The following is a 56,954-nucleotide window of genomic DNA, read 5'->3' on the forward strand; positions in this document are numbered from 1 at the left end:
TGCACCCGAAGTCGATGACCGCGCCGAGCCGCCCGCCCCACACCAGGAGGTTGCCGGGCTGCAGGTCGCCGTGGAGCCACACGGCGCGGTCCGCGCCGGGGAGGCGTACGGCCTCGTCCCAGACGGCGAGGGCCGCCGCGGCGTCGAGCGTCCCGTCGAGGCCGCGGATCACCTCGCGGGTCTCGGCGGCCCGTTCGGCGAGCGGGCGGCCACGGAAGGACTCCGGCGCCCCGGCGGTGTCGACGGCGCGCATCGCCGTGATGAACGCCGCCAGGTCCCCGGCCAGCTCACCGGGCCGTTCGAGCCGCCCGGCCACCGGGTTCTCGCCGGACAGCCAGCGGTGCACCGCCCACGGCCAGGGGAAGCCGTGCCCCGGCTCCCCCTCGGCCACCGGCTCCGACACGGCCACCGGGAGCCGCTCCGCGAGATACGGCATCCACCGCCGCGCGTCCGCCAGCTCGGGCACGACGCCGGACACGCGCGGCAGCCGCACCACCCACTCCTCGCCCAGCCGGTACAGCACGTTCTGCGTGCCGTGCGAGTCGACGTACTTCAGGGGCAGCTCCGCCCACCGGGGAAACTGCTCGTCGACCAGCGCGCGGACGAGGTCCTCGTCGATGTCCGGCTCGTCCTGGTGCAGCTTGCGTACGCCCATGGTCACCCTTCGCGAACCGGCCCGTGGCGGCACGGTCGGCCGCGTCGCGCGAGCGTAGCCGCACCCGGCCACGCCCGGCGATCGCTTTTCCCCGCGGCCCCGAAGGTCACCCGGACACCGACGGCCGCCCGTTCTCGATGTGGCCCATCAGGCGGCGGGCGAAGTCGGGCTCGTCGGGGCAGGCGACGAGCAGGTCGTACCAGCCGTGGGCCCGCGCGGCGGGGTACGTCACGGTGGTCCGGTCGCCGGGCGCCACCCGGACCTGCCGGGTGAGGGCGGCGGCGTCGGCCGCGCGGACGTAGGCCTGCGGGCGGACGGTGAACACCTTCGCCTCGGTGCCGTGGTTGGCGAGCGTGAGGCGGAGCTCGCGGGTCTTGGCGCGCACGGTCGAGGTGACCTCGGCGGTGGACGTGGCGAGGCCCGCGAACTCGCGGCGGAAGCCGTTCGGCCCCGTGACGGTGAACCGGTAGCGGTCCTTCGCCGGGGTCACGGTCAGCCGGCCGGTGCCGGTGACATCGCGGTGCTGCGGCACGTCGAACTCGCCCTCGTACGGGTAGAGCGCGAAGTGGGCGCTGGCCGCACCCGAGTTGGCGAGCGTGACCTCGATCTTCCCCTCGGTGAGCTTCGCGTACGCGTCCGGCTGGTACGGCAGCGGGCGCGCGGGGCGGGTTCCGGACTCCTGGACGGGCATCTTCTGGTCGGCCGGCGGCAGCGGCTTCCAGCGGGCGGCGGCGGGCGGCACCGTGCCCGGATGGTGGACGGCGGGCTGCTTCTGCGCGGTGTCGAAGTCGAACGCGGAGGTCAGGTCGCCGCACACGCGGCGGCGCCATGCCGTGATGTTCGGGTCGTCGATGCCGGTCCACTTCTCCAGGAAGCGGTTGACGGAGGTGTGGTCGAACAGCTCGGAGCACACGTAACCGCCCACCGACCAGGGCGAGATCACCAGCATCGGCACGCGCATGCCGAGTCCGGTGGGCTGCCCCTGCCACCACTCGTCGGGCTCGCCCTGCTCGGGCACGGGCGGCGGGACGTGGTCGAAGAAGCCGTCGTTCTCGTCGTAGTTGATGAGTACGACGGTCTTGCGCCACACGTCGGGGTGCGAGGCCAGCGCGTCGAGCACCTTGTACGGGACGCTGGCGCTCGCGGCGGGCACGGAGACGCTGGGGTGCTCGGAGTCGACCGCGGAGGGCACCAGGTAGGAGACGGCGGGGAGCTTGCCCGCGGCGACGTCGGCGGCGAAGCGCTCGGCCAGGGTGCCGGTGGGCACGCGGCGCAGGCCGCGCTCGAACAGGCTGCGCTCGGCCTTCGTGAGCGCCTCGACGCCCTCCTCCAGGAGTCCGAGCAGCCGCTCGCGCCCGGCGTCGTCGGCGTCGCGCACGAGCGCGTAGAACGACTCCATGTAGGTGTGTCCGCCGGTCTTGGCCAGGGCCTTGCGGGCGACCGCCTTGAAGGTGGCGTAGAACTCGATCTGGTTGTCGGTGAAGTTCTCCCACTCGGTGTACGTCTGCCAGCTGCGGCCCTCCTTCTCCAGGAGTTCGGCGAAGGTGGGCCAGGCGTAGCCCTGGTGCGTGCCCTCGTCGTAGGCGTCGTTGCCGACGGCCCGCTTGCCGTTCGGTTCGTCGCCGGAGTTGCCGGACCACAGGTAGTTGCGGTTCGGGCTGGTCGAGCTGTGCATGGACGAGTGGTAGGAGTCGCAGACGGTGAAGGTGTCGGCGAGCTCGTACTGCAGCGGGATGTCGGAGCGGTCGTAGTACGCCATGGTCGCCGCGGTCTTGGCGGAGACCCACTGGTTCATCCAGCCGTTGTTCCAGGCCTTGTGGCCGCCGTTCCAGTCGTGGTTGAGCGCGTCGATGTACTGCAGGTCGTGCTTCTGCGCCTCGGCCGCCGCCCGCACGGGGAACGGCAGGACTCTCTTGAGGCCGTTCGGTTGCTCGAACACCGGGGAGCCGTCCGGCAGCCGCACCGCATTGCGGTCGCCGAAGCCGCGTACGCCGCGCAGCATGCCGAAGTAGTGGTCGAACGAACGGTTCTCCTGCATCAGGATCACCACGTGCTCGATCGCGTCGAGGCCACCGGCGGGCGGCTCGGCGGCCAGCGCCTGCTGGAGGGAGGGCGGCAGCAGGGAGCCCGCGGCGGCGGCACCGACGGCGCCCGCGCCGAGCGCGAGGGCCCGGCGCCGGGACACGGGATCGGAGAAGGGGCTGGTCATGGCGGCGGCTCCTGGAGGTCGGTGGGGGCACGGGGCACAGGGACGCTACGAGTGGAGGCGGTACGGACGGTGAGCACGGGGTGAACTCGGCCCCCCGCAACACAATCAAGCGCTGAACAAATACGTGCATGGAATTGCTCGATTTTGACGAGTAGTGTGCGGCGCATGCTGGTGATCGCCGAGAAGGAAGCGCACGTATGAAACTGACCCTTCTCGGCGGCGGCGGATTCCGGGTGCCGCTCGTGTACGGGGCCCTGCTCGCCGACCACGCGGAGGGCCGTGTCACCGAGGTGGCGCTCTACGACCTCGACGCGGCCCGCCTCGACGCGATCTCCCGCGTCCTCGCCGAACAGGCCGAGGGGGTGCCGGACGCGCCGAAGGTCACCGTCACCACCGACCTCGACGAGGCGGTGCGCGGCACGGACTTCGTGTTCTCGGCGATCCGGGTGGGCGGCCTCGAGGGGCGGGCGGCGGACGAGCGGATCGCGCTCGCCGAGGACGTGCTCGGCCAGGAGACCGTCGGCGCGGGTGGCCTCGCCTACGGGCTGCGGACGCTGCCGGTCGCCGAGCAGATCGCCCGGCGGGTCGCCGAGCTCGCCCCGGACGCCTGGTTCATCAACTTCACCAACCCGGCGGGCCTGGTCACCGAGGCCCTCGCCGAGCACCTCGGGGACCGGGTCATCGGCATCTGCGACTCCCCCGTGGGCCTCGGCAAGCGCGTCGCCCGGGCACTCGGCGCCGATCCGCGGGACGCGTGGGTCGACTACGTGGGCCTCAACCACCTGGGCTGGCTGCGCGGTCTGCGCGTGGGCGGCCGCGACGTGCTGCCGCGCCTCCTCGCCGACGACGCTCTCCTCGGCTCGTTCGAGGAGGGCAAGCTGTTCGGCACGGAGTGGCTGCGCGAGCTGGGCTCGATCCCCAACGAGTACCTGCACTACTACTACTTCAACCGCGAGGCGGTCCGCGCCTACCAGGAGGCGGAGGCCACGCGCGGCGCGTTCCTGCACGAGCAGCAGTCCCGCTTCTACGAGCGGATGCGCGACCCGGCCGCCCCGCCGCTGAAGACGTGGGACGCGACGCGGGCCGAGCGCGAGGCCACGTACATGGCGGAGAACCGGGAGGCGGCGGGCGCGGGCGAGCGCGACGAGGCCTCCCTCACCGAGTCCGGCGGCTACGAGAAGGTGGCCCTCGACCTGATGCGGGCCATCGCACGCGACGAGCGCACCACGCTGATCCTCAACGTCCGCAACCGCACGACGCTTTCGGCTCTCGACGCGGACGCCGTGATCGAGGTCCCGTGCCTGGTCGACGCCAACGGGGCGCACCCCGTCGCCGTCGACCCGCTGCCCGGCCACGCCACCGGCCTCGTCACCTCGGTGAAGGCGGTCGAGCGCGAGATCCTTGCCGCCGCCCGCTCCGGTTCGCGGGCGACGGCGGTGAAGGCGTTCGCGCTGCATCCGCTGGTGGACTCCGTGAATGTGGCGCGCCGGCTCGTGGACGAGTACCGACAGGCCCATCCGGGTCTCGCCTACCTCCGCTGACGCTCCTTGTGCTCGACGGAGTTCCGGTACCCGTACGCCGCGTAGACACCCACCCCGATCAGCATCCACACCGCGAACCTGACCCAGGTCACCGGGTCCAGGTTGCTGATCAGCCACACGGAGAACGCGACACCGATCGCCGGAACCAGGGGCACCAGCGGCGTGCGGAAGGAACGGGGCAGGTCGGGCCGGGTCTTCCTGAGCACGACGACGGCGATCGCGACCACGATGAACGCCATCAGGATGCCGATGTTGGTGAGGTCGGCGGCCTCCCGGATGGGCAGGAACCCGGCGATCAGCGCGGACCCGATGCCGACCGGCCAGATCACCCGCGTGGGCACGTGCCTGCGCGGGTGGTTGCGGGCGAAGTACCGGGGCAGCAGCCCGTCGCGGCTCATCGAGTACCAGACCCGTGACACCGCCAGCATGTTGGCGAACGCCGAGGTGGTGATGCCGATGACGGCGCCCACGGCGACGACCAGACCGAGCCCGCCGAGCCCGACCGCGGTCAGGGCGCTGGAGAACGGGCTGGCCACGTCGATGTCCTTGTAGTTCTGCATCCCGAGCAGCACGACACACACCGCGAGGTAGACGAACGCGGCGATGGCGAGCGAGACGACGATGGCCTTCGGCAGCACCTTCTTCGCGTCGGCGCTCTCCTCGGCCGCCGCGCTCATGGCGTCGTACCCGTAGACGGCGAAGAACGCGGTGGCGGCCCCGGTGAACGCGCCGCCGACCCCGTAGGGCAGGAACGGCGTGTAGTTCCCCGTCTTGATGTGGAACGCGCCGGCGACGACCACGAGGGCGACGATGCCGAGCTTGACGACCACGAGGACGGTCTCGAAGCGCGCCGACTCCTTGGTGCCCCGCGAGAGCACGAAGGCGAGCAGCAGGCACAGCAGCAGGGCGAACAGGTCGACGCGGTGACCGGATCCGGTGCCGGGCGCGCCCAGCATCCACGTCGGCACGTCGATGCCGACGTGCTCCAGGATGTACGAGAAGTATCCGGACACCGCGATGGCGACCACGGCGACGATCGCGGTGTATTCGAGCAGCAGGTCCCAGCCGATCGCCCAGCCGACGAACTCGCCGAGCGCGGCGTACGAGTAGGTGTAGGCGGAGCCCGCCTTCGGGACGGCCCCGGCGAACTCGGCGTAGCAGAGGGCGGCCGCGGCGCTGGCCACGATGGCGATGAGGAACGAGATCATCACGCCGGGTCCGGCGTCCTGGTTGGCCACGACGCCGGCCAGCGAGAAGACGCCCGCGCCGACCAGGCCGCCGAGGCTGAGGGCGACCAGTTGCCACAGCCCCATGGTGCGGCGCAGTCCGCCGCCGGTCTCCTCCTCCGAGTCGTCGACGGGCTTGAGGCGGAAGATGCCGGCGCGGGAGAGGAGTCCGCCGTCGGGCCCGGCGGGGTCGCGGGGTGGGTTGGTTGTCGTACGGGACACGGTGGCTCCTGAGAGGTGTGCGCGGCCCTGCTGGGTCAGAGGACGAAGCCGTGCGGGAACGGATCGCGCGGGTCGAGGAGGTAGTTGGCCGTGGCGGTGATCCAGGCGCGGCCGGAGAACTCCGGTACGACGGCGTCGAGTTCGCCGACCTTGGTGTCACCGACGAGTCTCCCGGTGAACCGCGTGCCGATGAACGACTCGTTCACGAACTCGGTGTGCAGCGGGAGTTCGCCGCGCGCGTGCAGCTGCGCCATGCGGGCCGAGGTGCCGGTGCCGCAGGGCGAGCGGTCGAACCAGCCGGGCTGGATCGCCATGGCGTTGCGCGAGTGCCGGGCGGTGGAGTCGGGGGCGAGGAACTGGACGTGCTTGCAGCCACCGATGACCGGGTCCAGCGGATGCCGCGGCCGGTTGTGCTCGTTGATGGCGTCGGAGACGGCGAGCCCGGCCTTGAGGATGTCGTCCTTACGGGCCCGGTCGAAGGGGAGGCCGAGCTGGGCGAGATCGGTGATGGCGTAGAAGTTGCCGCCGTACGCCATGTCGTAGCGCACCTCGCCGTAGCCGGGCACCTTCACGGTGGCGTCCAGCTCAAGCGCGAAGGCGTCCACATTGCGCAGGGTGACCTGTTCGGCGACCCCGTCGCGGACGGCGACCCGCGCCTCGACGAGACCGGCTGGAGTGTCGAGCCGTACGACAGTCTCCGGTTCGCTCACCTCCACCATCCCGGTCTCCACGAGCACGGTGGCGACGCCGATGGTGCCGTGCCCGCACATCGGCAGGAAGCCGCTGACCTCGATGTAGAGGACACCCCAGTCCGCGTCGGGGCGGGTCGGCGGCTGCAGGACGGCGCCGCTCATGGCGGAGTGGCCGCGCGGCTCGTCGACGAGGAAGCGTCGCAGCTCGTCGAGGTGTTCCAGGGCGTACGTGCGGCGCTCGGCCATGGTGTCACCGGGGATGGGACCCACCCCGCCGGTGACGACGCGGGTGGGCATGCCCTCGGTGTGGGAGTCGACGGCGCTCAGCGTGCGGACGGAGCGCATCAGACGGCCTCCCCCTTCTCCAGCGAGGCGATCGCGCGGGCCATGTCGGCCTCGACCTGCGCCCGCAGCTCGGGCAGCAGCGCCCCGCGCGGCGGCCGGCAGGGCCCGCCGAACCGGCCGACCTGCTCCATCCCCAACTTGATGGCCTGCACGAACTCGGTGCGCGAGTCCCAGCGGAAGGCGGCCACCAGCGGCTCGTACAGGGCCCGCGCCTCCTCGACCTTGCCCGCGAGGGCGAGCTCGTACAGCCGGGCCGACTCGGCGGGGAACACGTTCGGGAACCCGGCGAACCAGCCGGTGGCCCCCATCAGCAGGCTCTCGAGGACCACATCGTCGGCCCCGCTGATGATCTCGAGCCCCGGCGCCTTCTCCTTGATCTCCAGCACGCGCCGCACGTCACCGGAGAACTCCTTGACGGCGACGATGTTGTCGATCTGCGCGATCTCGGCGAGCAGATCGGGGGTGAGGTCGACCTTCGTGTCGAAGGGGTTGTTGTAGACCATGACGGGAAGGCCGACGGAGGCCACGGCCTCGAAGTGGTCGATGACATCACGGGAGTTGGCCCGGTACAGGGTGGGCGGCAGGCACAGCACTCCGTCGGCGCCGTCCTCGGCGGCGACCTCGGCCCAGTGCCTGGCCTGGTGGGAGCCGACGCCGTGCACACCGACCACGACGACACCGTCGTCCCCGACGGCCTCGACGGCGGTACGGGCCACCTTGCGGCGCTCCTCGTCCGTGAGGGACGAGTACTCGCCGAGGGACCCGTTCGGGCCGACGCCGCGACAGCCGTTGTCGACGACCCAGCGGCAGTGCTCGGCGTAGCGGTCGTAGTCGACGGCGAGCCCGGCGGGGGCGGACGCGTCCTCGTAGTAGGGCAGCGCGGTGGCGACGACGACGCCACCGAGGCCGATGGAACCCTTCTGCTGCTGCGTGCTGTCACTCATGAACTGCGCTCCTCTGCTCGGGGGTTGCCAGGGGACGTGGACGTGGTTTCGGGGGTGGCGGCCAGGTCGCCCAGCCGAATGGGCCGGGCGATGGGCCGCCGGTGTTCGCTGGCCGGGGGCAGGCCCGCGATGTCGTCGTCGGCGTCGCCGGGTCCGCGCAGGCGTGCGCTGATCTCGGCGACGGTGGGTCCGCACATCCGGGCCTGGCAGGGGCCGAGCCCGGCGCGGGTGGCGAGTTTCGCGGCGCGCGGGGCCGCGGTGGACTCGTCGGATGCGGCGCGGCACACGGTGGCGTAGTCCGTCTCCTCGCACCGGCACACCACGGTCTCGTGCCGCAGCCACCCGGTCCAGCCCGCACCCACCGGGTGTGCGCGGGCCAGGCGCGCCGCGAAGGCGCGGCCCTGGTCACGGCTCGTCCGCAGGCGGCGCACGGTCGTGGTGTTCCGGTCGCCGCCTGCGGCGAGCCATCCGGCCAGCGCGCCCTCGACGCGGGCGGCGGGCGCGCCCGCGATGCCGGTGATCTCCCCGGCCGCGTACACATGGGGGCAGGTGGTGCGCTGGTCGCCGTCGACCTCGACGAACTCCCCCGCCGGGGTGGTGCGCAGTGCGCACCCCGCGGCGAGCGGCAGTTCCAGTTGCGGGCTGAAGCCGTGCGACACGCACACGGCGTCGACGGCGACGGTCCGCTCGCTGCCGGGCACGACCGACCAGTCGGCCCGCAGCCGCGCGGTGACGACCTCCTCCACGCCGCCGTCGCCGCGCGCCTCGACGACGGTGCGCCCGGTGCGGTACGGGACCCGGTGCCGCGCCAGCAGCGCGCTGTACTCGGCGAGTTCGGCGGTCTTCCCGGCCTGCGCGGCCAGCTCCCAGGGCCGTCCTGCCCAGCCACGGGTCAGGGTGGCGGACGTATTGGCCTCGAGCACCTCGCGTACCCGCGACCCGGCCTCGATCAGCGACGCGGCGACCGGCAGCAGGAACGGTCCGCTGCCCGCCACGACCACCCGGTCCCCGACCACCACCCGCTCCCCCTTGGCGAGCGCCTGCGCCGCACCGGCGGTGAACACGCCGGGCAACTCCCAGCCGGGGAAGGGCAGTACGCGGTCGTGGGCGCCGACCGCGAGGACGAGCGCGTCGGGGTCGAGCGTGTGCCGGGTCCGGCCGCCGCCGTCGGACGGTCCGCGCAGCACGTGCACGCGCGGTGGCCCGGGCTCGGCCGGGTCCGGGCGCTCCAGGGCCCACACGGCGGTCTCGGACCACCAGGTGCAGCGCGGGTGGGCGAGGACACGGCGGCGGCGTGCGTCGAAGGCGCGCCAGCCGTGGTGCAGGTGCTGTGGCCTGGCCGCGGCGTAGGCCTCGGGGAGCATCCGGTGGTACTGGCCGCCGGGCTGCTCGGCCTCGTCGATCAGGGTGACCCGCGCGCCCGCGCCGAGCGCTGCGTCGGCGGCGGCGAGCCCGGCGGGTCCCGCACCCACGATCACTACGTGGCGGGGCGTCATGAGCCCTCCGTGGCAGTCGGGTTGGGTGGTTCGTCGTCCGTGCGGGGGCTGTGGCGGGCGGCTTCGGCGGGGTCGTGGTCAGGCGTCACAGCCCCCTCGTCCCGCGCCTGCGTCCGCACCTCGTCCCCGTCGCGGGCGCGCCTGCGGCAGGCCCGTACGTCCCGTTCGGAACCGAGCGTCACCAGGCAGTCGAAGCACGCGCCGATGCCGCAGAACACGCCGCGGGGCGCGCCGGTGCGGCCGTGGCGCCAGGCGCGGCGGCCGGAGGCGAGCAGGACACCCGCGACGGTCTGCCCCTCGATTCCTTCGACGGGCTCGCCGTCGACGGTGATCGTGAGCGGTATCTCGCGCCGCTGGACGGCGTCCGTGGCCGCCGGTACGCGTCGTGGACTCAACCGAGGTTCACCTCCTCGTTCGTGGCGCCCACGGGGGCGCCCAGGACGGCGGGCCGGTCCACGCGGAACGGCGTCGCGTCGATCTCGGTCGGCCGCTCCAGGAGCAGGTCACGCACGAGCCGTGCGGTGCCCACGGACAGGCCGATGCCCGCGCCTTCGTGGCCGCCCGCGTGCCACAGTCCGGCGAGGCGCGGGTCGGGCCCGATGACGGGCAAGTGGTCGGGTACGTAGGGGCGGAAACCGCCGTAGGCGCGCATCACCGGTACGTCCGCGAGGGACGGGAAGAGGCGCAGCGCCTTGGCGGCGATCGCGGAGAGGGCGTCGGGGCGGAGCCGGTCGTCGAAGCCGACGCGGCGGCGGGACGAGCCGATGAGGACGCTGCCCGCGCGCGTGGACTCGACGACGGCGGAGGTCTGCAGGTCCTCGGCGCTGCTGCCGACGGCGCCCACGTAGTCGGCGTCGTACACCTTGTGGAAGACGGTGGGCGGCAATGGCGTGGTGACCAGGACGTCGCCGCGGCGGGGGCGTACGTCCACGGGGGCGCCGAGGCGGGCGGAGAGTTCGCCTGCCCAGGGGCCCGCGGCGTTGACGAAGACGTCCGCCTCGATGAGGTCGCCGTCCGTCGTGCGTACGGCGGTGAGGCGGCCGGAGCGGGTGACCGCGCCGTGCACCTCGCAGTGGGTGCGCAGGGTGGCGCCCGCCCGCAGCGCGTCCGCGAGGAGTGCGGCGGCCGCGCCCGCGGGCTGCACCTGGGCGTCCTCCGGGTAGTGGACGGCCGCGGTGTGCTCGCGGGTGACGTAGGGCTCGGCGGCGGCGAGGGACGCGGCGTCGAGGGGGTCGGCCCGGACACCTGCGGCGCGTTGGGCTTCGGCGAACCGGGTGAGTTCGCGGGCGCCGTCGTCGGTGGTGGCGACGACGATGCCGCCCTTGGGGTCCCACTCCGTCAGGTCACGGACATCCGCGGCCCGTTCGGACATCTCGTCGACGATCTCGGTCCACAGGCGCCGGGACAGCTGCGCCAACTCCAGTTCGGGACCGGGGCCCTTGTCGGACACGAGGATGTTGCCCTCGCCGTGCGCGGTGGTCGCGGCGGCCGGGCGGCCGCGGTCGACGACCGTGGTGGTGCAGCCCGCGCGGGCCAACTCCCGCGCGCAGGCGGCTCCGACGATTCCGGCTCCGAGAATGACCGCCCGTGTTCCGTGCATCGAACCGCCTCCGTTCGTTTCATCGAACGCCTCGGAGGCTAGGACGGCCTTTCAGGGAGTGTCAACGGATGGGCGGAGGGTGATCAAAAATTGCCTGTAGCCCTCACTCGTTTCCGGGCTTCGGGTGCGGGATCCCCAAGTGGGCGTGCTCGTGCGGCCGGTACTGGAGCAGGAGTACCGAGTGCACGTCGCCGTCGAGCGCCGTGTAGGAGTGCGGGAGGGTGGCGTCGAAGCCGACGTAGTCGCCGGGGCCGAGCTCCACCTCGTCGCCGTCCACGCGCACCTGGAGCCGGCCGGTCTGCACGATGGTGTGTTCCGTGCCGACGTGGCCGAGGGAGTCCTGCCGGCTGTCGGCCCGCACCACCTGGTCGTAGACCTCGAAGACCAGGTCGCCGAACTCCATCCGGCGCAGCGGCCGCAGATCGACACCCTCGCCGCTGAGCACCTCGACCTCCTTGGCGCGCACGACGGTCAGACCGCCGGGAGCGCGCGTCTCCAGGAGATCGGAGACCGGCACCTCCAGGGCGCGCGAGAGGCTGAACACCGTCTCGATGGTGGGGTTTCCGGTGCCGGACTCCAGCTGGGAGAGCGTCGCCTTGCCGATCTTGGAACGGCGCGAGAGCTCCGAGATCGACAGGCCGCGCCGGGTCCGCGCGTGGCGGAGGTTGGTGGCCACCATGTCGCGGACCGACTCCTGGGGAACGTCCATTGCCTCTCCCTGACTCCCTTGACAGCGTTCGCTTTAACGAACACTATGCCGCACGACGCGTCTAGTATTCCGAACGGTTTCCCGAAACGGGGAGCACTGATCGTGCGGCACCCATGCGGGGCTGGATGCGGCTTGCCTGAGATCCTCCACCCGAGAACCTCACGAAAGGGAGTCGTATGACCGAGACCACCCCCGGCACCTCCGTACCCCGGTCCAGCACCCCGGACCCGCGGATGCCGCGTCTGGCCGAACTGCCGGACTTCACCGCGTTCATGGGGCAGGGCTGGGACGAGGGCGACCGTACGCCGCCGACCGTGCCGGGCGTGGCCGAGGCCGCCGCCGCGCACCGGGCGCGGCTGAGTGCCGAGTTCGCCGGGCGGGCGCTCGTGGTGGCCGCCGGTCGGGCCCCGGTCCGCAGCAATGACACCGCGTACGACTTCCGCCCGGACAGCGACTTCTACTGGCTGACCGGATGCACGGTCGAGGGCGCTGTCCTGGTGCTGCGGCCCGTGGCCGGTGGGCACGACGCGGTGCTGTACCTGCCGCCCCCGGCCCGGCCCGGCGAGGCCGGGTTCTTCGCGGACGCGGCGCACGGCGAGCTGTGGGTGGGACCTGCGGCGGGACTGGACGACTGGCGCGCGGCGCTGGAGCTCGAGACGGCGCCGCTCGGCGGCCTGGACGAGGCTCTCGCCGCGTGCGCGGCGCAGGGGCCGCTGCTGACCGGGCCGCTCGACGCCGACACGGCCCGCCGCCACGGGATCGCGGCCTCCGCCGACCTCGGGCGCACGCTGTCCGAACTGCGCATGGTCAAGGACGCGTGGGAGATCGGGCAGTTGCGCGAGGCCGTGGACCGTACGGTCGAGGGGTTCGCGGCGGTGGTCCGTGAGTTCCCGGCGGCCGTGCGCGGCGGGGGCGAGCGCTGGTTGCAGGGGACCTTCGACCGGTACGCCCGCACGTACGGCAACGGCCCCGGCTACGCCACCATCGTGGGCAGCGGCCGCAACGCCGCCACCCTGCACTGGGTGCGCTGCGACGGGCCGGTGGACGAGGACGCGGCGGTGCTCCTCGACATGGGCGTCGAGACGCGCAGCTACTACACGGCGGACGTCACCCGCACCTTCCCTGCGTCCGGCCGCTTCACCTCCGCCCAGCGTTCCGTCCACGACCTGGTGGAGCGGGCGCACCGGGCCGGGCTCGCCGCGGTGGGCCCGGGTCGGGACTGGACCGACTTCCACACGGCGGCGATGGAGATCGTGGCGCGCGGTCTGGACGACTGGGGGATGCTGCCGGTCTCCGTGGACGAGGCGCTCTCGCCCAAGGGCCAGCACCACCGCCGCTATCTGGTGTGCGGCATCGGCCACCACCTCGGCCTCGACGTGCACGACTGCTCCCGCGCCGACTACTCCGCGTACCAGGGCGCCCGCATGGCGCCCGGCATGGTGCTGACGGTCGAGCCGGGCCTGTACTTCCACGCGCACGACCTGACGGTGCCGCCGGAGCTGCGCGGCATCGGGGCGCGGATCGAGGACGACATCCTGGTGACCGACACCGGCTCCGAGGTGCTGTCGGCCGAGCTTCCGCTCGACGCGGCGGGTCTTGAGCGGTGGATGGCGGCGTAGCCGGCGGCTTTCGGCGGGGCCCCCGCCGCAAGCCGCCGACCTGCACGCATCTCGAATATCGGACACCCTTTACCGATAAATGAGACGCGTGAAATGGTGCGACCCTCGTACCGTCCGACCGGTACGAGGGTCACCGGCGCCCCGCGCCGGTGGGCGTTCACCGCAAGACCCTTGGGATTGACCCGACGATGTCCGCTTCTGCCACCGGCCCGGCGCCTGCCAGTTCCGCCGCGCCGTCCCCCGCGTCCGACCCGTCACCGGCCGCGTCGGTCAACCCGCGTTCGCGGGTCCTGATCGCCAGCCTCATCGGGACGACCATCGAGTTCTACGACTTCTACGTCTACGCGACCGCCGCCGTACTCGTCTTCCCCGCGCTGTTCTTCCCGAGCAGCGACCCGACCACGGCGCTGCTCTCGTCGTTCGCCGTGTTCGGCGCGGCGATGGTGGCCCGGCCCGTCGGCGCGGCGTTCTTCGGGCACCTCGGTGACCGGCTCGGCCGCAAGAAGACGCTGGTCGTCTCGCTGCTCACGATGGGCATCGCGACCTTCCTCATCGGCGTACTGCCCACGTACGGGTCGATCGGCTGGGTCGCCACCGCGCTCCTCGTCCTGATGCGGCTCGCGCAGGGCTTCGCGCTCGGTGGTGAGTGGAGCGGCGCGGCGCTGGTCGCGACCGAGAACGCGCCGCCCGGCAAGCGGGCGCTGTGGGGCACGTTCCCGCAGCTGGGCGCGCCGCTCGGATTCATCATCGGCAACGGCCTGTTCCTGATCATCGCGGCCCTGCTGCCGTCCGCCGCGGGCGCCGACCCCTCGCAGCCCTCCGAGGCGTTCCTGTCGTGGGGCTGGCGGATCCCGTTCCTGTTCTCGGCCGTGATGGTCGCGATCGGCCTGTGGGTGCGGATGCGCCTGGTCGAGGCGGAGGTCTTCACCAAGACGCAGGAGACCAAGCAGGTCCGCAAGCTGCCGCTGGCCACCGTCTTCCGGCACCACTGGAAGCAGCTGATCCTCGGCACGTTCGCCATGCTGGCGACGTACGTCCTCTTCTACCTGATGACGACGTTCTCGCTGAGCTACGGGCGCGCCGCGAAGGACGCCGCCGTGCCGGGGCTCGGCTTCGGCTACACCACGTTCGTCCTGATGCTGATCTTCGGCGTGCTCTTCTTCGCCGCGTTCACGCTCATCTCCGGTCCGCTGGCCGACAAGTTCGGCCGCCGCAAGACCCTCGCATGGATCACGGCGGGCATCTTCGTGTTCGGCCTGGTGTGGGTGCCGATCATCGGGCTCGGCACGCTCGGCGTGGTGCTGTGGCTCGTCCTCGGCTTCACGCTGATGGGTCTGACCTTCGGCCCGATGGGCGCGCTGCTCCCGGAGATGTTCCCGACGTCGGTGCGATACACCGGCTCCGGCATCTCGTACAACGTCAGCTCCGTGCTCGGCGCGGCCGTCGCCCCGTTCATCGCGGTGGCGCTGTGGGAGGCGGGCGACGGCTCTCCGTGGCTGGTCGGCGTGTACCTGTCGGCGATGGCGCTGCTGACCTTCGTCGCGCTGCTGTGCGGCAAGGAGACGAAGGACGTGGAGCTGGAGGCGGGCGAGAGCCCGGCGTAACCGGCAGGACGCCGTGCGGCGGTGGTGGGTCAGCCGATCCGCCACCGCCGCACCGCGTCCTCGTCCAGCTCGACGCCGAGGCCGGGCGCGTCCGGCACCGTCACGCACCCGTCCGCGTCCACCCGGACCGGCTCGGCGAGCATGAAGTCACGGCGCTCGGGGGTCCAGCCCGGCGGGTCGAAGGGGAACTCGAAGTAGGGGCCGCCGCCGACGCCCGCCGCGACGTGCAGGTTGGCCAGGACGCCGATGCCGTTGGTCCAGCTGTGCGGCGTGAAGTGGCGGTGCTTGAGCTGGGCCACCTCGGCCAGAGTGCGGGCGCGGTGCATGCCGACCGCCAGCACGACGTCCATCTGGTAGACGTCCAGCGCGTCCTCTTCGAGGCAGCGCAGCAGCTCGGTGGTCGAGTGGTGCATCTCGCCCGCCGCGATCCGCACGCCCGGATTCTCCGCGCGCAGCCTCTTGAAGCCGTCGAGATCCGCGTACGGCAGCGGTTCCTCGACCCAGTACACGTCCAGCTCGGCGAGCTGCGCGACGGTCTTGCGGGTGCGGGCGAGGTCGGTCGCCTGCGCCGTGTCGCCGGCCATCCGCCAGGACTGGTTCAGGTCGACCATGATGTCGAAGTCGTCGCCGAGCTCCGCACGCACCGCCCGTACGGCGGCGATCCCCTCGCCCACCCGGTCCCGGTCAATCCGGATCTTCATCGCCCTGAAGCCGGCATCCCGCACCTTCAGCGCCGTCTCCACGCGCTCCTCCGGGGACTTCAGCTCACCCGACGAGGCGTAGGCGGGCAGGCGCCTGGTGGCGTTGCCGAACAGCTCGGACACGGGACACCCGTGCACCTGGCCGGCGATGTCCCACAGGGCGGCCTCGAGGGGCCAGTAGTGGCCGCCGTGGAAGTTGGCCGTCTCGATCGCCTTCACGTGCCGGGTGATGTGCAGCGGGTCCTGGCCGATGAACAGATGGCGGTAGGCGTCGAAGCCGTCCATGGTGTCGCCCGAGCCGATCCCGGTGATGCCCTCGTCGGTGCGCACGCGCACGACGGTGGCGTCGAAGTGCCGCCGCGGGACCGGGTCCCAGGCCGCGCGGAACGGCGGGTCGAGTTCCAGCCGCAGGTGGTCGAGCGTGATGTCCGTGATCTTCATGGGCTCCCCCTCGGGACGCGACACCACCCGAGGCGCACGTACATTGGCACGGAACTCTCGAGGTGGAAAAGTGCTGGTGAATCGGGCTCCGCGAGCTGCTGTGCGGGCTGTGCGGGCTGTGCGGACTGTGCGGACCAACGTAGGCAGCTCCCTGACCAGGGGCAATGAATCCCGGCGGATCGCAATGTCGCTTGCGTTCCGAGCAACCGGCGCGCACGTGCCGGGCGGCCGTCGTGGCTGACACCTCCGCGCGGGGCTCCTCACGCCACGGCCTCCACCGCGATCTGCGCCTGCTCGACGTGCTGGCCCTGCACGAGGCCGAGCACGGGCGTGGGCTCGGCGTGGTCGGGCTCGCCGCGCGGTCGGGCCGTGAGAAGAGCCAGGTCTCGCGGGCGCTCAAGGCGCTCGCCGAGGAGGGCGTGGTCGAGCGCGACGCCGACACCATGGAGTACCGGCTCGGCTGGCGGCTGCTCTCCCTCGTGGCCCGCACCGCCGAGAACCGGCTCGTCCGCGTCGCCTCCCCTGTCATGCGCCGGCTCGCGGCCGAGATCGAGGAGACCTGCCATCTGTGCGTGCTCAGGGACAGCGAGGTGCTGACCCTCCTGTCGGTGTCCGCGCACGACTTCCGCGCCCACGGCTGGGAGGGCAAGGGCGTTCCGGCGGCGCGCACCTCCGCGGGGCGGGTGCTGCTGCTCGACGCGACGCCCGACGAACTGTATGTGCGGCTCGGCATGGGCGATCTGTCCGACGGATTCGACGGCTCCCTCGTGCACAGCGTGCAGGAGCTGTGGCAGCGCATCCAGGAGGCCCGGCGGCGCGGGTACGCCGCGGTGCGCGAGGAGTTCGAGTCCGACCTGGTGGGGGTCTCCGCGCCGGTCCGCGACGTCCGGGGCAGGGTCGTGGCCGCGTTGAACGTCGGCGCTCCGGCGGACCGGCTCGCCGACCGGCTGGAGCGGACCGGGCGGACCACCGTCGAAGCGGCCGAGCGTGTCTCGGAGGCGCTCGGGTGGGAGCGGCGGCGATAGCCCGGACAGCGCCTGCCTACGTGTCCGGGGCCGCCGCGATCCGCGGCGGCCACACGCCCGCCACCAGCACACCCTCCGCATACGCGCGGGCGACCAGCTCCGTACGGTTCGACGCGCCCCACCGGCGCGACAGTTGACGCAGGTGGTAGGTCACACCGTCCGTCGTCAGCCCCGTCTCGCGGGCCGCGCGGGCCGTCGTCGCGCCCGCCGCCAGCAGCGCCAGGATCCGTGCCTCCTGCGGGTGGGGGTGCGCGGACGAGGACGGCGGCGGGGCCGGTACGGCCGCCGCGTCGAAGACCCGTACCGTGACCAGCAGATCGGGCACGCGGCTCGCGGTGTCGCTCACCGTGTCGACGATCAACTCGCCCCTGCGGCGCACCCCGTCGCCGCCGCGCCAGGCCACCGCCACGGTGTAGCGCGAGCGGCGCCGCGCCTTCTGCGCCTGCGCGATCCGGTCGACCTGCGCCGCGTCGACCGGCACGAACAGGTCGAGGATCGCCCGCCCCTTGAGCCGCCCCGGCGTCGTCCCCCACTCCAGGGCGAACGCGGCGTTCACCAGGCGTACGTCGCCGTAGGGATCGCAGACCGCGACCGGCAGCGGAATCCGGTCGAAGAGCACCATCGCGCGATTGCGCCACACCACCGCGTCCCCGGTGTCCACCGACGCCTCGCCTCCCACACTCCACAGGTACCGCCTGGCACGGACGGCGCCCCGGCACAAGTCCGATACACCGTCAGCCACTACACAATCATGTAGTCGACCGAGCATGACCGGCAGGGGCGGCGGACCAAGCTGGAAGCCGCGGTCCCCACGCCGCGACAGCAGGTTCCCTTCCGCGAAAGGCCCCCACCATGCCGGACTCCCCCGCACCCGACGACAGCGCCTACGCCGAGGCCGGTGTCCCCGTCGTCGACGTCTCCGCGACCGGTCTCGGCCCCGGACCGCTGCAGCAGGTCATGGGCCTGATGCGGGAGCACGGTCCGCAGTTGGTGCGGCGGATGCACGGACGGGACGCCCTGTTCGTCTCCGACCTCGACCTCGTGACCGAGCTCGCCGACGAGACCCGCTTCGCCAAGAGCATCGGGCCCGCGCTGCGCAACGTCCGCGAGTTCGCCGCCGACGGACTGTTCACCGCCTACAACGACGAGCCGAACTGGGCGCGCGCCCACGACATCCTGATGCCGGCCTTCGCGCTCGGCTCGATGCGTACGTACCACCCGGTGATGTACAAGGTGGCGCGCCGCCTCGTCGACTCCTGGGACGTCGCGGCCCGCGACGGCAGCCCCGTCGATGTGCCGGGCGACATGACCCGCATGACGCTCGACACCATCGGACTCGCCGGATTCGGCTACGACTTCGCGTCCTTCGACAGCAGCGAGCCGCATCCGTTCGTCGAGGCGATGGTGCGCTGTCTGGAGTGGAGCATGACCCGCCTGGCGCGCGTGCCCGGCGGCGACTACGAGGCCGCCGACTCGGCGTTCCGCGCCGACGCCGACTATCTCGCGCAGGTCGTCGACGACGTGATCACCGCGCGCGTCGAGAGCGGCGAGCGGCACACCGACGACCTGCTCGGCCTGATGCTGACGGCGCGGCACCCGCAGGACGGCTCCACGCTGGACACCGCCAACATCCGCAATCAGGTGATCACGTTCCTGATCGCCGGGCACGAGACGACGTCGGGCGCCATGTCCTTCGCCCTGTACTACCTCGCCAAGAACCCGGCCGTCCTCGATCTCGTACGCCGCGAGGTGGACGCCCTGTGGGGCGACACCGAGAACCCGGAGCCCGACTTCGACGAGGTCGGGCGACTCACGTACACCCGGCAGGTGCTCAACGAGGCGCTGCGCCTGTGGCCCACGGCCGCGGCGTTCAGCCGGGAGGCCCGTGAGGACACGCTGCTCGGCGGGCGGATTCCGCTGCGCGCGGGGCAGGGTGTCACCGTGCTCGCGCCGATGCTGCACCGGCAGCCGGTGTGGGGCGACAACCCGGAGTGCTTCGACCCGAACCGGTTCACGCCGGAGGCGGAGGCGGAGCGCTCCCCGCACGCGTTCAAACCGTTCGGCACCGGTGAACGGGCCTGCATCGGACGGCAGTTCGCGCTGCACGAGGCGACGATGCTGCTCGCGATGCTCGTGCACCGCTACCGCCTGGTCGACCACGCCGACTACCGGCTGACGGTGAAGGAGACCCTCACCCTGAAGCCGGACGGTTTCACCCTCGCCCTCACCCCGCGCACCCCGGCCGACCGGCGGCACACTCCGCTGCCCGGCGCCACCACCCGGGCCGAGCAGGACCAGGCGGTCGACACCCTGCCGGCGCGGGTGCTGCCCGGTACCAGCGCCCTGTTCCTGCACGGCAGCAACTACGGCACCTGCACGGGGCTTGCCGCCCAGCTCGCCGACGAGGCCGCCGCGCTCGGCTGCGAGACCGAGGTCGCACCGCTGGACGCGTACGCGGAGGGGCTTCCGACGGACCGGCCCGTGCTGATCGTCGCCGCGTCCTACAACGGCCGACCCACCGACGACGCCGGGCAGTTCGCCGCCCGACTGCTGGACTCCGACACGTCGACGGAAGGTGTGTCGTACGCCGTGCTCGGCGTCGGTGACCGCAACTGGGCCGCCACCTACCAGCACTTCCCCACCCGCATCGACGAGCGCCTGGCCGCGCTCGGCGCCGAGCGGCTGTGCGAGCGGGCCGCCGCCGACGCCTCCGGCGACCTGGGCGGCACCGTCCGCGACTTCACCGCCGGCGTGCGCACCGCGCTCCTGGTGCGGTACGGGGACCCGGAGGCCACCGCCGCGTCCGCTGCCGCCGAGTCCACCGCTCCGTACGAGATCCGGGAGATCGCCGGTGGGCCGCTGGATGCCGCGGCCGGGCGGCACGGGCTCTCCGCGCTGACCGTCACCGAGGCGCACGACATGACGGCGCCCGGCCATCCGCGCGTCAAGCGGTTCGTGCGGCTCGCGCTGCCGGAGGGCATGACGTACCGGACCGGCGACCACCTCGCTGTCCTGCCCGCGCACGAGGACGACCTCGTCGAGCGCGCGGTGAAGGTGCTCGGCCTCGACCCCGACGCGCTGCTCGACATCCGTGACGCACGCCCGCGGCGCGACGCGCTCTCCCTCGACCGGCCGGTGACCGCACGTGAACTGCTCACGCACCACGTCGAGTTGCAGCACCGGCCCGGCCCGGACGAGGTGGCCGCGCTCGCCGCCGCCAACCCCTGCCCGCCGGAGGCCGCCGCGCTGCGGGAGCTGCCCGTCGACGACCCGCGCACGTTCCTGGAGCTGGTCGAGGACCACCCGGCGCTGCGCGACGTCCTCGGCTGGGACCTGCTGCTCGGGCTGCTGCCGCCGCTGCGCCCGCGCCACTACTCGATCTCGTCCAGCCCGGCCGAACTCCCCGGCCACGTGGACCTGATGGTGTCGGTGCTCGACGCGCCCGCCGCCTCCGGCAACGGCCGCTACCGGGGCACGGGCTCCCACCACCTGGCTTCCCTGCGCCCCGGCGGGACCGTCATGGGCCGGGTCCAGCCGTGCCGCGACGCCTTCCGCATCGGGCCGGACGTCCCCGAGCCCGTCATCATGATCGCCGCGGGGACGGGCCTCGCCCCGTTCCGCGGAGTGGTCGCCGAACGGGCCGCGCACGGCGGCGAACTGCCGCCCGCGCTGCTCTACTTCGGCTGCGACCACCCCGAGCGGGACTTCCTGCACGCCGAGGAGCTGCGCGCCGCCGACGCGGCGGGGGCGGTCTCGCTGCGTCCCGTCTTCAGTGAGGCACCGGTCGACGGCCACGCCTTCGTCCAGCACCGCATCGCCGCCGAGAGCGCCGAGATCGGCCGCCTCCTCGACGCGGGGGCGCGGGTGTACGTGTGCGGGGACGGCGCCCGGATGGCGCCGGGCGTGCGCGCGGCGTTCCGTGCGCTGCACCGCGAGCGCACACCGGGCGCCGACGAGGCCGCGGCCGAGCAGTGGCTCACCACGCTGATGGCCGAGGGCCGTTACGTGGAGGACGTGTACGGCGGCTGACCGTTCTCGGCCCACGACGGGGCGTCCCTTGCGCCACGGCGACGCCGGACGCCCCGAGCACCGTTGGGCATGCGCGCCCGGAGCCGAACGGGCCCGGGTAAAGTGACCATGTGTTCTCAGACATAGGTCCCTTCCAGGCGCTGGTCGCGGCGCTCGTCGCGCTGCTCGTCCTCAGCGTGCCGTCGGTCATCGCCCACCGCAGGAGGGTCGCGCGCCTGCGGTGGGTGATCGCGGTCAATGTGATCGGCGCCTTCACCGGACTGTTCTGGTTCGTCGCCCTGTTCATGGCCCTGTTGATGGCCCCCCGCGAGTCCACCCCCACGCCGCCACCGGGCAGCCAACCGGCCCACTGACGACCGACCACGGCGCGGTCCGACCAGTCCCTCTCACGAGCCTGCGTGGTCAGGAGACGGTCGGGACCAGCGCAGCCGCCGCCGAGCGTGCCGCCGCCAGCGCCTGCGGGCGTTCGGCGCCGGGCTGACCCAGGACGACGCGCGTGCTCAAGCCGTCGAGCAGTGCCAGGAGTTGGGCCGCCCGGCCGGGCACGTCGTCGACGGCGAAGGCGCCCCGGTCCACGCCCTTCGCGAGGATCGCCTCCAGGTCGCGCTGCCACCCCTGGTCCAACTCCTGCTGCGCGGCGCGCAGTTCTTCGTCGGCGCCCGAGCGGGCCCACAGTTCGATCCAGAGCATCCAGCGCGGGTCGCGGGGTCCGGCCGGCAGGTACAGGTCCAGGTAGAGATCGAGCCGGCGGGCCGGTGTCACCCGGCGGGCCAGCAGAGCCGCCCGCTCCTCGGTGAGCGCGGCCTCGCTGTAGCGCAGGGCCTCGACGAGCAGCAGGTCCTTGGAGCGGAAGTAGTAGAGCAGGTGGCCGCCGCTGGTGCCGAGCCGCTTGGCGAGCGAGGCCATGGTCAGGGACGCGAGGCCCTGTTCGGCGACGACGGCCGTCGCCTCCTGGAGCGTACGGGTCCGCAGGTCGCCGCCCGACCGCCCCGGTCGTGCCGCCGTCGACCCGGCCATGCGTACCGCCCCTCACCGCTGTCCGTACTGATCGCAGCCTACCTCTTGACGTGGGGCTGCACCGCGCCGCATCTTGAATGCCATTCAAGTTTCTTGAACGGCATTCAAGCCGTTCCCTTGCGACAAGAGACGAGAGGCGACGGCATGACGGCAGACCAGGCCGCACAAGAAGCGCAGAAAGCGCGTGAAGCGCCTCCGCAGCCACCGAGGGACGAGGTGTTCCAGGTCGAGGAGCACGGCATCGACCCGATCCCGGAGGCCGAGCGGCACGGCGGGGCGCGGGACCTGTTCTGGCTCTGGTTCGGCTCGAACCTGACGTTCACGTACGTCATCAACGGCGCGCTCGCCGTCTCCTTCGGCCTGTCCTTCTGGGAGGCGGTGCTCGCGGTCGTCCTCGGCGGCCTGACGTTCTTCGGCATCAGCGCGGCGGGCATGAGCGGCGTACGGACGGGCACGGCGACACTGGTGATCTCCCGTGCCGCGTTCGGCGTACGCGGCAACTGGCCCGCCGGCCTGCTGAACTGGATCGTCTCCATCGGCTACACCATCGTGAACACCGTCGTCGGCGCCCTCGCCCTCCAGGCGATCTGCGCCGCACTCGGCTGGCACGGCACGGCCGCCCGCGCCGCGAGCCTCGCCGCCACCCTGGCCCTCACCTTCGCCGTCGCGCTGTGGGGCCACGCGACCGTGCAGTGGGCCGAGCGCTGGATGGCGTACGCGCTGACCGTCGGGTTCGCCGCGCTGCTGGTGTTCCTGCTGCCGGGCGCGGACACCGGCGCCGCGCCCGCGCCGGGCGGCGCGGCGGGCTGGTCCCTCGCGTTCGTCGTGGTGCTCGCCGGGCCGATCAGCTACGTGCCGATGCCCGCCGACTACACCCGCTACCTGCCCACGACGACCACGATGCGCGCGCTCACCTGGAACGGGGCGCTGGGCGGGTTCATCTCCTCCGTGGCCCTCGGCGTCGCGGGCGCCGCGGCCGCGACGCAGGCCGATCTCACGGACGCGGTGGCCGGGACGCAGGGGCTGCTGCCGGGCTGGTTCCAGCCGCTGTTCCTCGCCCTGGTGCTCGGCGGCTCGGTCACCAACTCGATCGTCACGCTGTACTCGTCGAGCCTCAACCTCCAGGTGCTCGGCATCCCCTGGAGCCGCGCGAAGGCGATCCTCATCAGCGCGGCGGTCACGGCCGCCGGTTCGCTCGCCGCGCTGTTCCTCGTCGACTTCACCGAGTCACTGCTGTCGTTCCTGTCGCTGCTCGTCATCGTGTTCGCGCCGTGGGGCGGCGTCTTCCTCACCGACATGGTGCTGCGCCGCTGCCGCTACGACGCCGCGTCCCTGCACACCGGACGCGCGGGCCGCTACTGGTACCGCGCCGGGTACAGCCCCGCGGGAGTCACCGCCCTGCTCGCCGGCATGGCCTTCGCGGCGCTCACCTGCGACAGCGCCCTGTGGCGCGGCCCGCTCGTGGCGCCGCTCGGCGGCATGGACCTCAGCGCGCTCGGCGCCGTCGTCGCGGCCGTCGTGTACGCGGCGCTGGCCCGCACCAACGCCCGCCCGCACACCGCGTAACCCCCTTCCCTCCGCACCACCCCTCGTACGAGAAAGAACCGCATCACCATGGCACCCGCACAGCACCACTCCCCCGAAGCCGCCCCCGCCGATCTCGTCCTGCGCGGCGCCCGCATCCACACCGTCGACCCGGAACTGCCCGAGGCCGAGGCGCTCGCCGTGCGCGACGGGCGGATCGTATGGCTCGGCGACGACGCGGACGCCAGGCACTGGACCGGCCCGGACACCAAGGTCGTCGACGCGGGCGGGCGGCTCGTGCTGCCCGGATTCATCGACGCCCACAACCACGTCCGGCTCGGCTCGGACGACGCCTGCGTCCAACTCGCCGGAGCGGCGAGCCTGGAGGAGATCCACGACCGCATCGCCGCCTGGCGCGAGCGCCATCCGGACGCCGCCTGGATCGAGGCCGAGGCGTTCGACTACTCGGCGCTGCCGGACGGCCGGATGCCGACGGCCGCCGACCTCGACCCGGTCACCGGCGACACCCCGGCCATGGTCCTGAGCTACGACGTCCACACGGCCTGGCTCAACACGGCGGCTCTGGACCGGCTCGGCGTGCGCGCCGACCGCACGGAACTCCCCTTCGGCATCGCGCGGACCGACCCGGCGACGGGTGAACCGACGGGTTTCGTACGGGACTTCGCGGTGCGCGGCCTGTCCCGCGATGGCCACCGGGCGCTGCGCGAGCTCGGTGTGCCGTGGGCGTCCCCGGAGCGGCAGTACGGGCGGCTCGTGAAGTCGCTCGACGACGCGATCCGGTTCGGCATCACCACGGTGGTGGAGCCGCAGAACTCCCTGGACGACCTGGCCCTGTTCGAGCGGGCCAGGGTTGAGGGGCGGCTGCGCTCGCGGCTCGTCGCCGCCCTGTTCCACCCGCGCGGCACCTCGGACGCGGACCTCGACGACTTCGAGGCCGCCACGCGCGCGTACTCCGGCGAGCACATGCGGCTCGGCCCGCTCAAGCTCTACATCGACGACGTCGTGGAGCCGCGCACGGCCGCGCTCCTCGAACCGTACGCGACCGGCTGCGCGGGCCACCGGGGCGAGACGTTCTACCCGGCCGAGGAGTTCGCCGACCTGCTCACGAAGCTCGACGCGCGCGGCTTCCAGTGCTTCGTGCACGCGACGGGTGACCGGGGTATCCGCACGGTTCTGGACGCCGTCGAGGCGGCCCGCACCGTCAACGGCCCGCGCGACGCCCGCCACCAGGTCGTGCACGTCGAGTGCCTGGACCCGGCGGACGCGCCGCGCTTCGCCGAACTCGGCGTCGTGGCCTGCATGCAGCCGCGGCACTGCGCACCGGAGATCGCGGGCCCGGGGCAGGACTGGGCGGCGAACGTCGGCGCGGGCCGCTGGCACAAGGCGTGGCCGATGCGCACGCTCGAATCGGCGGGCGCGACACTCGCGTTCTCCAGCGACTGGAACGTCGCGGAGATGGACCCGATGATCGGCATCTACACGGCGATCACCCGCCGACCGCTGGCCGGCGGCCCGGCATGGATGCCCGAGGAGACGGTCGACGTGACCACGGCCGTGCACGCGTACACGATGGGCTCGGCGTACGCCAACTTCCTTGAGGACGAGCAGGGTTCGCTCTCGGTCGGGAAGGTCGCGGACTTCACCGTGCTCTCCCGTGACATCCTCCGGGCCGCCCCCGACGACATCCCCGGCACAGTCGCCGAGGTCGTCGTGGTGGGTGGGGACGTGGTCCACGAGACGGGGGCCCAAGACTCCGTCGGCCGGTGACGTAATAATCGGGCATATGCAAGATGGGGCATCCCGTGAAGAATTGATGGGCGCACTGTTCCCATGCGGCATTTCTCTCTGTACGGCAATGCGTGCATTCCATCGGTGAAGCCCTTTCTCACAGTGGACCGGTGCGCAGAAATGAGGCAATGAAACGGCCCATTAACGGACGCGTATCCGCCGGGACTCCTGACATCGATGCACTCCTTGGCATTGCAGGTCCGCCGTCAGGAGGAAATCCATGTCCTTCTTCGCCAGGGCTTCCTGGCCAGGAGACCACCGTGACGAGCTCGTCGCCGGCGCCCTCGCCGCCGCAGTGATCATCGTCCTCGGCTACGCGTCCGGCATCGGAGCACAGGCCGAACAGACCACGACCGGGGCCGCCCCGCCGACCGCCGAGGCCCCCGCCTCCCCCGCCTCCCCTTCCACTCCCGGCAGCCCCGACCCGACACCGACCGAAGCCCCCGCCCCGGATTCCGGGGGCGGCGAAAACGGGAACTCCGGCGCGCTGCCGGTGGGCGGGATTCCCGCCGGTGGCGTGGAGGGGGCGGGGGAAGCCACGGACAACCACGAGCACGACAATTCCAGCGGCCTTCCCGAAGACTCCGGCCATTCCGGCCACGCATCGCCGACCCCGCCATCGCCGCCCTCCTCCACCCATTCACCCTCCCCCTCCCCTTCCTCTCCCTCGGGTTCGCCGTCGTGTGCGGCCGGCGAAGTCCGCCTCGTGCGGCCACTCCTGAAGGGAGTACTCACTCCTGTGAGCGGGCTCTTGGATGGCCTGACCAACGGGAGTGACGGGAGTGACGGGGCTTCCTCATCGACCTCCGCCTCCGCCTCCGCCTCCGACGGGGAGACAACACCCTGCGTCGGGCTCGCCTCCGATCCGGCCGCGCTCACGGAGTTGACGCCGTGAGAACTCGCCCCCTGTACGTCGTCGTTCTCGCCCTCGTGGCACTCCTGTTCGCGGCCCCCGCCGCCTCCGCACATACCGAACTGGAGTCGTCCTCCCCCAAGAGCGGCACCCATCTCTCCCAACCGCCCAAGGAAGTCACGCTCACCTTCAGCGAGCCCGTCGGCCTCGCCGACCTTCATGTCACCCTGGATGACGACGAGTTGGCGCTCACGCAGGACACGGGCCGCGACACCGTGTCGGTCACCGTCCCCAAACGCAAGGCCGAGTCCGCCGGTGACCGCCTCACTCTTGATTGGCATGTACTCAGCAAGAAGGACGGGCATCCGAGCTCCGGCTCCCTGTCCTTCACCCTCCCCGCGCACACCGGATCCGCCGCGCCGGACCACACGACGACGGACGACGCCGCCACACCCGCCGTCGCCCCGTTCGGCACGGTCCGCACCGCCTGGGCCGTCGCCCGCTGGGTCGGCTATCTCGCGCTGGCGCTGTACGTCGGCGGGCTCGCGTTCCTGGCGATGCTGTGGCCCGAGGGCTCGCGGGAGCGCCGGACCCGGCGCATTCTCGCGTCGTCCTGGGCAGCCGGACTCGTCGCCACCGTGGCGGCGGCCGGACTCCAGGGGGCGTACGGCGCGATGGGCTCGATCGGCGACGCGTTCAAGGCCTCCACGTATGTCGACCTGCTGGCCAGTGAGGTCGGTGTCGCCCTCGCCTGCCGGGCTCTGATGTGGGTCCTCGCGGCGGTGGTCCTCGCCGCGCTGCTCCAGAACGGCGAGCGCGCCGCGCGGTCGCCGGGTTGGCGGGTCGGTGCGGCCGTCGTGTGCCTGGGTCTGCTGCGCACGACCGGCATGGCGGGGCACAGCTCCGAGGGCAGCCACCCGGGATGGGGCGCCGTCGCCGACCTGATCCATCTGCTCGGCATCTCGCTGTGGCTGGGCGGGCTCACTCTGCTGCTGGCCGGGGTGCTGCCGCGCCGCCGTCCGGACGAGATGTCGACCGCCGTCTCCGGTTACTCGACCCTCGCCGGGGTGTCCGTCGCCGCGATCGCGGCAGCCGGGACCGTACTCACCTGGCAGGTCGTCGGCTCGTTCGACGCTCTCTTCTCCACCGGCTACGGGCAGTTGCTGCTCGTCAAGCTCGCCCTGCTGGCCGCGGTGCTGCTCATCGCCCAGCGCAGTCGGGGCTGGGTGCGCACCCGGCTCGACATCGCCGTCCTGCTGCGCGGCGACCGCGCGACCGTACGGCCCTTCGTCTACTCGGTCGCGGCCGAGACGGGGCTCGTCCTCGTCGTGCTCGCCGCGACGAGTCTGCTGGTCACCGCCGCTCCCGGCCGCTGACCGGTGCACCACGTTCCACCCGTCCGGAACCTGATCCGCAAGAATCCGTGAGGAGCAGTTCGTTCATGACTACTGACGTTTCCGATCACGACACACAGGTGCGGCAACGCCCGCCGTCCCGGCGCGGCAATCGTGTCCTGCTCGCTGCCGGGCTCGGCGCCGCCCTGGCGTCCGTGGGCTGTCTCGGCCTCCTTCAGGCGGCCGACGGGGCATCGGTTCCCGCCCCGGTCGCGGCCCAACCGGCCGCCGAGGCCCACCCGATGGCCCAGGCGCAGGAGCAGCAACCCGCCGCGGCGGCTGCGGCCGACCACACCATGAAGATCGCGGACATGAAGTTCGCGCAGACCAAGATGACCGTCAAGGTCGGCGAGACCGTGAAGTGGGTCAACGAGGACACCGCTCCGCACACGGTCACCGCGACGAGCGGCCCCGCGAAGTTCGACTCCGGCACGATGGAGAAGGGCGACAGCTGGTCGTACACCTTCACGAAGCCGGGCACGTACGAGTACTACTGCGCCGTGCACCCCGACATGGTCGCGTCGATCACGGTGGAGGCGGACGACTCCGGGGGCTCGACGGGCGGCTCCGACACGGGTGGCTCCGGAACGGGTGGTTCGGGCAGCACAGGTGGTTCGGGCAGCACCGGCGGCTCGGACTCCGGAGGCTCGACCGGCGGCGCCGGCGGGGGCTCGACGGGCGGCTCGACGGGCGGCTCGACCGGAGGTTCGTCCGGCGGCTCGTCCGGGGGCCACGGGTCCGGCGGCTCCATGGGCGGCGCCACCGGCGGGTCCAGCGGTGGCACGGGCGGTGGCGACGACGGTGACGACGCCGGGCAGTGCCAGAGCGTTCAGCAGGTCCTCCTGCCCATCCTCCAGCACCTCAACAAGGCCCACTTGGAGGAGTCCCCCGGACAGCAGGTCCAGGACGCGCTGAAGCTCGACAGCTACATCAAGATGCACACGGTCTGGGTCGAGTCGATCCTCACGCCTGCCGTGGAAGGCGGCGGCACCGTCCTCGACGACACGCTCGGCGTCCTGCTCCAGCACGTCAACTCCGCCCACCTCGAGGAGTCCCCCGGCCAGCAGGTGGCGGACATCCTCAACCCCGACGCGTACGTCAAGATGCACACGGTCTGGGCCGAGCACCTTCTCGCACCGTCGATCAACTACGTCACGACCTCCTGCTGAACCGGGGTCGCCGACGAGGCGCGTGATGGCGGGCCGGCCGAATCGCAGTCGGCCGGCCCGCCACCGCGGCCATTGTCCCCGCACGACCTCTCCAATGCCATGCCCCTCCCTCGTGAACCGAGGTGCCCGCCATGAGCGCACACATGAGTACGCCCACCAGCACTCACCCGACCACGCGAACCCTTCCCACGCCGGACACCAGACCACCCGAACCGGGCCACCCGGCTTGGCTGCCGCGCCCCGGCACGTACACCGCCCCAGGCGACCGCTGCATCGTCGAACTCGCCACCTTTCTCGGCCCGTTGACCACTCTGCGCCGCCGCGTCACCGCCGACGAGGCGACCCTCACCGTCGCGCCGTCGCCCGACGACTGCGTGCTGGCCCTCAAGCTCACCGGTGACGCACTCGGCGGCGACACACTCACCTTCGTCGGCACCTCACTGGAACCGCACGCGAACGGCTCCCGGCTGCTCTTCCACGGCGAACTGGCCACGGCCGACCCGACCGTTCCGGGCGTCCCCGCGACACTGCCCCTGCGTGTCGTCACCCGCACCGACGACAGCCTGCTCGTCGTCGGAACCGCACGCGTCCCCCACCGCCATCTGCGCCGCACCACGGGCTTCGCCCTGTCCCGCATCCGCCCCGCAGACCAGCTGCGTCTGCTCGTCGCCGCGGAGTTCACATGCCCCGCCTGACCCACCGCGCCGTACGCCTCTCGCTCGCCACCCTGCTCAGCTCCGGCGCCCTCGTGTTCCTCCCCGCGCCCAGCGTGCACGCCGCGGGCCACCAAGTGCTCATGTCGGGCTACACGTTCGGGCCGCGTACGCTCACGATCCCCGTCGGCGACACCGTCACCTGGGTCAACCAGGACACCGCGCCGCACGACGTGAAGACCACCTCGGGACCGGCCCCGATCCACTCGCCGATGCTCGACAAGGGCGGCACCTGGAGCCATACGTTCACCACGGCGGGCTCGTACGGCTATGTCTGCACCGTGCACCCGGGAATGACCGGCGGCATCGTCGTCAAGGCCGCCGGGACGACCCGCGCCCCGGCTCCCAGCACTCCGCCCCCTGCGGCAGTCCACACCCATGAGCAGCACGGCCGGACACCCACCAAGACGTCGAGCCCGAGCCCCACGCACCGCGCCACGCACAGCTCGTCGCCCACACCGTCCGAGCACCACAGCAGCGCGGCCGCCGCACCGTCGGTCCCCGCATCCCCCACTCCGGAGACGGAAGCGGAGCAGACCCCCGCGACGCAGGCCGTCGGCGCCGCCCGTCCGCTCGATCCGCTGCTCGTCCTGGCCGGGATCGTCGCCGGGTTCGCCGTGCTCTGCCTGCTCTTGGTCGGCTCCCGTGCGGCGGCGACCGCCTCCGCACAGCCTCCCGAAGGGAAGTGATCACACCGCGCGGAACCGCCACCCGTGGTCGACCGGCCCGATCCCGTCGCCGAGCGCGAATCCCGCCGCGATGGCCCCGGTCACGTACTCCTTCGCCCGGCGCACCGCCTCCGGCACATCATGACCCCCGGCCAGGCCGACCGCGACCGCCGAGGCGAGGGTGCAGCCGGTGCCGTGGGTGTGGGCGTTGTCGTGGCGCGGCGAGCGCAGCCAGTGTTCGCTCGCGCCGTCGGTGAGCAGGTCGACCGCCTCGCCGGGCAGATGACCGCCCTTGACCAGCACCCAACGGGGGCCGTACGCGAGCAGTCGCTCGGCGGCGCGTCGCATGTCGGCCTCGGCGGTGTCCACCTCGACCGCCACGCCGGTGAGTTCGGCGACCTCGTCGAGGTTCGGGGTGACCACGGTCGCCACCGGCAGCAGCCGGTCGCGTACGGCGTCGACGGCGTCGTTGGCGAGCAGCCGGTCGCCGTGCTTGGAGACGCTGACGGGGTCCACGACCACGGGGGCCGGCGCCTCGGCCAGCAGCTCGGCGACCGTGACGACCATGTCGGGGTCGGCGAGCATTCCGGTCTTGAGCGCCTGCACACCGATGTCGTCGACGACGCTGCGGTACTGGGCGCGCACCGCCTCCAGCGGCAGGCTCCAAGCGCCCTGTACACCAAGGGAGTTCTGGGCCGTGACCGCGGTGAGCACGCTCATGCCGTGCGCGCCGAGGGCCAGCATCGTCTTGAGGTCGGCCTGGATCCCGGCGCCTCCGCCGGAGTCCGATCCGGCGATGGTCAGCACGCGGGGCGGCGCGACCGCGGGCGGCGTCTCGGTCATGCGGAGACATCCTTTCGGATACGGCTACGGGCCGGTGTACGGGTGTGGGTGTCCTGGCCGCCGGACCACGCGGCGGCGTAGGACCTGGCGGCGGCGCGGGGGTCGTCCGCGGCACAGATGCCGGACACGATCGCGGCCCCTGCCGCACCCGCGGCCCGCAGGTGCGGCAGGTCGGCGGAGCTGACACCGCCGATCGCCACGGCAGGCAGCTCGCTCAGCCGGACCAGCGCGGCGAAGCCGTCGCGGCCGAGGGGCTCGGGGGCGTCGGCCTTGGTGCGGGTGGCGTGCAGGGCGCCGATGCCGACGTGGTCGACGCGCGCGGCGGACGTCGCGGCGGCGTGCAGCTCGTCGGCGGTGGCCGCGCTCAGACCCAGCACGGCTTCGTCGCCGATGAGGTGGCGCACGGAGGTGGCGGGCAGGTCGGACTGGCCCACGTGGACACCCGTAACCCGTGCGCCGTGCGCCCGTGCGGCCAGGAACACGTCGACCCGGTCGTTGACGATCAGCGCGACATGGTCGGGCAGGATCTCGGCGACGTCCAGGACGGTCCGCAGGAACTCCCGGCCGCCCGCGTGCTTCTCCCGGATCTGCACAGCGGTGACGCCCCCGGCCACGGCCCGCTCGACGGTCTCGGCCACGCTCCGGCCGCGCGCCGCGCACTGGTCCGGGTCGGTGACGAGATAAACCGACAAGTCGACCTTCCCGTCCGCGGAATGAGTACGGGCCGTCATGACACGTCCGCCCGCACCGCCACGTCCTCCGGGGTCAGCGCGGCGAGCGCGTCCAGGAAGCCGACCGCGAAGCTGCCGGGTCCGGACGCCGCCCGCGCCGCGGACTCGGCGGCGATCGTGTACGCGGTGGAGGCGGCGACGGTCGTCGCGAACCGGTCCTCGTCCACCCCGGCGAACGCGGCCATCACCGCGCCGAGCGCGCAGCCGCCGCCGGTGACGCGGGTCAGCAGGGCGTCCCCGTTGGCGATCCGGGCGGCGCGCGTGCCGTCCGTGATGTAGTCCACGGGTCCCGACACGGCGACCACGCTGCCCGCGCGGCGGGCGAGCTCGGCGGCCGCGTCCTCGGCGTCGTCGACACCGTGGGAGGCGTCCACGCCCCGGCCGCCGCCGCCCGCGCCCGCGAGCGCGATGATCTCGGAGGCGTTGCCCCGGATCACGGTCGGCCGCAGCGCGAGCAGGTCGGCGGCGAGCGCCGTGCGCACGGGCAGCGCGCCGACGGCCACCGGGTCGAGGACCCACGGCGTGCCCGCCTCGGCCGCGGCCCGCGCCGCCTCGGGCATCGCGGCGCGCTGTTCGACGCGCGGGGTGCCGAGGTTGACCAGCACGCCGGAGGCGACGCGGGCGAAGGCCCCCGCCTCGTCCGGGATGTCGACCATGGCGGGCGCGGCGCCGACCGCGAGCAGGACGTTGGCGGTGAACCCGGTGACGACCGCGTTCGTCAGGCACTGCACCAGCGGTGCGTCGTTCTGTACGCGCCCGAGCGCCTGCGCCGCGAAGGCGACGAGGTCATCGGGGCGGCCGGGGGACGTCTGGGGCATGGGGTGACTCCAAGTACAGGAGGTGCGAGGTGCGAGGTACAGGGACTCGTACGGCGGGGGGGCAGGTCAGCCGCGTCGTCGCAGCCGCAGCGGCGCGTATACGGCGGCGGCCACGAGGAACGCCACGTAGTACGACACGTCCGCGCCGTGCAGCGCGTCGGCCACCGGGCCCACGTACAGGCTGGTGTCCATGAACGGGACCGCCGCGCCGAAGGCCGCCGCGAAGGCCAGCAGGGCGGGCCAGGCGGGCTGTCGTCGCTCGCGCTCGGCGGCGAGGTCGAGCGGTGCCCCGGCGCGCGCCCTGGCCCGCGCGCGCCAGTCGACCAGGACGATGGCGACGAATCCGGGGATCCAGTACCCGACGAACAGCAGCACATTCTGAAAGCGCGCGGTGGTGTCGGCAGCGTGCATCCACAGCACGAGCGGGAAGCCGAGCACGGCGGCGAGAGCCGCGGCCACGGGGCGCGGGATGCGCACGCCGATGGTCTGGAGGGCGAGTGAGCCGCTGTAGTCGTTCATGGCGTTGCTGCACAGCGCGGCGAGGGCCACGGCGAGCAGTCCGAACGCGCCGAGCGCTCCCCCGCCGAGGATCTTGTCGACGCCGGCCGCGGTCTGGTCGGTGAGCACGGAGGCGCCCCACAGGCCGAGGGCCTGGACGGCCGTGAACGACACCAGCAGGCCGAGCAGCGTGTACCAGAACATGCGCTTGCGGGAAGTGGCCGCGGGCAGGTAGCGGCTGAAGTCGCTGGCGTACGGCGCCCAGGACAGGCTGAGGCTGAGCGCGATGGTGCTGGTCAGGACGAACGCCCCGGCGCGGTCGGCGCCCAGTGCGGAGCCGTGGGCGGCGGGGTGCACGCCGTCGAGCATCCGCCAGGCGATGAGCGCGAAGGCGGCGCCGAGCACGAAGGTCATGACGATCTGCAGCCGGTGGATGGCCTCGTAGCCGAGGACGCCGAGGAGTCCCTGGGCGAGCAGCATGACGAGGACGCCGAGCCAGAACGGCCAGCCGAACAGCCGGGCCAGCGCGTCGCCGCCGAACAGGCCGATCAGCGCGTCCCAGGCGATGGACGACAGCCACTGGAGCACGCCCGGCAGTACGACGCCGCGCCCGAAGGCGAGCCCGGCCAGTGGCAACTGCCCGGCTCCGGTGCGGCTGCCCCACGTGCCCAGGTACGCGGTCGGTATCGCGCCGATCAGGGTGCCGAGCACGACGGCGGCGAGCGCGGTGGCGAAGTCGAGGCCGAGGGCGATGCCGACGGTGCCGGTGAAGACGCCGGTCATGGTCAGGTTCGGGGCGAACCAGACGGTGAACAGGCGCCCGGCCCCGCCATAGCGGTTGGCCTCGGGCACCGGTTCGATGCCGTGCCCCTCGATGCCGAGGTCGCCGGGTGCCGCGGGCATCCGCCCGTCGAAGGCGCCGCTCTCGCGGTCGGCAGGCAGGCCATTGGAAACATGCGCCACAGGCATGAGACATCCCTCCGCCAGTACGAACTGGTTCAGGTTCGACGGGTGTGTTCTCAGCCCTCTGGTGGGGGCACCCCGTGTCCGGTACGGCGGCCAGGGTAACGCGGTGGCTCGCACAGCCGCGCGGGCGGGTTCCGGTTCCGCCCGTACCGCGCGCGATACCCGGTCGGCAATGCGGAGCTCTGCGGCAGGTGGCCGACTTTTGTCGGTTTGCGGCGCCGCGGCGCGCTCATGCCGCGTGAGCCGGGGCCGGGGCCCCTTCGGGCTCTTCAGAAAATCGGGCTGAGTTCCATCGGTCACGGGGCAAACACCGCGCGGTCCTTGATCATCGCATCGAGTTAATGTCGCCGATTTCCCTTGGCCGGACGGCCCGGGCGGCCCTTACGGTGATGCAAGTTCTGGAGGCATTACCTCCGACATATTCGCCTTTCCTTCTTCTGTCCCGTTGTTACGAGCTTGAACGCTTTCGCCCGACCAAGGAGAGCTCACCCGATGACAGTTGACTCGACCACGCCGGAGACCGCCTCGGTGCCGCCCCAGCAGAAGAGTCTGGGCACGGCGGCCGCCCGCAATCTCGCCACCACGACCAAGTCCGCACCGCAGATGCAGGAGATCACCTCGCGGTGGCTGCTGCGCATGCTGCCCTGGGTGGAGACCAAGGGCGGCGTCTACCGGGTGAACCGCCGCCTGACCTACACCGTCGGCGACGGGACCATCGAGTTCATCCAGGACGGCGGCGACGTCCGGGTGATCCCCCGCGAACTCGGTGAACTGGCCCTGCTGCGCGGCTTCGACGACGTCGAGGTGCTCACCGCCATCGCCGACCGCTGCGTGCAGCGCGACTTCCGGGCCGGCGACACCCTGGTCGAGCGCGGGGCGCCCGCGGACAAGCTCCACCTCATCGCGCACGGCCGCGTCAGCCAGTTCTCCGAGGGCGAGTACGGCGACGAGGTCGCCCTCGACGTCCTCGCCGACGGCGACCGCTTCGGCGACCACGCTCTGCTGGACGAGGACGCCCGCTGGGAGCAGACCGCGGTCGCCGACACCTCGGGCACCCTGCTCACCCTCTCGCGCGCCGACTTCGCGTCCGTGCTGTCATCCGCACCGCAACTGCAGGAGCACGTGGACGAGTTCACCTCGCTCGCGGGCCGGGGTCAGAACCACCGCGGCGAGGCCGAGATCCCGATGTCGGCGGGGCACGTCGGCGAGCACGAACTGCCCGGCGCCTTCGTCGACTACGAGGCCAAACCGCGCGAGTACGAGCTGTCGGCGGCCCAGACGATCCTGCGGGTCCACACCAGGGTCGCGGACCTCTACAACGAGCCGATGAACCAGACCAAGGAGCAACTCAGGCTCACCATCGAGGCGTTGCGCGAACGCCAGGAGCACGAGCTGGTCAACAACCGGGAGTTCGGCCTGCTCCACAACGCCGACTTCAAGCAGCGCATCCAGCCGCACTCGGGCCCGCCGACCCCGGACGACCTGGACGAGCTGCTCTGCCGCCGCCGCGGCTCGAAGTTCTTCCTGGCGCACCCCCGCACGATCGCGGCGATGGGCCGCGAGTTCAACGCGCGGGGCCTGTACCCCGACCACGTGGACCTCGGCGGCCAGCAGGTCCCGGCCTGGCGCGGGGTGCCGATCCTGCCCTGCAACAAGATCCCGGTCACCAAGGAGCGGACCAGCTCGATCCTCGTCATGCGTACCGGCGAGGACAACCAGGGTGTCGTCGGCCTGCACCAGACGGGTCTGCCGGACGAGTACGAGCCGGGCCTGTCGGTGCGGTTCATGGGCATCGACGAGCAGGCCATCACCAAGTACCTCGTCAGCACCTACTACTCCGCCGCGATCCTCGTGCCGGACGCGGTCGGCGTGCTGGAGAACGTGCAGATCGGCCGCTGGCCCGGCAGGTAAGCGGGGCAGGACCGCAGCCGCCCACCCACCAAGGAGCCCTCAAGGAGACATGGATGCCCCCGCCCGAGCCGACACCTGTGCAGTCGAGCCTGCCGGAAGCGGCCTCCCGCTTCGGGGCGCAGGTCCTTGCCGACGCCGCTGCCCGCGCCCGTGACATCAGCGCTGCCACGGGCGGCCCGCCCCGCGCGCCCTCCGTCGCCGATGCCGTTTCCACCGTCGCCGAGGCTCCCGCGGTCGAGGCACCGGCGGCCGGAGTGCCTTCCGTGGACGCCGGTTTGGAGCGGGTGCTGCGCGGTCCGAGCGGGCTCGGCACGGCGGGCCTGCGGCTGACTCCGTGCGAGGAGCCGCCGACACACCGACCGGCGCCCGCGGATCCGGCGCCGGCGAAGGGCCGCCCCGTTCCCGGCCTGTACCACCACCCGGTGCCCGACCCTGACCCCGTACGGGTCGCGGAGGTCAGCCGCCGGATCAAGGACTGGGCGCTGGACGAGGTGAGCCTGTATCCCGACGACTGGGAGGAGGAGTTCGACGGGTTCTCCGTGGGCAGCTACATGGTCGGCTGTCACCCCGACGCACCCACGGTCGACCACGTCATGATCGCCACCCGGCTGATGATGGCCGAGAACGCGCTGGACGACTGCTACTGCGAGGACCACGGCGGCTCGCCCGTCGGCCTCGGCTCACGGCTCCTGCTGGCCCACACCACCCTCGACCCGCTGTACACGACGCAGGAGTACCAGCCGCAGTGGGCCGAGTCGCTCCACGCGGACGCGCCCCGGCGCGCCTACCGCTCCGCCATGGAGTACTTCGTCCGGGCGAGCAGTCCGTCCCAGGCCGACCGGTACCGGCACGACATGGCCCGCCTGCACATGGGATACCTCGCCGAGGCCGCCTGGTCCGAGCAGGACCACGTACCGGAGGTGTGGGAGTACCTGGCGATGCGCCAGTTCAACAACTTCCGCCCCTGCCCGACCATCACCGACACCGTCGGCGGCTACGAACTGCCGGCGGACCTGCATGCCCTGCCGGACATGCAGAAGGTCATCGCGCTCGCGGGCAACGCGACGACCATCGTCAACGACCTGTACTCCTACACGAAGGAACTCGACGCCCCTGGCCGGCACTTGAACCTGCCGGTCGTGATCGCCGAACGCGAGGACCTGTCCGACAAGGAGGCCTACCTCAAGTCGGTCGAGGTCCACAACGAACTCATGCACGCCTTCGAAACAGAGGCCGCGGCCCTGGCCGCCGCCTGCCCGCTCCCGAACGTCCAGCGCTTCCTGCGGGGCGTCGCGGCGTGGGTCGACGGCAACCACCAATGGCACCAGAACAACACGTACCGCTACAGCCTGCCGGACTTCTGGTAAGAGATGGGATTCATTCAGTGACCAGCACCGAACTCACCGCCACGGCTCCCAGCACCACCTCTCCGTTCATCCCCGAGCCTGCCACCCCCTACCAGGGCGACATCGCGCGCTACTGGGACGGCGAGGCCCGGCCGGTCAATCTGCGGCTCGGCGATGTCGACGGTCTGTACCACCACCACTACGGCATCGGCGAGGTCGACCGCGCCGCGCTCGGCGACCCCGCGGGCGACGCGAACGAGCAGAAGCTGATCGCCGAGCTGCACCGGCTCGAGTCGGCGCAGGCCGCCTACCTGCTCAGGCACCTCGGCGACATCGGGCGCGACGACACCGTGGTGGACGCCGGCTGCGGGCGCGGCGGCTCGATGGTGATGGCGCACCAGCACTTCGGGTGCCAGGTCGAGGGGGTCACGCTCTCGGCCAAGCAGGCCGACTTCGCCAACGGCCGGGCCGAGGAGCTCGGCATCCAGGACCACGTGCGGGCGCGCGTCTGCAACATGCTGTCCACCCCGTTCGAGACCGGGCAGATCTCGGCGTCGTGGAACAACGAGTCGACCATGTACGTCGACCTGCACGACCTGTTCGCCGAGCACTCCCGCATCCTGGAGGTCGGCGGCCGCTACGTGACCATCACGGGCTGCTGGAACCCGCGCTACGGCCAGCCCTCGAAGTGGGTGTCCCAGATCAACGCGCACTTCGAGTGCAACATCCACTCGCGCCGCGAGTACCTGCGCGCGATGGCCGACAACCGCCTCGTGCCGCAGGCCGTCATCGACCTCACCCCCGACACCCTGCCCTACTGGGAGCTGCGGGCCACGTCGTCGCTCGTCACGGGGATCGAGGACGCGTTCATCAACTCGTACAGGGACGGCTCGTTCCAGTACGTGCTGATCGCGGCCGACCGGGTCTGACCGTCGACCGACCATCCGAGGCGGGGCCGTTCGTGAACGGTCCCGCCTCCCTCGGCGTCGACCCGCGCCGCACCTGTGCCATTATCCGTCGACGGCGGACCGCCCTGGGGAGGGGCGTGCTGCCACGGAAACCGCACGGCACAAGGGGATTTCAGGGTGAATTCGGGTGGGGATCAGAGCGGTTCGTCGTTGTCGGACGAGGATTGGGAGCGTTTCCTCCAGGAGTCCGAGGACGGTGTGAAGGACGCACCGAAGGAGCCGTCGGCGCGCGCCCGCATGGTGACGCGCCGCTTGCGGGAGGAGGACGCCCGGGTCGAGGCGTGGCGTGCGCACCATCCGCCGCGGCGGCCCCGGCGCAGGGGTGGCTGGTACGCGCTCGGCCTGGCGGCGGCGCTGGCCCTGCTGATCGTGGCGCTCTCCCCGACACGCGTGACGAACTGGCTCCGGGGCGGCTCCGCCGACGAGGCGACACCGCTCACCACGGAGAGCGTCCGCCCCACGGCGCCGCCGGGCGAGGCGACCGGCACCCCGACGCTGTCGGAACCCTTCGCCGGATCCCCCGCCGCACGCTGGGCCGACGGGGCGGCAGGGATCGACGTGCCCCCGGCCCGGGCCACTGGCTGGATGACCACAACACAGGTCGCGCAGTCACTGTCCCGCTCCCGCGACTTCCTGACGGCCTCCAGCCTGGACCCCGCGGTACTGCGCGGCGAACGCCCCACCGAGGCCATCGCCCTCATCAACCCCCACCAGCCGAAGGAAGCCACCTTCCTCAACACGTCACTCACCTCGCCGAGCGAGAAGTACAACCCCCTCGTACTGTTCAGCCGCTTCGACACGGCGAAGGTGAAACTGGTCGGCGACGTGGTCAAGACCCGCGGCCGCATCACGTACGCCGAGGGCGACAAAGGCGCCCTGAAGGTGACCACGGACGTCACCTACGTCTACCCGGTGGTGCGCGCGGAGGCGGGCGACGACCGTAGTGTCACGCGCGTCATCGTCCGCCGCGAAGTGGTGATGAACTGGCCCGACCCGGCAAAAATAGTCACCGAGCCGGGCACCTTCTCGGTCGTCTCGAACCGCGTGAACACCACCAACGTCGGCTGCGAGACCTACACCGGCTACCTCACCCCGTCCTTCACCGAGGAAGGCACCTCCGGCGACGGCCCCGTACTCGACCCGTACGACCGGAGCACCACGCTGAAGGACCAGATGGGCGACGCCGGGGACGACAAGTGCGGGACGGCGACGCGGTCGTGACCCGAGGGCCGCACCTGTGACCGGCTGTCACGGGTGGCGGGTCATTCCGCCGCGTCGCGCACCAGCAGTGCGATCTGCACCCGGTTCTCGACCGCCAGCTTGGTGAAGAGGCTGCTGGTGTGGGCCTTTACGGTCGCGATGCTGATGTGGAGGCGCTTGGCGATCTCGGGGTTGCCGAGGCCGTCCGCGATGGCGCGGGCCGTGTCGAGTTCGCGGTCGGTCAGGGCCGAGAGGCGTTTGCGTGCGGCGTCGCGGGACGTATTGCGGGTGTCGGAGGACTGCGGGCCCGTGGCCGCGGCGATGACCCGCGCGGTGGCTTCCGGGGAGAGTACGGGGTTGCCGTCCGCGACCGTGCGGACGGCGTCGGCGATCCGGGCCGGCGGGGTGTCCTTGAGGACGAAGCCGAGCGCCCCGGCGCGCAGGGTGCCGAGCACCAGGTCGTCGGAGTCGAACGTGGTGAGCATGAGCACCCGCGGCGGTGTCTCCTTGGCGAGGACCTCACGCGTCGCACTGAGGCCGTCGCGGCCCGGCATCCGTACGTCCATGAGCACGACGTCGGGCCGGTGTTCGTCCACCGCGCCGATCGCGGCGTCCCCGTCGGCGGCCTCCGCGACGACGGTCAGGTCCGGTTCACCGTCGATGATGAGGCGTAGCGCCATCCGTACCAGCTGGTCGTCGTCGACGATGGCGACGCGCACGGCACGTCCCGGATCCCGCTCGCTGTCCACGCGCGCTCATTTCTCGTAGGGGGCGTGGGGCCAGGGTAGTTGGGCGGTGAGCACATATCCGTCGTCGGACGTCGCGCGGTGGTCGAGTCGTCCACCGGCGAGGGTGACGCGCTCGCCGAGGCCGAGCAGGCCGTAGCCGGACGACGGTGTCCTGACCGTGCGGCCCGAGCCCGCGGAGTTGCGGACGCCGACGTGGAGTTCGCCGCCTTCCGTTCCCTCGATGGTGACGTGCACGTCCGCGCCGGGGGCGTGCTTGGCCGCGTTGGTCAGTCCCTCCTGGACGATCCGGTAGCAGGTGCGGCCGACCGTTTCCGAGGGTGTGCCCGTCACGGTGGTGGTGAGCGTGACATCGAGTCCCGATGTACGGGCTTCTTCGACCAGTGCGGGCACGCCGTCGAGGGAGGGCTGTGGGGCCTCTGGGCGGTCCGGGTCGGCGCGGAGCACGCCGAGGACGTCGCGCAGTTCCTCCAGCGCGTGGTGGGAGCCGTCGGCGATGCCGCGGACCAGCATGCGGTGTTCCTCGGGCTGGAGGTCGGCGCGGTGGTCGAGGACTCCGGCCTGCATGGCGACGAGGGAGATCCGGTGTGCCAGTACGTCGTGCATCTCGCGGGCGATCCGGTTGCGCTCCTGGGCCCGTACCTGGGCCGCGCGCGCCGTCTGTTCCCGCTCCAGGCTCGCGGCCCGCTCCCGCAGCGACTGTACCTCCGCGCGCCGCGCTCCGACGGCCGTGCCGACGGCCACCGCGATGCCCGCGGTCAGCGTCGGAATCAGCAGTTGGAGCCAGGCCGGGCCGGTCGCGCTGTCCACCGGGTAGAACTGGACGGCGATCGTGGACGCGGCCACGTAGAGCACGATGGCGGCGCCGGTCTCCACCCGGCGGCGGCGCGTGGCGAGCGAGGCCAGCGCCAGGAGCGCGGCGCCGGTGGCGAGTCCCGAGGTGGTCGAGGCGGCCACGACCGTCAGGGCCACGGTGCGCGGGAACCGGCGCCGCCACAGCAGCAGGACCAGGCAGGCGAGCGCCACCAGCGGGTCCCAGGTGCTGAACCAGGAGCCCGTCTCGGCCGCCTCTCCGGGCGCCATCAGCACACCCGTGGAGAGCCATACCGGGATGCCCACCGCCACCGCGGCCGCCAGCCGCCAGGCCTGCTCCCACCATGCGAGCGGCGGCGCTGCGTCCGTGTTCATGCCGCCATTGTCGCGAGGACGTACGGGCCCGCGCAGCCGCCCAAGGTCTGGCGCACCCCCTACGCAGGTCGAAGCACCACCCCGACCTCGGTCGAAGACGGGTCGGGACGGCGGGCCGATGTGCCGGGAGCGCCCGCTGAACAGACTCGTTCACATGCGGCCCGACAGCTGCCGCCCCGCATCGGAGGAGACACCACACATGCACAGGAAGACGAAGACACTTTCGCTCGGCCTCGCCGCATCGGCGGTGGCGGCCACGACCCTCACCGGTGTGTCACTGGCGGCGACGCCGGACACCGCCCGGGCGACGTCCGGCAGCACCCTGCGATGGAGTCCGTGCGCCAAGAAGTCGGAGAAGTCCGAGACCCCCGAGGGGGCGAAGAAGTCCGGCGACGACCCCGCCTCCCGGCTCGAGTGCGCGACGCTCCAAGTCCCTCTGGACTACCGGGATCCGGACGGCCGGCAGATCGACATCGCCGTCTCCCGGCTGGCGAGCGAGAAGCCCTCGAAGCGGCGCGGCATCATGCTGGTGAATCCGGGCGGCCCCGGCATCTCGGGGATCGGCTACCCGTACACGCTCGCCACGACGGGGCTGCCGCAGGAGGTGCAGGACTCGTACGACCTGATCGGTTTCGACCCGCGCGGCGTCGGCCGCAGCACCCGGGTGACCTGCGACCTCACGGAGGAGCAGCAGGCGCACGGCAACATTCCGCCGTACGCGCACAACGCGGCCGACGTCGCCAGGGAGGCGGCTCACGCGCGGACCGTCGCCGAGCAGTGCGCCACCTCGAACACGTCGGGGTTGCTGCCGCACATCACCACCGCGAACTCCGCGCGCGACATGGACCGGATCAGGGCGGCGCTGGGCGAGTCGCAGATCTCGTATCTCGGCGCCTCCTACGGCACCCAGCTCGGTTCGGTGTACACGACGCTGTTCCCGCGGCGCGACGACCGGATCGTGCTCGACAGCAACCTGGGTCCTGGCGGTTACGACGTCACGGGCATGCGGATGCTCGCGCGCGGCATGGAGGACCGGTTCCCGGACTTCGCGGCGTTCGCCGCCGCGCACCCCGAGTACGGTCTGGGCGACACACCGCGGCAAGTGACCGAGAAGTTCGACGAGTTGGCACGGCGGCTCGACGAGAAGCCGGTCCAGGGCTACGACGGCACGGTGTTCCGCGGGAAGACGCTCGACAGCCTCTACACCGACGCGAGCCTGGCCACGCTGGCCAAGACCTGGCAGGCCCTCGACACGGGCGAGCCGCTGCCCGACGAACCGGCGATGCCGAACTTCGAGAACTTCATGGCCGCCCGCTTCCACACGATCTGCAACGACAGCCGCTGGCCGCGGTCGATCGGCGCGTACCAGCGCAACGCCGCGATCGACCGAGTGCTGTACCCGAAGCTGGGCGGCTCCACGGCAAGCATCGGCCCCTGCGCCTTCTGGCCGGACGAGCGGACCGAGCCGCCGGTACGCATCGGTGACAAGGGCCCGTCGAACGTGCTCATGGTGCAGAACGAGCGGGACCCCGGTACGCCGCTGGCCGGCGCCGAGAAGCTGCGTCGGGCCTTCGGACACCGGGCCGTCATGGTGACGGCCGACCAGGGCGGACACGGCGTCTACCCGTCCGGCACCAACACCTGCGCGAACGACGCGGTGACGACGTATCTCACCGCCGGAAAGCGGCCGTCGAAGGACCGCCACTGCGCGGCGGAACAGCCGACCAAGTAACGCGACCGGCACACGGGGAAGTGGAGAACGGGCATGTTCAAGGAATGGCGTCGGCGTCGGGCGGTGCAGCGGGTGAAGCCCGGCGACGGGCGGGAACTGAAGCGCTTCCGCTGGTGGCAGCAGCTCTCCCGGGCCCTGTTCCACCTCCGTCTGACGGACGACGCCACGGGCCGGCACACCGTCTACGCCGTGGACGTCCGGCACGGCCAGAACCAGAGCTCCGGCAACGTCAAGGCGCAGCTCTACGTCGACGGCAGGCAGCACGCCGTGTCCAAGCTCCCCGCCGTCTTCCCCGTCCCCGGCGGCACCGTCGAGGTGTCGATGAGCGCCTTCGGCCTCAAGCGCTGTCACTACGTCACCACCGAGGGGTACGAGCAGCAGCTCACCCCCGATCCGGCCTCCGCCGAGGGCCACCGTGCGAACCTCGACCGCAGGCACCCGGCGCTGAGCCGCGTCATCGGCTTCCTCTCGGCGGTGGCGCTCGCCGCGGCGCTGGCCCTGCTCCTCTCCCAGCTCGTCGAGAAGGTGACGAGGCCGCCCGAAATCGCCCAGCACATCGGCGCGTTCACCTCACCCGTGCACCTTTCGGTGTGGATGAACCTCGCGGTCGTCCTCGTCACGGTGGCAGCGAGCACGGAGCGGGCCCTGCGGCTGCGCTACAGTCGCCTGCTCGACGGCGGGGCGGGCTGACCACCCGTGCCTCCCCGGCTGGGGTCACTCCGCGCGACACACCAACGCCGCCCACAGATCCAGCCGGTCGGAGAGCCGGGACAGGTCGCGGCCCGTGAAGTGTTCGATGCGCTGGACGCGGTAGTGGACGGTGTTCACGTGGAGGTGCATCGCCTCGGCCGTGCGGGCCCATGAGCCGTCACAGGCGAGGAACGTGCGCAGGGTCTCCAGGAAGGGGGCGGCGGACGCGCTGCGCGGTTCGAGCAGGGGGCCGAGGACGGTGCGGCTGTACACGGTGCGGACCGGGGCGGGGACTCCGGCCAGGAGTGTGTCGAGGCTGCCGAGTGCCGTGGCATCGGTGAGCAGCGAGGCGTCGGGGGCCGTACTGCGGGCGCAGGCCAGGGCGTAGCGGGCCTCGGCCAGGGCCGCGGCCAGGCCCTGCGGCCCCGCGGCCGGGGACCCGGTGCCACCGTGCAGTGGTACGGGCGCGTCGCAGGCGGCGATGCGCTGCCACACCTCGCCGAGTCCGACGGCCGTCTCCCCCTCGGGTGTCACGGCGAACGCGGTGCCGTCCGGGAGGCTCCCCACGGCCGCGGGCCCGAGCGCCGCACAGGCCGCCACCTCCCGCAGTGCCGCCGTCGCCGCCGTCCCTCCGTTCCGCCGCGCACCGACGACCGCCGCGATCACCAGGTACCGGCCGTCGGCCGGAAGCCCACAGGCCCGCAGCCCCCGCTCGACACCTGCCACGGCCGCCCCGGCATCCGCCTCGCCACCGGCGAGCAGCGCGCCCAGATCGTCCGCGGCCTGCCGGTCGGCGGCCGCGCGCCGGGCCCGCGACTCCTGGCAGCGCCCCAGCAGCGCGGCCACCTCGTGCACCAGTCGGGGCGGCGCGGCCCCGGCATCCGGCAGGTGCAGCAGCCACCGCTCGTACGCGGAGAAGCCGCCCACGTCGACCGGCACCGTGACACCCCCGGCCCCCTCAGCCAGCGGATCGACCCCCGCGGGCAGCGCCGCCGCACCGGACGTGGCCGCGACCGTACGTCCCGCGGGCGTCAGGACGTACGCGGCGACGTCCGAGCGCAGGTGGGCGAACGCGGCAGTGAGGAGATCCTCCGGCCCGGCCTCCCGGGCCAGGAGGCGGCCGAGCCGTTCGCGCAGATAGTCCGGCAGCGCGTGCCGGCGGCTCAACTCGCCCCACTGCTGCAGGTACACGGTCTCGGTCACGGCCCGGAACATCACGTGCGCCGGTACGGCCGCCAGCGGCAGCTCGTGTCGTACACACGCCTCGATCAGCGCGTCCGGGACGGCGCCATGTGTCTCCTCCCCCGCCAGCAGGACGGCGGCGCCCGCCTCCCGCAGCGCGCCGACGAAGCGTTCGGCCTTGTCCTCGCCGTCGTCCGGTGTCCACCACACCAAACCGCTGAGCACGGCCTCCCCCGCGCGCACGAAACGGGCCGGGTCCTCCAGGTCGGTGACGGTCACCCCGCTGATCTCTCGCGTCAGGGGTGTGCCCCGGGCCCACAACGGGCGCAGTCCGAGGCTCTGGTCCTCCAGGAGGTGTTCGACGTGCATGCGTTCCGACTCCTCGTGCGCTCGCCGGGTGGTGGACGACATGGATGACCCACCCGGCACACCTCGCATTCACCAGGTACATGCGAGTCACTGCATCGTAAATGCAAGGCCAGGTGAAGGAAACGCCTCTTGGTTGATTCACCAAGAGGCGGGCCGGAAACGTCGCTGTTTCCGTGTGGTGAACCAGTCGTCCGGGGCGGGTCCGCGTTGCTTCACTGGCGGCCATGGACCTGAACACGGTGACGGAGATACGCGACGCCAGGCTGCCCGCGCCCTGGCGGCCGGGCGACGCCTGGCTGGGCGGCGGCACGTATCTGTTCTCCGAACCTCAGCCGGCGCTGCGCCGCCTGGTGGACCTGAGCCGCACCGGCTGGCCGCCGGTCGAACTGCGCGAGGACGGCTCACTGGAGATCGCCGCCACCTGCACCATCGCCCAACTGTCGCGTTTTGCGCAGGACTTGGCGGCGGAGGCGGCCGGGCTGTTCGAGCAGTGCTGCCGCGCCTTCCTGGCCTCCTTCAAGATCTGGAACATGGCCACGGTCGGCGGCAACCTCTGCAACGCCCTCCCTGCGGGCCCGATGATCTCGCTGACCGCCGCGCTCGACGGCGAGTGCCTGCTCCTCGCGCAGGACGGCGTACGACGCAGGGTGCGGGCCGCCGACTTCGTCACCGGCGCCGGGCGCAAGGTGCTCGGCGAGGGCGAGTTGCTGCGCTCGGTCACGCTGCCCGCCCGCGCCCTGGCCTGCCGCACCGCGTTCCGCAAGGCGTCCCTGTACGGCCTGGGCCGCTCCGGCGTGCTGGTCATCGGCACACTCGACCCGGTCGACGGCTCGCTCGCGATCACGGTCACGGCGTCGACCGTGCGGCCGGTGCGGCTGTGGTTCCCGCTGCCGCCGGGCGCCGGGACACTGCGGTCGGCGATCGACGCGGCGGTCGCGAACGACGAGTGGTTCGACGACATCCACGGGCTGCCCGAGTGGCGGCGCCACATGACGTTCCGGTACGCGGAGGAGATCCGCCGCGAGCTGCGAGAGGCGACACAGTGAAGAAGGAGGTCAACGGCCGTTCCCACGAGGAGGAACCGCGCCCGGGTCAGTGTCTGCGCACCTATCTGCGCGAGCGCGGCTGGTTCGGCGTAAAGAAGGGCTGCGACGCGGGCGACTGCGGCGCCTGCACGGTCCACGTGGACGGCGAGCCCGTGCACAGCTGCCTGTATCCGGCCTTCCGCGCCGACGGCCGCACCGTCACCACGGTCGAGGGCCTCGCCTCGCCGGAGGGTGAACTCCACCCCGTACAGCGGAAGTTCCTCGACGCGCAGGGCTTCCAGTGCGGCTTCTGCACGGCCGGGTTCCTCATGACGACGGCGGCGCTGGACGAGGACAAACTCGCCGACCTGCCGCGGGCGTTCAAAGGGAACCTGTGCCGGTGCACCGGCTACCGGGCCATCGAGGACGCCGTGCGCGGCACGAAGCACGTCGAGGCGCCGTGCGCGGGCGAGTCCGTCGGCCGCAATCTGCCCGCACCGGCCGGGCCCAAGGTCGTCACCGGCACCGCCCGGTACACCTTCGACCTCGACGTGCCGGGGCTGCTGCACATGAAGCTGCTGCGCTCCCCGCACGCCCACGCCCGCGTCACCGCCATCGACACCTCGGCCGCGCTGCGCGTGCCCGGTGTGCACGCCGTGCTCACCCACCACGACGCCCCTGAGCGGCACTTCTCCACCGCCCGGCACGAACACCCCGAGGAGGACCCCGACGACACCCGCGTCCTCGACGACACCGTCCGCCACATCGGCCAGCGGGTCGCCGCGGTCGTCGCCGACAGCGAGGCCGCCGCAGAGGAGGGCTGCCGCCGCGTCGAGGTGACGTACGAGGTGCTGCCCGCGGTCCTCGACCCGGAGGAGGCGATGCGGCCCGGCGCCCCGGTCGTCCACGACAAGGACGCCGCAGAGGCCCGTATCGCCCGTCCGCGGAACAACGTGGTCGGCGAGGCGCACGGCGAGATCGGTGACATCGAGGCCGGGTTCGCCGAGGCCGATGCCGTCTACGAGGACACGTACCGCACCCAGCGCGTGCAGCACGCGAGTCTGGAGACGCACGGCGCCGTCGCCTGGTTCGACGAGGACGACCGGCTCACCGTGCGCACCAGCTCCCAGACCCCGTTCCTGACACGCCGCGCCTTGTGCGCCCTCTACGACCTGCCGCTGGACAAGGTGCGGGTCGTCGCGGGCCGGGTCGGCGGTGGCTTCGGCGGCAAGCAGGAGATGCTCGTCGAGGACATCGTGGCGCTCGCCGTCCTGAAGCTGCGCCGCCCGGTGAAGCTGGAGTACACGCGGCCCGAGCAGTTCTACGGCGCCACCACCCGGCACCCCTTCACCATCCACGTGAAGGCGGGCGCCCGTCGCGACGGCACGCTCACCGCGCTGAGCCTGCGGGTGGTGTCCAACACGGGCGCGTACGGCAATCACGGCCCGGCCGTGATGTTCCACAGCGTCGGCGAGTCCATGGCGGTCTACCGCGCCGAGAACAAGAAGGTCGACGCCTTCGCCGTCTACACGAACACCGTCCCTGCGGGCGCCTTCCGCGGCTACGGCCTCGGGCAGGTCATGTTCGCCGTCGAGTCGGCCTTCGACGAGCTGGCCCGCCAACTCGACCTCGATCCGCTCGACTTCAAGGCCCGCAACGTCATCGGCGCGGACGAGCCCATGGTCACGCCCGGAGGCCACGAGGAGGATCTGCACATCGCGAGCTACGGCCTTGACCAGTGTGTCTCCGTGGTGCGCCGGGCGCAGGAGCAGACCGACGCGGGCCTGCCCGCGCCGGAGGGCTGGCTGGTCGGCGAGGGAGCAGCCCTCGCGATGATCGCGACCGGCCCGCCCGGAGGACACATCGCCGACGCCAAGGCCGCGCTGCTGCCCGACGGAACCTTCGATCTGGCCGTCGGCACCGCCGAGTTCGGCAACGGCACCACCACCGTCCACCAGCAGATCGCGGCCGGCGAACTGGCCACCACCGTCGAGCACGTCACCGTCCGCCAGTCCGACACCGACGTCGTACGCCACGACACCGGAGCCTTCGCCTCGACCGGCACGGTCGTCGCGGGCAAGGCCACGCTGCGCGCCTCCCGCGCCCTGGCCGACATGCTCCTCGACTTCGCGGCGACCCAACTGCGGGTGCCGCGCGCGGAATGCGGCCTCGCACCGGAGGCGGTGGTGCACCCCGACGGCCGCCTGCTCCTGAAGGAGATCTACGCCGCCGGGCGCGCGGTGGGCGTGGAGTTCGGCGCCGACGGCCACTTCGGCGGCACCCCGCGCTCGGTCGCGTTCAACGCCCAGTGGTTCAAGCTGGCCGTCGACCCCGGCACAGGCGAGATCCGCATCCTGCGCAGCGTGCACGCCGCCGACGCGGGCACGGTCATGAACCCGATGCAGTGCCGCGGCCAGATCGAGGGCGGCATCGCCCAGGCCCTCGGCGCCACACTGTTCGAGACGGTCCGCATCGACGAGCGCGGAGCGGTCGACACGGCCGCCTTCCGCCGCTACCGACTCCCCCAGTACGCCGATGTCCCGCGCACCGAGGTCCACTTCATGGAGACGACGGACGCCATCGGCCCGCTCGGCGCCAAGTCGATGAGCGAAAGCCCCTTCAACCCGGTCGCCCCGGCCTTCGCCAACGCCCTGCGCGACGCGACGGGCATCCGCTTCACGGAGGTGCCGGTGACACGGGACCGGGTGTGGCTGGCGATGTCGCGGGTCGGCTGATGCTCCGCCACCCCACCTCGTCCGACGACAACGCGAACACCCGCACGCGCCGCCCCCCGGCGGGACTGACGGTCTCGCGGTCCAAGCGCATCCCCAGTTTCGTCATGACCCGCTCGGAGGCGTCGTTGCCCACTTGAGTGATGCTGACGATCCGTTCAAGGCCCCGCCCCTCGAACCCGAACCGGACAGCGGCCGCGGCGGCCTCGGTGGCAATGCCCTGCCCCCAGTGGGACCGTCCAAGCCGCCATCCGACCTCGACCGCCGGGAGCACCTCCGGCAAGAAGTGGGGCACCGAAAGGCCGGTGAATCCGGCCAGTTCGCCCGTGGCCCGGATCTCCACGGCGAACAGGCCGAAGCCCTCGGACTCCCACTCGCGCTCCCACGCCCGGATCCCGTCGCGGGTCTGCTGTTCGTCGCGGACGCTCCCGTCGCGGATCCACCGCATGACCTCGGGGTCGGCATTGACGGCAGCCATGGGCGGGACGTCCCCCTCGCGCCAGCGACGTAGGAGGAGACGGGGAGTCTCGAGCGTGACCATCCGACCATTTTGAACCAGAGAACGGATCAGGGACTGGCCCGCCCCGTCACAGCAGGGAGTTGTCCGCCATCCGCTCGATGACGCGGGTCGCCGCGCGGATGTCCCGCTCCGGGATGTCCTCAAGCGTCCGGCCCAGGAGGTCGCGCATCAGCTCGTTGAGGCGGCGAGCCACCTTGCGCCCTCGTTCGGTGATCCGGACCAACTGGACGCGCTGGTCGTCCGCATCGCGCACGCGCTCCACGAGCCCCTGCTCCTCCAGGTGCGCCACCTGACGCGTCACGTGCGGCGGCCGCACCATCAGACGCTCGGCCAGCGCGCTGCTGCGCAGCGGCTCGCCCTCCAGGAGCAGAACGCGCAGCATGGCGTACCCCGCGCGCTCCACCTTCACGTCGAGCTGCGCGGCGATCTGGCCGTGCACCTGGCTGCGCCCCATCACGTAGGAGAGGGCGGTCACCGCGCGGAGCAGGCGCTGCATGGAGTCGTCGGAGTGGCTGGAACCGTCGGAGTCGGTGGAGGCGGACACGGGTTCCATGATGCCCCAGGTCACGGGCCCCTTCGGCACAGGCACACCCGGTCTGTATATTTACTTAAGGTAAGTAACACGCAGCACGTGAGGAGCTCCCGCATGCCGGAGGCGCAACCGCCCGATCCGCAGCCCACGAAGGCGAAGACCCTGGCCGAGAGCCTGTGGTTCCCGGCGCTGTTCTTCATCGGCTTCCTGGTCTGCTACATGCTTCCGTTCCACTCCCCGGAGCCGCACGACGTCAAGGTCGCCGTGTCAAGCCCCGTGGCGGCGGCGCAACTGGAGGCCGGTCTGGAGAAGAAGGCCTCCGGCGCCTTCGACATCAGGCCGGCCGACGACGCGCGGGCGGCCCGCGAGCAGGTGGAGGACCGGGACGCCGTCGCCGCGTTCAGCGTCGACGGCGACCACGCGACGCTCTACGTCGCCAAGGGCAACGGCGCCATGCTCGAGCAGACGCTCACCGCGACCTTCACCCCGATCGCCGCGCAGCAGGGAGCCGAGCTGAAGACGGTCGACCTCGCGCCGACGGCGAGCGGCGACGTCACGGGCAGCGGCATGTTCTACATGGCGATGGTCTGGAACATCGTCCCCTACATCTCCGTCATGATGCTGATGCGGGCGACCTCGCTCAGCCGCCGCGCCAAGCTGACCACCTTGGCGGGCGTGGGCGCGGTCCTCAGCGTCGGCGGCTTCTACTTCGCCCGCGCGCTCGACGTGGTGCCGAACGATCCCCTGGCGATGCTGTACGGCTTCATGCTGACGCAGGCCGTCGCGTGGACCGTGTACGGGCTCGTGCCGTTCGTCCGCCAGTACATCGTCGGCGTGGCGATCACACTGTTCGTCCTGTTCAGCATTCCGTCCAGCGGCGGGGCCATCCCGTACCAGATGGTGCCGGGCTTCTTCCGCTGGATGCATCCGCTCCTGCCGCTCGGCAATGCCATCGACGCGTTGCACGGCCTGTTCTACTTCGACAACAACGGGCTCGTCAGGCCCACCGTGGTCCTGGTCGTCTGGTTGGTCATCGGCGCGGCGCTGGTGGGCACCGGGGCGCTGCTCCAGCGGAAGAAGGAGAAGGCCGCGGCGGAGGCGGACACCGAGGAGTCGACGGCGGTCGAGGACGTCGCGGTCGAAGATCCCAGTTTCGAACTCCCGCTCCCGCACCCGCTGTCGCCCGCTGCACCGCACGGTCAGACGCCCATGCTCCAGGGCCGGGTCTGCGAGGCGGACGGCGCCCCGGTGACCGGCGCGACGGTCACGGTGACCGACCGGCACGGGCGCCAATTGGTCCGCGCACACACCGACGCCTCTGGCGGGTACGCCGTCACCGCGCTGCCGGAGGACTTCGTCGACGTCCTGGTGACCGCACCGAACCGGCTGCCCGCCGTGGCCCGCGTCCTGCCGGCCAGCGGCCGACCGCGGCACAAGGACTTCGTCATGAACGGCAGGCGAAGCCCCCAGCCGGTGTCCTCCTCCCACTGATCAGCCACGGGGACGGGAGAGCGCTCGACGCACCCCCCCCCCGTCCCCTTTCGCCCCTCCCCGGAAACCGCTCAACTCCCCTCCAGGAAAACCGCCATGACGGCCTCCTGGGGCCACCGCACCCACTGCGCTGGTTTGCGCCGCCCACCAGCGATTACCGTGCGTCACACGGCGTCGGTCGATTCCGGTCAGACTTGCCGGCGTGAAGCGGCCGTCGAGTGCCGTGCGATCAGGAGGAGTTGGAGATGAGTGAGGGGTTCACGCGCCGCAGACAGAGCCGTTGGGGCGAAGGCGCGGCCCTGAAGGAGGAGATCGTGCGGGCCGCGGCGCGCATGCTGACCGAGTCGGGCCGGGAGAAGGACCTGTCGCTCCGTGCGGTGGCACGGGAGGTCGGGATCTCGGCCCCCAGCATCTACCTGCACTTCAAGGACCGGGCGGAGCTGGTGGCGACCGTGACACGGCGGGCCTACGAACGGCTGGCCTCCGAGCTGCGGGACGCCTGGTCGGGCGAGCACGAGGCCGGGCCGCACGCCGCCCTGGGCGCACTGGCCCACCACTACTGCGACTTCGCCCTGGACAACCCGCGCATCTACCGGCTGATGTTCGGCATCGAGCGGATCGAGGTGCCGCGGGACGAGGCGGCCACCCATCCGCTGTGGACGGTGCACGAGGTATGGAGCGAAGCGGTGGCCGCGTGCCGCGAGGAGCGCGACGAAGCGGCCGCCCTTTCACGGTCGACCTCCCTGCTGTGGGCGGCGGTGCACGGGCTGGTGGCGATGGCGACGGCCGTGCCGTTCGCCGCCGACCGTGAGCAGCTCGCGGGGATGGTGGACGAGCTCCTGGAGCGGGTGGTGGCCGAATAGTTGAGGACGGGCTGTCACCCTCCGCAAAGTAGATGCATATACCCACTAACGGTGTTAGGAAAGTGGGGCACGCGCATTTCTCCCTTCACGGAGGTACGCATGACCCCCACAGCGAACCCGTCCGTCGACCTGCCCGAGCACCCCAGCCCCCGAGCGGCCGGCTGCCCGTTCGACCCTCCGCCCGCACTGCACGCCCTGCAGACCGACACCCCCGTCACCCGCGTCCGGATCTGGGACGGCAGCAGCCCCTGGCTGATCACCCGTCACGACCACCTGCGCACCCTGCTCGGCGACCCGCGCGTCAGCTCCGACCCCGCGCAGCCCGGCTTCCCGCACCGCAACGAGGGGATGCGCGACCGGGACCGGACCAACCCCACGTTCATCAACATGGACGACCCCGAACACGCCCGGCTGCGCCGCATGGTGACCGCGCCGTTCGCCGTCAAGAAGATGGAGGCGCTCCGGCCGGCGATCCAGAAGATCGTCGACGACCTGATCGACGAGATGCTCGCCGGTCCCGCGCCCGTCGACCTGGTCGAGGCCTTCGCGCTCCCGATACCGAGCCTGGTCATCTGCGAACTGCTCGGCGTGCCCTACGAGAAGCACGACTTCTTCCAGCGGCACACACAGGTGATCGTCCGTCGCACATCGACGCCCGAGGACGTGGTGGCGGCGACCGACGCCCTCACCGACTACCTCCACGACCTGCTGACCGACAAACGCGCGGAGCCCGGCGACGACCTCCTGTCCGAACTCGCCGTCAAACGCGTCGCCACCGGCGAGATGACGCAGCGCGAGGCCGCGCGGATGGGCGTCCTGCTGCTCGCCGCCGGACACGAGACGACCGCCAACATGATCGCGCTCGGCACCCTGGCCCTGCTGGAGAACCCCGACCAACTCGCCCTGCTGCGCGAGACCGAGGACGCCAAGACGGTCTCCGGCGCCGTGGAGGAACTGCTGCGCTATCTGAACATCACGCAGTCCGGGCGCCGCCGGGTGGCACTGGAGGACATCGAGGTCGACGGACAGACCATCCGCGCGGGCGAAGGCATCATCTTCGCCAACGACATCGCCAACCGCGACCCCGGCCCCTTCCCCGAGCCCGACCGCCTCGACATCACCCGCGACGCCCGCCGCCACGTCGCCTTCGGCTTCGGCATCCACCAGTGCCTGGGCCAGCCGCTGGCCCGCGTCGAGCTGCAATGCGTCTACAGCACCCTCTACCGGCGCATCCCCACCCTGAAGCTGGCCACCGGCATCGACCAACTGGAGTTCAAGCACGACGGGTTCGTCTACGGCGTGTACTCCCTGCCCGTCACGTGGTGACATCGCCCGAACCGGCGCTCCCCGCCCACTCCCCCACCAGCGGAGGCAAGAACACCATGCACGTGGAAGTCGACCAGCCCAAGTGCGTCGCCTCGGGACAGTGCGTCCTCCTGGCGCCCGACGTCTTCGACCAGGACGACGACGGAATCGTCGAACTGCTCACCGACACCCCCGATCCCGCCCTCCACGACGACGTCAGGGAATCGGCGGCCGTCTGCCCGGCCGCGGCGATCCACGTGGCCCGGGCGTGAACACCGCGCCACTGCGCCGCATCGTGGTCGTCGGCGCCTCGGCGGCCGGCCTGACGGCCGCCGAGACCCTGCGCAGAGAAGGCTTTACGGGCCCCCTCACCCTCGTCGGCAAGGAACACCGCCTGCCGTACGACCGGCCGCCGCTGTCCAAGCAGATCCTGTCGGGCGCCTGGACCGCAGAGCGGACGGCCCTGCGCCCGCAGACCACCTTCGAGGCCCTCGACCTGGACCTGCGGCTGGGCACCGCCGCCACGGCACTGTCCACCGCGCGCCGCACCGTGCCCCTCGCCGACGGCACGGAACTCCCCTACGACGGGCTGGTCATCGCCACCGGTGTCCGCCCACGCCGACTGCCCGTGCAGCCGCTGCCGGGCGTGCACACGCTGCGCACCCTGGACGACGCGCTCGTCATGCGCGAACGCCTGTCACCAGGGCGGAAGTTGGTCGTGGTGGGCGCCGGATTCCTGGGCGCGGAGGTGGCCGCCTCGGCCCGCGCCCTCGGCGCCGATGTCACCCTCGTGGAGCCCGCACCCGTACCCCTCGCCCACGCCGTCGGCCACCAGGTCGGCTCGTACCTCTCGCAGTTGCACCGCGAGAACGGCGTGGATCTGCGTGCGGGCACCGAGGTCCATGAGGTGGTGACACGGGACGGCCGCGTCGGCGCCGTCGAGCTCTCCGACGGCACGACGGTCCAGGCCGACGACGTGCTCGTGGCCATCGGCTCCGTACCCAACACCGCCTGGCTCGACGGCAGCGGCCTGGAGGTGTCCGACGGCGTGGTCTGCGACGCGTACAGCGCGGCGGCTCCCGGCGTGTACGCGGCCGGAGACGTGGCGCGCTGGCACAACCCGCTGTTCGCCACGAGCATGCGCATCGAGCACCGGACCAACGCCGCCGAACAGGCCATGGCCGCCGCCCGCAACCTCCTCGACCCCGACTCCGCCCGCCCCTTCGCCCCTGTCCCCTACTTCTGGTCCGACCAGCACGGAATCAAGATTCAGGCCCACGGACACCTCCGGGGTCACGACGAGGCACATGTCGTCGAAGGCGACATGGAGCAGGACCGGTTCCTCGTCGCCTACCGCACCGGTGGCCGACTGACCGGCGCCCTGTCCGTCGGCATGCCACCCAAGGCCCTGCGCCGCTGGCGCACCGCCATCGCGTCCGGCACGGACTGGCATACGGCCCTGGAGCCGCAGACCGCCGCCTGAACACGACACGACGGCCGTGGCCGACCCCACCGGTCGCCCACGGCCGTTCGCCGAACGGGCTGGTCGGCGCTGCCCTCGACCGCACCGTCTCGTGCCTGTTTTACGTGCACGGAGATGACGGGATGGGTCCTGAACACGTCATACGGGCCGGCTTGCGGCTCACGTCCGTGCACCGCGGCCGCGGTTTCCTCTCCCCGGAACCCGCCATGTCCGGAGCAGCCGCTCGACAGCCAGGTTCTCGGCGGCGGGCCCCAGCTTCGGGCGGGTCTGGGCGGTCCTCGATCCCCTCGGGGAAGGCGGACTTGAGGTCGAGCGGTCCGGAAACAGAAAAGAGGCCGTTTCCAGAAACGGCCTCTCACCTGCGACGTTCGATCGTCCGAACTGTCGGGACGACAGGATTTGAACCTGCGACCCCTTGACCCCCAGTCAAGTGCGCTACCAAGCTGCGCCACGTCCCGATGTCCACTGCCTCCGGCCCGGTGTTCTCCGGTCCTTCAGGCGGCGACAAGAAGAACAATACCCCAAGCTCAGGGGTGGTTTGAAACCGGATCCGCGGCTCGCGGGCGGGTGCGGGAGAATCGGGGCATGAGCACTTCGCGCGACGGTGACCGGGACCGTGACCAGGAGGGACGGGCGCGCAATGCGCGGCCCCGCGACGGGCTCGGTCGGCCGCTCCCCTATGGCACGCCCGGGGTCGAACGGCAGCCGGAGGGGGTGGTGCGGACGGCCGCGCAGAGCGTCGCGGAGGCGCAGGCGCTGCTCGATGCCGGGCAGCCGTTCCACGCGCACGAGGTCTTCGAGGACGCGTGGAAGTCGGGGCCCGACAGCGAGCGCGAGCTGTGGCGGGCCCTCGCGCAGACCGCGGTCGGGCTCACGCACGCCGCGCGCGGCAACGCAACCGGGGGCGCCCGGCTGCTGCGCCGTGGCGCGGAGGGCATCGCCGCGTGGCAGGGCGTCGCCCCCGCGGAGCTCGCCACGGCCGCGCTGGTGGGCTGGGCGCGTGAGCTCGCCGACGAGGTGGAGCGGACCGCACAGCCGGTCGATGCTGCTTCCGTCGCGCCGCGGCTGACCTGACGCAGGGCGCGCGCACCCGAAAGGCGCACGTCACCGGTCCGGCCCCCACCCGCATGCGCCGCCCGTGGCCCGATGTGACGCTGCCAGGGTGACGACCACCGAAGAAGCAGCCCCGCCGCCGGCCGCCGCCTCGGCGCCACCCGTTCTCGACCGACGCCGCCGCCATGTCGTCTTCGGGACGATCATGCTCGGCATGCTGCTGGCCGCCCTCGACCAGACGATCGTCGGCACGGCGCTCCCGACCATCGTCTCGGACCTGGGCGGCGCGGCGCACATGTCGTGGGTCGTCACGGCGTATCTGCTCGCGGAGACGGTCGCCACGGTCCTCGTCGGCAAGTTCGGCGACATGTTCGGGCGCAAGATCGTCTTCCAGCTCTCGGCGATCATCTTCATCACCGGTTCGTTCCTGTGCGGGCTCGCCACGAACATGTCGCTGCTCATCGCGTGGCGCGCGCTGCAGGGCATCGGCGCCGGCGGTCTGATGGTGACGGCGATGGCGCTCATCGCCGACGTCATCCCGCTGCGTGAGCGAGGCA

The 56,954-nt window shown here is 72.0% G+C and carries 48 protein-coding genes, 1 tRNA gene and 1 riboswitch (2 of these 50 running past the window's edge); of the genes, 27 read left to right on the forward strand and 22 right to left on the reverse strand.

Annotated elements, in window-relative coordinates; all coding sequences use genetic code 11:
* Positions 1-655 carry the 5' portion of an aminoglycoside phosphotransferase family protein gene (locus ACY34M_RS25045; RefSeq protein WP_462720541.1) on the reverse strand. 230 nt of this gene lie to the left of the window's left edge, so 655 of the gene's 885 nt are visible here — the first part of the coding sequence; the start codon lies at positions 653-655; its stop codon lies off the left edge, out of view.
* Between the two features lie 106 nt (positions 656-761).
* Positions 762-2,864: a phosphocholine-specific phospholipase C gene (locus tag ACY34M_RS25050; protein WP_462720542.1), complete on the reverse strand. Its 2,103-nt coding sequence runs from the start codon at positions 2,862-2,864 to the stop codon at positions 762-764.
* A gap of 197 nt (positions 2,865-3,061) precedes the next feature.
* On the opposite strand from ACY34M_RS25050, the gene ACY34M_RS25055 reads away from it, so the two are divergent.
* Entirely contained in the window at positions 3,062-4,405 is a 1,344-nt protein-coding gene (locus ACY34M_RS25055; RefSeq protein ID WP_462720543.1) for a 6-phospho-beta-glucosidase, read from the forward strand.
* On the opposite strand, the gene ACY34M_RS25060 is transcribed toward ACY34M_RS25055, so the two are convergent.
* The 7 genes from ACY34M_RS25060 to ACY34M_RS25090 form a co-directional block, all read right to left on the reverse strand.
* Positions 4,393-5,853: an amino acid permease gene (locus ACY34M_RS25060; RefSeq protein WP_462720544.1), complete on the reverse strand. Its 1,461-nt coding sequence runs from the start codon at positions 5,851-5,853 to the stop codon at positions 4,393-4,395. The genes ACY34M_RS25055 and ACY34M_RS25060 overlap by 13 nt on opposite strands.
* 35 nt (positions 5,854-5,888) lie before the next feature.
* Positions 5,889-6,890: a proline racemase family protein gene (locus ACY34M_RS25065; RefSeq protein ID WP_462720545.1), complete on the reverse strand. Its 1,002-nt coding sequence runs from the start codon at positions 6,888-6,890 to the stop codon at positions 5,889-5,891.
* On the reverse strand, positions 6,890-7,834 hold the full coding sequence (locus tag ACY34M_RS25070) for a dihydrodipicolinate synthase family protein (RefSeq protein WP_462720546.1): 945 nt from the start codon (positions 7,832-7,834) through the stop codon (positions 6,890-6,892). The genes ACY34M_RS25065 and ACY34M_RS25070 overlap by 1 nt, the downstream gene beginning before the upstream one ends.
* Positions 7,831-9,330: an FAD/NAD(P)-dependent oxidoreductase gene (locus ACY34M_RS25075; RefSeq protein WP_462720547.1), complete on the reverse strand. Its 1,500-nt coding sequence runs from the start codon at positions 9,328-9,330 to the stop codon at positions 7,831-7,833. The genes ACY34M_RS25070 and ACY34M_RS25075 overlap by 4 nt, the downstream gene beginning before the upstream one ends.
* The gene (locus ACY34M_RS25080; protein ID WP_462720548.1) at positions 9,327-9,725 is read right to left on the reverse strand and encodes a (2Fe-2S)-binding protein; all 399 of its coding nucleotides are present in this window, start codon (positions 9,723-9,725) and stop codon (positions 9,327-9,329) included. The genes ACY34M_RS25075 and ACY34M_RS25080 overlap by 4 nt, the downstream gene beginning before the upstream one ends.
* Positions 9,722-10,930, reverse strand: coding sequence for an NAD(P)/FAD-dependent oxidoreductase (locus ACY34M_RS25085; protein ID WP_462720549.1), 1,209 nt, complete (start codon positions 10,928-10,930; stop codon positions 9,722-9,724). The genes ACY34M_RS25080 and ACY34M_RS25085 overlap by 4 nt, the downstream gene beginning before the upstream one ends.
* A 103-nt stretch (positions 10,931-11,033) precedes the next feature.
* The gene (locus ACY34M_RS25090; RefSeq protein WP_462720550.1) at positions 11,034-11,639 is read right to left on the reverse strand and encodes a helix-turn-helix domain-containing protein; all 606 of its coding nucleotides are present in this window, start codon (positions 11,637-11,639) and stop codon (positions 11,034-11,036) included.
* Between the two features lie 176 nt (positions 11,640-11,815).
* Here ACY34M_RS25090 and ACY34M_RS25095 point away from each other — a divergent pair, with 176 nt between their 5' ends.
* Both ACY34M_RS25095 and ACY34M_RS25100 read left to right on the forward strand, forming a co-directional pair.
* Positions 11,816-13,258 carry an aminopeptidase P family protein gene (locus tag ACY34M_RS25095; RefSeq protein WP_462720551.1) on the forward strand — a complete coding sequence of 481 codons (1,443 nt, stop codon included), beginning with the start codon at positions 11,816-11,818 and terminating at the stop codon, positions 13,256-13,258.
* 188 nt (positions 13,259-13,446) lie between these two features.
* Positions 13,447-14,862: an MFS transporter gene (locus ACY34M_RS25100; RefSeq protein WP_462720552.1), complete on the forward strand. Its 1,416-nt coding sequence runs from the start codon at positions 13,447-13,449 to the stop codon at positions 14,860-14,862.
* Positions 14,863-14,891: 29 nt separating this feature from the next.
* Here the strand turns inward: ACY34M_RS25100 and ACY34M_RS25105 are convergent, their stop codons facing one another.
* On the reverse strand, positions 14,892-16,004 hold the full coding sequence (locus ACY34M_RS25105; protein ID WP_462720553.1) for a mandelate racemase/muconate lactonizing enzyme family protein: 1,113 nt from the start codon (positions 16,002-16,004) through the stop codon (positions 14,892-14,894).
* Positions 16,005-16,237: 233 nt separating this feature from the next.
* Here ACY34M_RS25105 and ACY34M_RS25110 point away from each other — a divergent pair, with 233 nt between their 5' ends.
* Complete coding sequence (locus ACY34M_RS25110) at positions 16,238-17,029, forward strand: IclR family transcriptional regulator (RefSeq protein ID WP_462720554.1); 792 nt, start codon at positions 16,238-16,240, stop codon at positions 17,027-17,029.
* Positions 17,030-17,045: 16 nt separating this feature from the next.
* Here ACY34M_RS25110 and ACY34M_RS25115 read toward each other — a convergent pair whose 3' ends face one another.
* A complete protein-coding gene (locus ACY34M_RS25115) occupies positions 17,046-17,651 on the reverse strand; it encodes a PAS domain-containing protein (RefSeq protein ID WP_462720664.1) in 606 nt (201 codons plus the stop codon).
* 230 nt (positions 17,652-17,881) lie between these two features.
* Between ACY34M_RS25115 and ACY34M_RS25120 the strand changes: the two genes are divergently transcribed.
* Together ACY34M_RS25120 and ACY34M_RS25125 are read left to right on the forward strand one after the other, a co-directional pair.
* Positions 17,882-21,058, forward strand: coding sequence for a cytochrome P450 (locus tag ACY34M_RS25120; RefSeq protein WP_462720555.1), 3,177 nt, complete (start codon positions 17,882-17,884; stop codon positions 21,056-21,058).
* Between the two features lie 110 nt (positions 21,059-21,168).
* Positions 21,169-21,411 (forward strand): superinfection immunity protein, encoded by a 243-nt coding sequence (locus ACY34M_RS25125; RefSeq protein ID WP_462720556.1) that lies wholly within the window; start codon positions 21,169-21,171, stop codon positions 21,409-21,411.
* Between the two features lie 49 nt (positions 21,412-21,460).
* Here ACY34M_RS25125 and ACY34M_RS25130 read toward each other — a convergent pair whose 3' ends face one another.
* Positions 21,461-22,075 carry a TetR/AcrR family transcriptional regulator gene (locus ACY34M_RS25130; protein WP_462720557.1) on the reverse strand — a complete coding sequence of 205 codons (615 nt, stop codon included), beginning with the start codon at positions 22,073-22,075 and terminating at the stop codon, positions 21,461-21,463.
* 144 nt (positions 22,076-22,219) lie between these two features.
* Here ACY34M_RS25130 and ACY34M_RS25135 point away from each other — a divergent pair, with 144 nt between their 5' ends.
* The 6 genes from ACY34M_RS25135 (at position 22,220) to ACY34M_RS25160 (ending at position 30,226) form a co-directional block, all read left to right on the forward strand.
* Positions 22,220-23,641, forward strand: coding sequence for a purine-cytosine permease family protein (locus ACY34M_RS25135; RefSeq protein WP_462720558.1), 1,422 nt, complete (start codon positions 22,220-22,222; stop codon positions 23,639-23,641).
* Positions 23,642-23,689: 48 nt separating this feature from the next.
* On the forward strand, positions 23,690-25,387 hold the full coding sequence (locus ACY34M_RS25140; protein ID WP_462720559.1) for an amidohydrolase: 1,698 nt from the start codon (positions 23,690-23,692) through the stop codon (positions 25,385-25,387).
* Positions 25,388-26,299: 912 nt separating this feature from the next.
* Positions 26,300-27,637 carry a copper resistance CopC/CopD family protein gene (locus ACY34M_RS25145; RefSeq protein ID WP_462720560.1) on the forward strand — a complete coding sequence of 446 codons (1,338 nt, stop codon included), beginning with the start codon at positions 26,300-26,302 and terminating at the stop codon, positions 27,635-27,637.
* Between the two features lie 65 nt (positions 27,638-27,702).
* Positions 27,703-28,824 carry a cupredoxin domain-containing protein gene (locus tag ACY34M_RS25150; RefSeq protein ID WP_462720561.1) on the forward strand — a complete coding sequence of 374 codons (1,122 nt, stop codon included), beginning with the start codon at positions 27,703-27,705 and terminating at the stop codon, positions 28,822-28,824.
* A gap of 131 nt (positions 28,825-28,955) precedes the next feature.
* The gene (locus ACY34M_RS25155; protein WP_462720562.1) at positions 28,956-29,519 is read left to right on the forward strand and encodes a hypothetical protein; all 564 of its coding nucleotides are present in this window, start codon (positions 28,956-28,958) and stop codon (positions 29,517-29,519) included.
* Positions 29,507-30,226, forward strand: a complete 720-nt coding sequence (locus ACY34M_RS25160) for a cupredoxin domain-containing protein (protein ID WP_462720563.1) — start codon at positions 29,507-29,509, stop codon at positions 30,224-30,226. The genes ACY34M_RS25155 and ACY34M_RS25160 overlap by 13 nt, the downstream gene beginning before the upstream one ends.
* On the opposite strand, the gene thiD is transcribed toward ACY34M_RS25160, so the two are convergent.
* The 4 genes from thiD to ACY34M_RS25180 all read right to left on the reverse strand — a co-directional run bounded on the left by thiD (position 30,227) and on the right by ACY34M_RS25180 (position 34,064).
* Positions 30,227-31,048: a bifunctional hydroxymethylpyrimidine kinase/phosphomethylpyrimidine kinase gene (thiD, locus tag ACY34M_RS25165; RefSeq protein ID WP_462720564.1), complete on the reverse strand. Its 822-nt coding sequence runs from the start codon at positions 31,046-31,048 to the stop codon at positions 30,227-30,229.
* The gene (gene thiE, locus ACY34M_RS25170; protein WP_462720565.1) at positions 31,045-31,779 is read right to left on the reverse strand and encodes a thiamine phosphate synthase; all 735 of its coding nucleotides are present in this window, start codon (positions 31,777-31,779) and stop codon (positions 31,045-31,047) included. Before thiE ends, thiD begins: the two co-directional genes overlap by 4 nt.
* Positions 31,776-32,597 carry a hydroxyethylthiazole kinase gene (thiM, locus tag ACY34M_RS25175; RefSeq protein WP_462720566.1) on the reverse strand — a complete coding sequence of 274 codons (822 nt, stop codon included), beginning with the start codon at positions 32,595-32,597 and terminating at the stop codon, positions 31,776-31,778. Before thiM ends, thiE begins: the two co-directional genes overlap by 4 nt.
* Positions 32,598-32,663: 66 nt before the next feature.
* Positions 32,664-34,064, reverse strand: a complete 1,401-nt coding sequence (locus tag ACY34M_RS25180; RefSeq protein ID WP_462720567.1) for a purine-cytosine permease family protein — start codon at positions 34,062-34,064, stop codon at positions 32,664-32,666.
* Positions 34,054-34,149, reverse strand: a riboswitch (TPP riboswitch). Its footprint overlaps the gene before it by 11 nt.
* Positions 34,150-34,553: 404 nt before the next feature.
* Here ACY34M_RS25180 and ACY34M_RS25185 point away from each other — a divergent pair.
* The 4 genes from ACY34M_RS25185 to ACY34M_RS25200 all read left to right on the forward strand — a co-directional run bounded on the left by ACY34M_RS25185 (position 34,554) and on the right by ACY34M_RS25200 (position 39,507).
* Positions 34,554-35,972, forward strand: coding sequence for a family 2B encapsulin nanocompartment shell protein (locus tag ACY34M_RS25185; RefSeq protein WP_462720568.1), 1,419 nt, complete (start codon positions 34,554-34,556; stop codon positions 35,970-35,972).
* 53 nt (positions 35,973-36,025) lie between these two features.
* Positions 36,026-37,339: a family 2 encapsulin nanocompartment cargo protein terpene cyclase gene (locus ACY34M_RS25190; protein ID WP_462720569.1), complete on the forward strand. Its 1,314-nt coding sequence runs from the start codon at positions 36,026-36,028 to the stop codon at positions 37,337-37,339.
* Positions 37,340-37,356: 17 nt separating this feature from the next.
* On the forward strand, positions 37,357-38,247 hold the full coding sequence (locus tag ACY34M_RS25195; protein ID WP_462720570.1) for a geranyl diphosphate 2-C-methyltransferase: 891 nt from the start codon (positions 37,357-37,359) through the stop codon (positions 38,245-38,247).
* Positions 38,248-38,436: 189 nt separating this feature from the next.
* Positions 38,437-39,507 (forward strand): hypothetical protein, encoded by a 1,071-nt coding sequence (locus ACY34M_RS25200; RefSeq protein WP_462720571.1) that lies wholly within the window; start codon positions 38,437-38,439, stop codon positions 39,505-39,507.
* 41 nt (positions 39,508-39,548) lie between these two features.
* Here the strand turns inward: ACY34M_RS25200 and ACY34M_RS25205 are convergent, their stop codons facing one another.
* Positions 39,549-40,235, reverse strand: coding sequence for a response regulator transcription factor (locus ACY34M_RS25205; protein ID WP_462720572.1), 687 nt, complete (start codon positions 40,233-40,235; stop codon positions 39,549-39,551).
* Positions 40,236-40,241: 6 nt separating this feature from the next.
* Positions 40,242-41,420, reverse strand: coding sequence for a sensor histidine kinase (locus tag ACY34M_RS25210; protein WP_462720573.1), 1,179 nt, complete (start codon positions 41,418-41,420; stop codon positions 40,242-40,244).
* Between the two features lie 199 nt (positions 41,421-41,619).
* Here ACY34M_RS25210 and ACY34M_RS25215 point away from each other — a divergent pair, with 199 nt between their 5' ends.
* Positions 41,620-43,152 (forward strand): alpha/beta hydrolase, encoded by a 1,533-nt coding sequence (locus ACY34M_RS25215; protein ID WP_462720574.1) that lies wholly within the window; start codon positions 41,620-41,622, stop codon positions 43,150-43,152.
* A gap of 33 nt (positions 43,153-43,185) precedes the next feature.
* Positions 43,186-43,842 (forward strand): hypothetical protein, encoded by a 657-nt coding sequence (locus tag ACY34M_RS25220; RefSeq protein ID WP_462720575.1) that lies wholly within the window; start codon positions 43,186-43,188, stop codon positions 43,840-43,842.
* Between the two features lie 24 nt (positions 43,843-43,866).
* Here ACY34M_RS25220 and ACY34M_RS25225 read toward each other — a convergent pair whose 3' ends face one another.
* Positions 43,867-45,393 (reverse strand): PucR family transcriptional regulator, encoded by a 1,527-nt coding sequence (locus ACY34M_RS25225; RefSeq protein ID WP_462720576.1) that lies wholly within the window; start codon positions 45,391-45,393, stop codon positions 43,867-43,869.
* A gap of 224 nt (positions 45,394-45,617) precedes the next feature.
* On the opposite strand from ACY34M_RS25225, the gene ACY34M_RS25230 reads away from it, so the two are divergent.
* The gene (locus ACY34M_RS25230) at positions 45,618-46,439 is read left to right on the forward strand and encodes an FAD binding domain-containing protein (RefSeq protein ID WP_462720577.1); all 822 of its coding nucleotides are present in this window, start codon (positions 45,618-45,620) and stop codon (positions 46,437-46,439) included.
* A complete protein-coding gene (locus tag ACY34M_RS25235; RefSeq protein WP_462720578.1) occupies positions 46,436-49,153 on the forward strand; it encodes a molybdopterin-dependent oxidoreductase in 2,718 nt (905 codons plus the stop codon). Before ACY34M_RS25230 ends, ACY34M_RS25235 begins: the two co-directional genes overlap by 4 nt.
* On the opposite strand, the gene ACY34M_RS25240 is transcribed toward ACY34M_RS25235, so the two are convergent.
* Both ACY34M_RS25240 and ACY34M_RS25245 read right to left on the reverse strand, forming a co-directional pair.
* Entirely contained in the window at positions 49,095-49,691 is a 597-nt protein-coding gene (locus tag ACY34M_RS25240) for a GNAT family N-acetyltransferase (protein ID WP_462720579.1), read from the reverse strand. The two genes, ACY34M_RS25235 and ACY34M_RS25240, sit on opposite strands and share 59 nt — an antisense overlap.
* A 46-nt stretch (positions 49,692-49,737) precedes the next feature.
* On the reverse strand, positions 49,738-50,214 hold the full coding sequence (locus ACY34M_RS25245) for a MarR family winged helix-turn-helix transcriptional regulator (RefSeq protein ID WP_462720580.1): 477 nt from the start codon (positions 50,212-50,214) through the stop codon (positions 49,738-49,740).
* Positions 50,215-50,316: 102 nt separating this feature from the next.
* Here ACY34M_RS25245 and ACY34M_RS25250 point away from each other — a divergent pair, with 102 nt between their 5' ends.
* The 5 genes from ACY34M_RS25250 to ACY34M_RS25270 all read left to right on the forward strand — a co-directional run bounded on the left by ACY34M_RS25250 (position 50,317) and on the right by ACY34M_RS25270 (position 55,344).
* Positions 50,317-51,693, forward strand: coding sequence for a carboxypeptidase regulatory-like domain-containing protein (locus ACY34M_RS25250; RefSeq protein ID WP_462720581.1), 1,377 nt, complete (start codon positions 50,317-50,319; stop codon positions 51,691-51,693).
* Positions 51,694-51,938: 245 nt separating this feature from the next.
* Positions 51,939-52,556: a TetR/AcrR family transcriptional regulator gene (locus ACY34M_RS25255; protein WP_462720582.1), complete on the forward strand. Its 618-nt coding sequence runs from the start codon at positions 51,939-51,941 to the stop codon at positions 52,554-52,556.
* Between the two features lie 99 nt (positions 52,557-52,655).
* Positions 52,656-53,882, forward strand: a complete 1,227-nt coding sequence (locus tag ACY34M_RS25260) for a cytochrome P450 (RefSeq protein ID WP_462720583.1) — start codon at positions 52,656-52,658, stop codon at positions 53,880-53,882.
* Positions 53,883-53,938: 56 nt separating this feature from the next.
* Positions 53,939-54,133: a ferredoxin gene (locus ACY34M_RS25265; RefSeq protein WP_462720665.1), complete on the forward strand. Its 195-nt coding sequence runs from the start codon at positions 53,939-53,941 to the stop codon at positions 54,131-54,133.
* A gap of 11 nt (positions 54,134-54,144) precedes the next feature.
* The gene (locus ACY34M_RS25270; RefSeq protein ID WP_462720666.1) at positions 54,145-55,344 is read left to right on the forward strand and encodes an NAD(P)/FAD-dependent oxidoreductase; all 1,200 of its coding nucleotides are present in this window, start codon (positions 54,145-54,147) and stop codon (positions 55,342-55,344) included.
* 384 nt (positions 55,345-55,728) lie between these two features.
* Here ACY34M_RS25270 and ACY34M_RS25275 read toward each other — a convergent pair.
* Positions 55,729-55,802 (reverse strand) — tRNA-Pro (locus ACY34M_RS25275).
* Positions 55,803-55,929: 127 nt separating this feature from the next.
* Between ACY34M_RS25275 and ACY34M_RS25280 the strand changes: the two genes are divergently transcribed.
* Together ACY34M_RS25280 and ACY34M_RS25285 are read left to right on the forward strand one after the other, a co-directional pair.
* A complete protein-coding gene (locus ACY34M_RS25280; RefSeq protein ID WP_462720584.1) occupies positions 55,930-56,418 on the forward strand; it encodes a DUF309 domain-containing protein in 489 nt (162 codons plus the stop codon).
* An 88-nt stretch (positions 56,419-56,506) separates the two neighbouring features.
* Positions 56,507-56,954 carry the 5' portion of an MDR family MFS transporter gene (locus tag ACY34M_RS25285; RefSeq protein WP_462720585.1) on the forward strand. Its footprint extends 1,640 nt past the window's final position, so only the first 448 of its 2,088 coding nucleotides appear in the window; it begins with the start codon at positions 56,507-56,509; its stop codon lies off the right edge, out of view.

The organism is Streptomyces sp. EDA2-14 (assembly GCF_054963755.1).

Excerpts from the sequence above, each read along its gene's own strand:
- ACY34M_RS25050 (WP_462720542.1), bottom strand. The coding sequence starts at position 2,864 with ATGACCAGCCCCTTCTCCGATCCCGTGTCCCGGCGCCGGGCCCTCGCG.
- ACY34M_RS25055 (WP_462720543.1), top strand. The coding sequence starts at position 3,062 with ATGAAACTGACCCTTCTCGGCGGCGGCGGATTCCGGGTGCCGCTCGTG.
- ACY34M_RS25065 (WP_462720545.1), bottom strand. The coding sequence starts at position 6,890 with ATGCGCTCCGTCCGCACGCTGAGCGCCGTCGACTCCCACACCGAGGGC.
- ACY34M_RS25070 (WP_462720546.1), bottom strand. The coding sequence starts at position 7,834 with ATGAGTGACAGCACGCAGCAGCAGAAGGGTTCCATCGGCCTCGGTGGC.
- ACY34M_RS25075 (WP_462720547.1), bottom strand. The coding sequence starts at position 9,330 with ATGACGCCCCGCCACGTAGTGATCGTGGGTGCGGGACCCGCCGGGCTC.
- ACY34M_RS25085 (WP_462720549.1), bottom strand. The coding sequence starts at position 10,930 with ATGCACGGAACACGGGCGGTCATTCTCGGAGCCGGAATCGTCGGAGCC.
- ACY34M_RS25090 (WP_462720550.1), bottom strand. The coding sequence starts at position 11,639 with ATGGACGTTCCCCAGGAGTCGGTCCGCGACATGGTGGCCACCAACCTC.
- ACY34M_RS25095 (WP_462720551.1), top strand. The coding sequence starts at position 11,816 with ATGACCGAGACCACCCCCGGCACCTCCGTACCCCGGTCCAGCACCCCG.
- ACY34M_RS25100 (WP_462720552.1), top strand. The coding sequence starts at position 13,447 with ATGTCCGCTTCTGCCACCGGCCCGGCGCCTGCCAGTTCCGCCGCGCCG.
- ACY34M_RS25105 (WP_462720553.1), bottom strand. The coding sequence starts at position 16,004 with ATGAAGATCACGGACATCACGCTCGACCACCTGCGGCTGGAACTCGAC.
- ACY34M_RS25115 (WP_462720664.1), bottom strand. The coding sequence starts at position 17,651 with ATGGTGCTCTTCGACCGGATTCCGCTGCCGGTCGCGGTCTGCGATCCC.
- ACY34M_RS25120 (WP_462720555.1), top strand. The coding sequence starts at position 17,882 with ATGCCGGACTCCCCCGCACCCGACGACAGCGCCTACGCCGAGGCCGGT.
- ACY34M_RS25130 (WP_462720557.1), bottom strand. The coding sequence starts at position 22,075 with ATGGCCGGGTCGACGGCGGCACGACCGGGGCGGTCGGGCGGCGACCTG.
- ACY34M_RS25135 (WP_462720558.1), top strand. The coding sequence starts at position 22,220 with ATGACGGCAGACCAGGCCGCACAAGAAGCGCAGAAAGCGCGTGAAGCG.
- ACY34M_RS25140 (WP_462720559.1), top strand. The coding sequence starts at position 23,690 with ATGGCACCCGCACAGCACCACTCCCCCGAAGCCGCCCCCGCCGATCTC.
- ACY34M_RS25150 (WP_462720561.1), top strand. The coding sequence starts at position 27,703 with ATGACTACTGACGTTTCCGATCACGACACACAGGTGCGGCAACGCCCG.
- ACY34M_RS25155 (WP_462720562.1), top strand. The coding sequence starts at position 28,956 with ATGAGCGCACACATGAGTACGCCCACCAGCACTCACCCGACCACGCGA.
- ACY34M_RS25160 (WP_462720563.1), top strand. The coding sequence starts at position 29,507 with ATGCCCCGCCTGACCCACCGCGCCGTACGCCTCTCGCTCGCCACCCTG.
- thiD (WP_462720564.1), bottom strand. The coding sequence starts at position 31,048 with ATGACCGAGACGCCGCCCGCGGTCGCGCCGCCCCGCGTGCTGACCATC.
- thiE (WP_462720565.1), bottom strand. The coding sequence starts at position 31,779 with ATGACGGCCCGTACTCATTCCGCGGACGGGAAGGTCGACTTGTCGGTT.
- thiM (WP_462720566.1), bottom strand. The coding sequence starts at position 32,597 with ATGCCCCAGACGTCCCCCGGCCGCCCCGATGACCTCGTCGCCTTCGCG.
- ACY34M_RS25180 (WP_462720567.1), bottom strand. The coding sequence starts at position 34,064 with ATGCCTGTGGCGCATGTTTCCAATGGCCTGCCTGCCGACCGCGAGAGC.
- ACY34M_RS25185 (WP_462720568.1), top strand. The coding sequence starts at position 34,554 with ATGACAGTTGACTCGACCACGCCGGAGACCGCCTCGGTGCCGCCCCAG.
- ACY34M_RS25190 (WP_462720569.1), top strand. The coding sequence starts at position 36,026 with ATGCCCCCGCCCGAGCCGACACCTGTGCAGTCGAGCCTGCCGGAAGCG.
- ACY34M_RS25210 (WP_462720573.1), bottom strand. The coding sequence starts at position 41,420 with ATGAACACGGACGCAGCGCCGCCGCTCGCATGGTGGGAGCAGGCCTGG.
- ACY34M_RS25215 (WP_462720574.1), top strand. The coding sequence starts at position 41,620 with ATGCACAGGAAGACGAAGACACTTTCGCTCGGCCTCGCCGCATCGGCG.
- ACY34M_RS25220 (WP_462720575.1), top strand. The coding sequence starts at position 43,186 with ATGTTCAAGGAATGGCGTCGGCGTCGGGCGGTGCAGCGGGTGAAGCCC.
- ACY34M_RS25225 (WP_462720576.1), bottom strand. The coding sequence starts at position 45,393 with ATGCACGTCGAACACCTCCTGGAGGACCAGAGCCTCGGACTGCGCCCG.
- ACY34M_RS25230 (WP_462720577.1), top strand. The coding sequence starts at position 45,618 with ATGGACCTGAACACGGTGACGGAGATACGCGACGCCAGGCTGCCCGCG.
- ACY34M_RS25240 (WP_462720579.1), bottom strand. The coding sequence starts at position 49,691 with ATGGTCACGCTCGAGACTCCCCGTCTCCTCCTACGTCGCTGGCGCGAG.
- ACY34M_RS25250 (WP_462720581.1), top strand. The coding sequence starts at position 50,317 with ATGCCGGAGGCGCAACCGCCCGATCCGCAGCCCACGAAGGCGAAGACC.
- ACY34M_RS25255 (WP_462720582.1), top strand. The coding sequence starts at position 51,939 with ATGAGTGAGGGGTTCACGCGCCGCAGACAGAGCCGTTGGGGCGAAGGC.
- ACY34M_RS25260 (WP_462720583.1), top strand. The coding sequence starts at position 52,656 with ATGACCCCCACAGCGAACCCGTCCGTCGACCTGCCCGAGCACCCCAGC.
- ACY34M_RS25265 (WP_462720665.1), top strand. The coding sequence starts at position 53,939 with ATGCACGTGGAAGTCGACCAGCCCAAGTGCGTCGCCTCGGGACAGTGC.
- ACY34M_RS25280 (WP_462720584.1), top strand. The coding sequence starts at position 55,930 with ATGAGCACTTCGCGCGACGGTGACCGGGACCGTGACCAGGAGGGACGG.